The sequence below is a fragment of the Cytophagales bacterium genome (genome assembly GCA_033344775.1).
Lineage (GTDB): Bacteria > Bacteroidota > Bacteroidia > Cytophagales > Cyclobacteriaceae > JAWPMT01.
In genome coordinates, this window is the sequence record JAWPMT010000001.1 from 57672 (window position 1) to 115342 (window position 57671).

Here is a 57671-nt window from a genome sequence, read left to right on the forward strand (position 1 = left end):
AGCAGAATGGGCAAGAAAATGGCCTGAAACTGGCCCGTGAATTATCGAAAGACAAGCGATATAAGGCGGATAACTGGGCAACTAACCTGGCGAATATTGGGTGGATATTGATGGTAGATGGTTACGGCAAAGAGTCGCTGCCATTTTATGACATGGCCTTGCAAATGGACAAGGGTCACTTGCCTTCATTACTAAGATTGGGAGACGCCTTCACCATCGCCGGAGCTTACGATGATGCTTTAGCACATTTTGAAGAGGAATGGGCTTTGCCAGCCCGTTCACGGTTCACGCATATCCCGCATATGATCCGGGCAATCGATGGTTCTTTTTCAATGAGCGATTTGAAATGAGCAGTGTGCTAAGGCATAAGGGGTGGTGGATGCTCATTATGATTGTTCTCATAGCCATCCAGAGTTGTGGCCAGCAATCAGAGGAGCAGTACATACCCGAGGATTTGGCTGCATTGAAAGATTATGCAGCGCAAAAGGAAAACATCAGGAGTGTATTGGTCAGCCAACACGATAAGACCATTGCAAATTGGTACTTCAAGTCCTTTGATCGGGATAGTTTGGAGCACATTCGTTCTGGGACGAAGAGTGTCATGTCGCTGTTAATTGGTATCGCCATTGATCGAGGAATCATTGGGAGTGTCGAGGATCAAATTACAACATACCTTGACGATGTGGCTTCGGATAAGCAGGACATGACCATTCGACATTTGTTGACGATGACCTCCGGAGTACCCTGGGAGGAAGGAGTCGGTTACAACGACTGGAACCGGATGATTGATTCTGGTAATCCGTATCGTTACTGGATGGATCGTCCCCGGAAACATGAAGTGGGGGAAAAGTGGGCTTATAGTTCTGGCGATACACATATACTTTCCGTGATTCTGACGCGTGCTTCAGGGATCAGTACGTTGGATTTTGCTGAACAATACCTTTTCGGTCCTTTGGGTATCAGGCGTGTATTGTGGCAAAAATTTCCTGATGGCTATTATGCAGGAGCATCAAGACTTGCATTAAAACCAAAAGACATGATCAAAATTGGCCAGCTTTGTGAAAATCTGGGTATTTACGATGGGAAACGAGTCGTGTCAGAGTCGTACATCAGGCAGTCTACAGGCATACAATTCGAGTTCATGGAAAAAGGCAATGTGAGGGAAGGTTACGGATTTTGCTGGTGGGCAGTAGAGTTAGATGATAAACGTGCCTACATGGCGCTGGGTTATGGTGGACAGGCCATTGCTGTGATTCCCAGCCAACAACTAGTAGTGGCTGTCACACATAAATGGAAATTAGGAGGCCATCAGGCGGCTGCTCAACAAAAATCCGCTCAGGATGTTGCCGTAGCTGCGTGGGCCTGGGCGCGACAAGGGCCGCTTCCGATTCATTGAGGGGTTTCCGAAGCTTCTTCTAAAAGCATGATATCTGAATCGTGGCGATCAATCTGACTAAAAAGCAGTTGGTCGCCACTTGCACTGACCGAAAGGGAAATACCCAGTCGGGGAATCCGCTTCAAAGGTTTATAAATGAGCGCTGATTCTTTTGATGTAAAATCATAGAACTCAAATTGTTTATCCTTTGCATTCAGGTGATAGACTCCTTGTTGCGTCACGGCATATGCTCCCCAGAACATCGGATGGAAGTAGGGGAGCAGTAAGGATACTTCTCCCTCAGATAAGTCTTTTTGCCAGAGCCCCAGGGTGTCTTTCCTGACAAAAAACAACTTGTTTTCATCCGTGCTCAATTGTGGTGCATAAGCATTTTCAGCTACAAGCTGAGGTCGATTTCCTTCTTGATCCGTCTTCCAGATATTCCAGATGCCTGCTTCTTTTTTACTGTAGTAAAGATCTCCAGACGGGCTGATGTAGGGTGTGTTTTCGTCCAGAACAGTAACCGTAAGGTTTTGAGGAATTCCGCCTTTCGCATTGATCCGATAAATATCTGACTGACCATTGACAAACCCTTGAAAATAGATCCATTGTCCATCCATCGACCATCTTGGCGAGGATAAATATTGTCCTTCAAAACTGGAAACAGGAACAGTTTGTTGACGATTAGCATCTGCTACCCAAATTTGATAAGCCCCTTCATGGATTTTCGTATAACAAACCCGATCTGTGCTAGGAGAGAAGACACCATTCAATTCCAGGACATTGGAACGTAACCAGGGGCTGGCTACCTGGGAATGTAAATCATATTGCCACAAATTGACATCATCGGTCATACGGGCGTAAACGATGCGACCAGTTTCGGAGATGCGAGGCATAACCAGTTGGTTATCTCCAGCCTTAACCACCATTGTTTCTCCATTAGAGAGGTTCAACTCCCACAGTTTGTACATGCCCGACAAGTCACTGGCATAGACCAATTGACCTTCGTTTAACCAATCAAATCCATTGATAGAAATAGGATCAGTAGTCACTTTTTTGAGTTCATCGGTCAACAGATTGTAGGTGTACAAAAACATACTCGAAGGATTGCGTTCCCTGATAAAAGCCAATTGATTACCATTGGGCGAAAACCGAGGATGTATATCTCCATTAAATTCATCGTCGGGAGAAGTTAGGGTCCTAATTGTTCCATCTTTTAGGCCGATCAATTGGATACCAAGAGGATACTCTTTGTCAGGTCGATGATTGAAACTGATCCATTCACCATCAGGCGAAATATCGAAATCACCAAAGCTATTTACAGGAGCAGATGCCACTCGAATTTCTTGTCCCCCAATCACAGGTTTTTTATAAATGGCACTATTGCCAGATTCATATCGGATGTAGTAAATGAAGTTCCCGTCTTGTGACCACCTCGGGCGCAATTCCGTCGTTTCTTCGTCAGTTATCCTTATGATGGTTACTGTGCCAATGAGTTTGGCATAGATGTCCCAATTATCATCCTTGTTACCTCGCCAGGCATAGGCTACAAATTTTCCGTCTGGTGAGATTGCCGGCCAGTATTCCGCATTCGACATATTAGCCAGAGCCTGTGGGTGATATTCATTTTTTACAGCCTGTGGTCGAAAAGTTTGACGAATCGCAAATGCGCCTAGGGCCACCAAAACAGCTATGGCCCCGGTCCAAAGTACAGGTTTGCGTTTTAACCGTATGGTAAATGAATCCTGAACCTTAATTTGGGAATCTGCTTTTTTTGCAACAATCAACCGATATCCTGATTTGCTGATGGTCTGAATGAATACAGGATTGCCCGGGTCATCTTCGAGTGCTTTCCTAAGGCTTGAAATGGCACGTGTGATCACGTTTTCGGTGATCACGACCTCTTTCCAGACCGTTTTTGCTAAATGATCCTTTGATACGACTTCTCCCTGATGTTCAACCAACGTCATAAGGACATTCATCACTTGCGGCTCAACCTTTTTATTGACCTGGCCTTTGGATATAACATTAATGGCCGGCTCTATTTTCCAGTCTTTCAGGTAAAATGATTTCTCAGTCATGTTTTCGATCAATTCATAGCGATGGTGGGCGGATTTGGCCTATTTGCCAAAGAATAATGATGAAACTTTTCTGAAGAAATGGTGAAGTCATATGTTATTCAGTGGATTCTTCCTCTTCCAACGCCCCATCGATGATTTTGAATTTCTCACTGCCCACTTTTTCTTTCAATACCCGCATGAGCCATTGTATTTTATCTGCCGGACCTGACACATCTTGTGACATGTCATCTTTGGTCTGGATCTTCATGCTGTAATTGTCTTTGCTTATTCCATTTTTAGTCTCTTTCTCTCTTTTGACTTCCACACCTGTCACGCTCGTGTAGTAATAATCTTTTCTTTGTCCATAGGCCGGGACTACTATAAACATGCTATCGAGGATGAAGGTCTTATCGATGAAAAAGAAGGAAATAAACAGCAGCAAGCCCCAGAAAAAACCAATCCAGCAAAAAATGTCCAGGAACCATCCGAAATCAGAAGCAAAAAAAGCCAAACTGATAACCATGAAAATGAGAGAAATCCCGAAATGGGTCCAATAAAACCTTTTTTCCCATTCGAAGACCATGATGGAGTCGCGGATCCCTTCTGATTTTACGCGGGTATTGTATTGCCCTTTCCAGGTGATGAGCAGGCAGATGAATGCGTAATCCACAAGTAGAAAAAGTGCATTACTGAAGACATACTCCTGAATAAATGTTCTCATATCAGTGGTTAGTAAGCATGGCGTTTACATGAATATATGAAAAATCCATTTATTGATACTGATCTAACGATTAAGGACCAATCAATCAGTTGGCGTTAAATCAGGCCCATTTGTCGAAAATGCTGATTCATTCGTCGAATCTGCTGATTCATGATAGGAAGTAACAAATACATTTGAATCGAAATAGTGAAGCCGTAATTTTAGTAAGCTTTACATAGTTCAACAGACTTAAAATGTCACCGCCCATGAATCTATCGTTTTGGCAAGAAGGTGAAAATCCTTCGGAATTCTACAGTCGCTTTGACGGTCACTTGCGAAGTGCTCAACAGGCCTACAGAGAAGAGTTGAAGAATGAGCCCTACGAATTACTGAACGAATACGGAGAACGCAAGCTGGTTGTGCCAGGTTTGCAGTCTGACGATCTGGACGATAACTGCAACATGTCCATGTTCGCTTCCCTTAAGAACGTGAAAGATGAACAGGGATTCAAAGTCACTGAATTGAAACGTTGGTGCGAAAACGAACTTACACCGCTTGCATGGCAACGTGCGCTAGTTAGAACTTTACCAGCCTTGCGTGAGCACGGTTATGACCTGGACGAATTGCAATTTCCGGAGGCCGAAATGAGAATTAATCAAACCTATTTTCAACTTATTTTGAACACGTTGAGTAAGTTGTACAGTTCCCAGGATTCCGCCGCCTGATCCACTTTCAAATCACAAAACAACGGAGAAATAAGTCAGCGCATACACATAAAGTTATTACACGGCTTTCCTATGTTATGGTAGTCACCCTTAAAAATGGATGACATCAGCGCTGAATAAGACCTCAATGGAGTGTTCGGTAGCCTTTTTCGACTTTATTCATTTTTCAAGACCTCTACAGGGTTGGTTCTTCCAAGTTTTAACATATTGGTAAAGGAGAATACGAATGCCAGGAGTACACTAAATACAACGGTGGTGACGAGCATTTGCCATGGAAAATGGATATGAAAAGAAAACTTATCTAGCCAATCAGCTCCTAAATACCATAAAATAGGAAGCGCAATCATGTTTCCGGTGATCACTAGCTTGCCAAAGTCTTTGAAGATCAGGAAGATCACACCGCCTATTGTTGCACCTAGTACTTTGCGTATGCCTACTTCTTTTTTACGTTTAGAAGCCACAAAATGAGTCAGGCCAAGCAGACCAAGGAAAGAGATAATAACAGCAATCGCTGAAAATGCATTGAATAGTTGGTTGAATGCTATTTCTGTTCCATGTCGATGTTCTAATAGTTCTGACATGAAATGATAACTAAAAGGAAGCTCAGGAAAAATGGACCTAAAGCCCTGTTCTATATCGGCTAAAAAAACTTCATGATCTAGTCTGTTGTGCCTGATGGATAAGTATTTTAGTTCATGATCGATTCGAAGAAATGCAGTAGGCTTTATGGTTTCTTTAAGCGATTCCTGAAAATAGTCCTGGATGACTCCAATTACTCTTAAGGTATCAACTCCTGCAAAAAAGATCTGCTCGTTTATAGCTGCTTCGGCATCATTGAAACCATATAATTTCAAGGCTTGTTCATTTAGAATAACCGAAAGGCTGTCACCTTCATCAAAGAAGTTTCTGCCTGCTAGGAAGTTAGTTTTGAGATAACTTAGGTGTTCTTCGTCAACCGTGATTTTGTAAATCATCAATCTTTCCTGGGGCTGATGGATCAAGACAGAGCTACCTCTCCAGCCAATCGTGCTGCCTACCAGATCTGACGAGGCTGATACTTGCACCACCCCCGCGATGTTTTCAATTTTTGATTGAAGAGTCCGCAGGGCATTTGCGTAAGTCAGAGTGTTCTCCGAATAATTGGGTACTTCCAATACCATGGTTTCGGAGACATCTACACCCAATGGCTGTTCATTCATAAACTTCAGCTGGTTGAAAATGATCAGGGTCGCACCAATCATAAATCCGGAGATCATGAATTGGAATACGACAAGCGCTTTTCTGAAAGTGGCGTTGGAGGAGAGGTTGGAATGGCCTTTAAGTGCCTGAAGCGTCTTGACCTTTGCAATTAGGATGGAAGGGTACAATCCCGAAACCAATATACTGAGCAGATAAAAGGGCAGCACCCACCATAACAGTTTAAGCATGAATGCTTGCTGAAGGTTGATCGCAATCCCTAAGTAGGTTTCAGAAAGGTTTTGAATGATCAGGAATCCTGCAAACCCGAACGCCATAGATATCAGATTGATCCATCCTGATTCTATCAGATAAAGTGTAATGAGGTTTCTATGCGAAGACCCAAGTGCCTTTCGAATTCCAACATCTTTTGCGCGTTCTGATGCTTGAGCGGAGTAGAGGTTAATATAATTGACCCAGGCAATGAGCAGAATGAAAACACCAATAATGAAAAGAAACTTAACCGATGCCGCATCTCCATTGGTCGTTATTTCCTGGTTGACCTTGGATTGAAGATGGATATCTGCCACAGGAAATAAGTCAAATGACAATTTGTCACTACCCATTCGTTCCCCACCATGTTTATCGATAAAAGCAGGAAATTGATTTTCAAGCGACTCTGGTAGGGTACCTTCAGACAATTGTACATATGTCACGAAATCGAACCAGCTCCAATTCTGATCTATTTCTTGCCCCCATGCATGTAACAAAGAGGAAAAAGACAGCAATATGTTCACTTCTACATGTGTGGGAAGTGGCTGATTAAAAACCCCTGTCACTTCATAGACCTGAGAGCCGTTGACCGCTGAACGGATGGTGATGTGCTCACCAATGCAATCCGTTGTTCCAAAGTGTTTGATGGCGATCTCTTTGGATATGGCAGCAGTATGCAAATGATCAAGTACCGACTTCCGATCTCCTGCTAATAAGGGAAATGAGAATAATTCGAATAGGCCTGTTTCGGCAAAAAATACTCTTTCATGTTCTATCGGATCTTGTTTGTCAACTTGTGCTACTACTCCGTGCCAGGATTCCATCACTCGGAATGAAGCTTCGATCTGCGAAAACTCATGGACTAATGCTGGACCAACTTTTGGGAAAGTAGCTGCCGCAACATAAGGGTCTTTTCCGTCTTGTTTTACGATATGATTCACCCGATAGAGCTGGTTGATATTCTCATGAAATTGATCATAAGCGTTTTCGTAATGGGCATAACTGACAATGAAGAGGAATGCTGCTATACCAACGGATAATCCAAAGATGTTTAACAAATAGATGCTCGGGTTCTTTTTGAAATTACGAAGACTGATAATGAGGGTCCTGGTTACGTTCATTATTAATGGGATTTGTGGATTAAAATGGCGGTTTCATCCATGTGATGGAACCATTCATTGGTTGGGTCTTGACTTGTTCGAATGTGTGTTTTTCTTGAAAAAGAAGGAGTTTCCTGATTTAACTGAACTGTCCATTCACTTTTCACATATTCGATGAGGCCTTCTTGAATAGGAAACATCGCGTCATATACAAAGGAATGGCCTTCCATTTCACCTTGCATCAAAACCTTGATAGGCCAGGTTGAACTTAACCATAGGCTTTCATATTTATCGTAGATCGGATTGTAATTGAAAAACACCTGGTCCAGTCCTCTTTTCTGTTGAGGTCTTTCCATCTTATACCTGCATGAAATGAATGTGCTATCGAGCGCCCACTCGCACGTTAAATTACCCTTGAGTTTCCTGGGTTCACTATTGGGACTGTAAGTCCTTTCCACGTTCCATTTACCCACCAGAAATGAAAGGTTCTCCTGTTGGGATTTTACCTGCTGGGATAAGAGTGAGAGAGGAATGAAAAGTAGTATGGACAAGGCAAGCTTCATCGATATAAATATTATGTTTTGCAATAGGGAAGGTGCTTCAGATTAGTGCAATCGCTATTCCTTATTAAGTTTTTAGCATCTCTGCGGGAGTTCTTTTTAAAGTGGATTGTGTCATCCAGAGAATAATCATGGCCACTAGCAGGATGCTTATGATGGTACTGAGGAGGTATACCTGAAAGGGCATACTGATTCTATAAGCAAATTGACCCAGCCAGGAATTCATCAGGATATAGGAAATGGGATAAGCGAGCCACGAGCTCATTGCAGCGAGGAGCAAGTACCTTTTACTCATCAGTAGCAATAGAGATGGAAATGAAGCACCAATAACTTTACGAATACCAATCTCCTTTTGCTTTGACTTCACTACGAAAAGTATAAGTCCGATGATGCCCAGACACGAAATGAAGACAATGAAAAGTCCTAAGGTTAGAATTAAACGGGCACTTACTTTTTCATTAGAAAGGTAAGCATCAAACTGATCTTCCAGGAACCTATAGTTAACAGCGGAATCCGGATAAAGCTTAGACCAGACCGCCTGAATGTCGGAAAGGAGCTCTTCATTTGCAGTGTTTACCTTGATGATTACCCGGCTTCTGCCCAAAGATGTTATGCAAATCACCAACGGTTCAATTTCATTTTGAAAAGAGTCAAAATGAAAATCTTTCACTACACCGATGATTTTGCCAGGTCGTTGTTCATTAGGGAATACCCTGGTTAAACTCCTGCCTATAGGGTTCATACCCCAGGTTTCGTTGTATTGAGAAAACAGATTCATCGCAGCTTGATTGATGACGTAGGCCATTGATGAATCCGTTCGGATATTGCCATCAAAGCCTCTTCCATGAACCAATTCCAGATCTAATGCATTCAGGATTTGCATGTCCGCATGAAAAATGGACAAAGTCAATTCTTCATGATGTGTAGGAATGGAAAATGACCCGGAATAGCTTCTGCCTAAACCTGGTAGATTATTAGATGCCGAGACGGATTCAATTGCCGGGATTTGCTGCAGGTGGCGTCGTAATCGCCTCAACTCAAAATCACTTTCACCTATTCCCCAGTGAGTTACAACAATTTTGTGATGCTTATTAAATCCTAAATCAATCTCTGAAATATGATTGATCTGCATGAAGACGATAATCGTACTTACAAAGAAGACTGCCGAGATGCAGATCTGAAATCCAACTAAATAGTACTTACTTCTTCCAGATTCCAGACGATATGAACTTCCTGAGTAAAGGACTTGTGCAGGCTTGATTCGGGAGAGTTTGATCGTCGGATAAATGGCAGTCAGGATACTTAAGAGTGAAATAATTAAGATTGAAAAGGACACATTTTCAAAATCCATCATTAGTCGTGTGTCAATTGGTTTTCCAACGAACTCGTTGAATTGCGTGGATAATCCAAAGATCAGTCCATAAGCCAAAGCGGCACTGATCGTAAGAACGATAGCTGCTTCCATGGTAAATTGAGTCAATAATCCTCTGGTGCTGTTACCCATGGTTTTCTTAATGCCTATTTCTTTTACTCTTTCCAGGGACAAGGCGATGGTTAAGTTGGTAAAGTTGATGAGTGCTAATATCAGCAAAATCAAGGCTGTAGTGATTAGGACGGTCAATAATGTATAACTTCCTCTTGGTGCAAAGTCATTGGTAAAATCAGACTTGAGATAGATGTCCTCCAGCCCTTGAATGAATGGAGAGAACCGATTTTGCTGGCTGACACTTATGTTTTCATTGATAATTTCACTTAGTTTTTTTGAGACAGCTTCGAAATTTGAACCTTCTTCGATCAATAGATAGTTTGAACAGAAGTGCGTATTCCAACTCAGAAATCGATTTGGGAGACCTAGTCTTTCTGACCGAATTCGATAAGATATTTTAGAAATTTCAAACGGTAGCAGATAGTCAAACTGAATGTGCGAATTAACGGGGCATTGAACAATCCCTTCAATAATATACTCCACAGGATTTCCCTCATCGTCGAAGGAACTCATCGTCTTGCCCAATACTTCTATTGTTCCGAAATATTTATGAGCCATCTTCTCTGTCAACACGATACCGTTGATGGAATGCAGAAAATTATCCTTGTTACCAGATATGACTGGAAAATCAAATACCTCAAAAAAGGATGGCTCGACACCAAGCCCATTGGGTTCATTGATCATGATCTGACCTTTCCTAAAACTGGGTGTAAACCTGAGAAAGGAAGTCGAATGCTTAACCTCAGGTACCTGGTTGAGTAAGGCCGGCATCCATCGGTAGGGTGTCGCGGCCAAATATTGATCAGTATCATTGAAATGACTAATGACACGACCAATGCGATTGGACTTTGAATGAAAATTGTCGAAGCTACTTTCTGATTGTGCGAAAGTCAAAACAAGCAGTAGAAACATCAATGCCACAGTCATGCTAAAAATGATAATTGCAGTAGTTGTCTTTGATTTTCGAAGTGTCCTAAGAGAGGTAAGCAGGTAGAGTTTAAACATAGCCGAAATTGTAAACCAGACACCCTAGTTACGTAACCTGGCCAGTTATGACTTCCGTATTAATTAATCTGTTAGGTTTATTAATTAAATGAGTCTTAACTCGCAAGATGGATCAGACGTCATTACTCCTCATTATTTCGTGTGCAGGCATTTTTCAATCCTTATTCCTGGCGGTCTATTTGTTTTCAGCTGAACGCATCCAAAAAGTAGAACGAATATTATTGGGATTGCTTTTGATAGCGATCACTATTCGTCTGTTCAAGTCCATAGGGTGGTTTTTTTATGACATGGAAGGTCAGTTGTTTTTGAATCTAGGTTTTGCTGCTCACGGATTCATTGGCCCTATATTATTGCTCTACTTCGCTGAAAAGTTGAATCGACTCAAGCAGATCAGTCATAAGGCTTTGATTATATTACCAGCTTTTTTCTTTTTAGTGGCTTCGCCTTTTCTTTCACTTGATGGTTTCTGGTATCGAGGGGGATACTTGGCGTTACTTTATTTCACCATTATTTATTTAGGGGTCGCAGCTGTATTTTTAAGGATCATATACAATGAACGAAAAATCTATTTTCCATGGTATCGTAATCTGTATGCTGGCGTATTCATCTTTTGTGTATCCTACTTTACCAATTATACACTAGGGCTCAATTCCTATATTACCGGACCAGTATTATATACCCCGATCATTTACTTCATTAGTTTCGTGCTTTTCCGAAACCGTGAAATTTTCACACCAATAGGAGATAAGAAGAAGTATAAGAACATCAATTTATCTAAAGAACAAGTTTCACAGCATCTGGATCGCATTCATAGCGTCATGGGAGAGCAGAAACCTTTTCTTCAGAGAGATTTTAATCTTGGCTCTTTATCGGAATTGACCGCTATTCCTAAACATCTCTTATCCAGGTATTTCAGTGAAAACCTGAGGCAAAGTTTTACGGACTATACCAATGCTTATCGCATTGAAAAAGCCAAAGAGCTTTTGCAAAGTCCATCATTTAAGCATCATAAAATAGCAGTGATTGCTTACGAGTGTGGGTTCAACTCGATTTCTTCCTTCAACGCAGCCTTTCGAAAGGTGACGTCTGTATCACCATCAGCGTATAAGACCCTTCAATCCCAGAAACCCACGGTTGTTTGATCAATCAGTATTTCGAAGTAGGGGTCAATTGCCATATAATGATGCCATCCTGGATAATCGGGTATTGATTCGCTGGACCAGCCGTTCCGGGGCCAATACTTTTACATTTTCTCCAAATCCCATTAGTTCCCGCTCCAGTTCAAAATTCAATTGAACCTGTAGAGAGATAACTACTCCTTTTTCGGTGGTCTTCAGCAATTGCTGACTATGGTGAATGGGTTTAGTCAATACATACGGAGCTGCTGAATGATCCGCTTCAATGATCACTTCTTCAGTTTGAATGCCATCAGATACTGTTACACCCACCACCGGACTGAAAAAATGCTCAAGCACCTCTGGATCAAAGGCTAAAACCTTTTCTTCACTGGAATCGAGAGATTGGATGCGATCAAGTGCAAGGAGCATGAAGTTCAGCTTTGCTTTTCTTTTACCCAATACAAACCATCGATTACGGTATTCTTTAAGTAAAGCCGGGTGAAATAAAAACGATTCCGGCTGTTTGGCTTTGAAAGATTGATAGGAGAGATGGATACATTGCTCATTCGAAATGGCCTGGAATATCGGATCGATGTATTCCAAACCTCTCAGATCTTCATTCTTCTCCAGGTCGATGATCGATCTGCCTTCATTAGACGAAGTATGAATTTTATTTTCCAGCTTCTGGACCATCCCACTCAACTCCGTAAAATGACTGAAGCCTTTGAATTGTCTGAGAATGTCCACCACTTCCGTTAATTTATTGAGGTCATGTGCTGTCAATGGGACGTTGGTGATAGAATATTCTGGATCCGAATAGGTATAGAACTTCTTGTCATTTACAATGATGGGAGCATGGTAACCTAGTTTGTCACTGCGCATGATCTGCAGATCCATCTGAATGGTACGCTTACTGACGCCTTTGTCAATGCCCTCATAATCATACAAAGCTTCGGAACAAGCATCAATAAGGTCTTCCAGTGTCCATTGACGAAACCGATTTCTAAGACAGTTATCAATCGTTTTGTATCGAATAAGGGCATTTCTGGTGGCAGGCATGAGAGTAATTAATAGGTGTTTAGAAAGATTTTCAAAAATATTAGTCAACTACAAAAGATACCCTTGAACTCCCTAAAGGGGTGGATTCCAATTTTCCCTTTAGGGTTGGGCGGTCCGCCGCAGCGGTAAATTCATAGTTTCTCGAAAATCTTTCTTTAATAATTGATTTCTAAGTTGCTAATGGATTAGGGCAATGATGCTTTGATAAATTTTTTTGTAAAAAAATCACTTTTTTTTCAACTACGCAAAAAGGCTGCGTAGTGTCCCTTCAACTTTGAATTATCAAACATTTGAAACACGAAAAAACTACTGTTATGAGATTCAATGTGAGTAATAAACAAAAAGAGAAAACTTATAACTACGAAGGTGCTGTTGCCTATTCGAAATCAGAAACGTTGGAACTGTATAGTGCGGTAGTAACTTCGAGTTTGTCTGGTGATCTGTACGAAAATGCCTGGGATAGATTGAACCGTATCATTTATCTGATTGATAAAGTTGATCCGGTATTTGCAGCAAAATTGGCCATTTATGCCAGAGAAGAGATGCATTTGAGGTCAATCCCATTGGTATTGGTTGCTGAGTTGTCCAGAATACATAGGGGTGATGAACTGGTGAAAAAAGCAACAGCAAGGGTGATCCAGCGTGCTGATGAGATCACAGAGTTGTTGGCTTATTATCAATTGGCGAATAGCAGATCTGGTGAAAAGAAGCTGAATAAACTTTCCAAGCAGCTTCAGAAAGGCATAGCGTCTGCTTTCAACAAGTTTGATGAATATCAATTCGCGAAATACAATAGAAAGACGGAGGTGACCCTAAGGGATGCTTTGTTTTTAACACATCCGAAAGCGGCTTCCGACGAACAACAATTGTTGTTTAATAAGATCGTCAATGATGAACTGGAAGTTCCTTATACCTGGGAGGTAGAACTGTCACAAGTGGGGCAAAGACCATTTACGAACCCAAAGAATAAGGCCTCTGCCATGACTGCTAAGTGGGAGGAGCTGATTGATAGTGGAAAGTTGGGCTATATGGCTACATTAAGGAATTTGAGGAATTTCCTTGAGGCCGGTGTTCAAAGGAGCTCGATCAAAAAAGTAGCTAAGCTATTGGGTGACCCTAAGCAAGTAAAAAGGTCTAAGCAATTGCCTTTCAGGTTTCTCTCGGCCTACAGAGAATTGGAGAAACTCAAGTTGAACCATGCTACATATTTGATGAACAGCCTGGAGAAGGCAGTGATGGCCAGTGCGGCAAACATCAAGGGGTTTGGGCTTGACCAGCGAGTGCTCTTGGCGGCGGATGTTTCCGGTTCGATGTACAGCCCGGTGAGCTACAATAGCAAAGTGAGATGCTTTGATATTGGATTGGTACTGAGCATGTTACTGGCTTCCAGATCTGTGAACGTGGTTACCGGGATATTTGGTAGTACCTGGAGCGAGAAGAATCTTTCGAAGAAAGACATCCTTTCCAATGTCAGAAAGCTGGAAAGACTGGCGGGTTCCGTTGGATACTCGACGAATGGTCATCGCGTCATAGACGCATTGATTGCCACGAAACGTGAGATGGATAAAGTCATGTTCTTTACTGATTTGCAGATGTGGGACAGCACTTATGGTGGTGAGTCATTGAGAGCATCATGGACGAAGTACAAGCGTTATGTTGCTCCGAAGGCCAAATTGTATTTGTTTGATTTGATGGGGCACGGTAATACACCATTGAGCCTGAAAGGAAATGATGTGTATTTGATCGCCGGATGGTCGGACAAGATATTTGAAGTGTTGGATGCCATTGAAAATGGAGCATCTGCTATTTCATGTATCAATCAGATTGAAATTTGAATAAGCCCCTGCCAGACGGGTGGGGGCATAAATTACGAAAGAGTGTCGTAGAACAGTGTTACTTCGATTATGGTTCGGGTGAATGCGAGTTCAAATCTCGTCGGGTCCACAATAGCATTGTAATACATGGGCCTGTAGCTTAAATGGATAAAGTACCTTAGGTCACTATTCGCTCATTACCTCTTTCAATGTTATAAGGAAGTGTCGTCGGAAAGTACTACTTCGATAATTGACAGAAACGCGTATTGGTTCGCCTTACGTATGGAAGCTTGATCTCAGCAATCTTTGATCAGGCGGATGAAAAACAGACTTTTCACTTATTACCTTCCTTTATCTTATTAAATCCATAGACAAAGGATGTCGTTGGAATAAGTTACTTCGTCACCAATGGGGATAGGGTCCCGAGTTTTCAGGAATGGGTGCAAATCCCAACATGACACGCCCCAACTTAGTCCGCTTGTTACTCCTTTTGATTTAAGAAAGGTTTGTGGTTCTGGTTTGCCTCCCAAACAAATAGGCCAAAATGGCCCCTGTAATGGAGAAAGCAGCCAGTACCATAAACAAGTGTTGGTGTCCGAGCTCTCCGGGAGAGCTGTCTAGGATGATCCCCATAAGCGGGCCCATGAATATATCGGGTGTATAACCAATGACCGATACCAATCCTGCTGCGCTTCCTGTGATTTCCAGAGGTAGTTTTGCTTCCTGAAACAACGCATAGTAAAGACCTCTCAAACCATAAACGCCTACACTTGTGGTAGATAGGGTCAAAATGATCATCAATCCCATACTCGGCGCTATTACACCCGAAGCGATCACAAGACTGCCTCCCATCATGATCAGAAAACAGCAAATGACCATTTTAGAATGCATGATTTTATCACCTAATAAACCTGCTGCAATGGCTGCGAAAGGCCTGATCCAAAAAGAGATTGTGGCAATGTGAGCTGCGTCCACATCATTGTACCCGAAAGCATCGCTGGCATATAAGGAAAAGTCGTCGGTGCATTTGTAGCCAACATAGCTACATAATAGAATAAAAGCTTGTAGCCATATCGTTCTACGTTTCATGGCTTGTTTAACACCCAATAGCGAAATTCCCTGACCGGAAGAATGAGTTACTTCATCCGGCAGGAACCACCAGATGATCAGGGCGCTTAAGGCAGTCAAACCTGAGAATAAGAGAATAATGTCACTTAGGGCAGCGGTTAATTGCGCTTCGGTGGCATAATCCGCATCGACGGGTAAGAAAGTTTGCAGCAAGAAAACGGAAGAGGAGGCGAGGGCGGCTGCGACAAATCCTCGTCCCGCATCGATCAATCCGAAGGACCGTCCCTGACTGTCATTCCCACCTAGCTCACTTTGGGCTTTCACATAAGCGGCCCAGAAAAGAAGTATGGTTGTTATTCCCCAAAACCCATACAATAATGTGAGCGTGAACAGATTAGGGATTTGAGACATGATCATGCCACCGGCTGCAGTGGCCATAATTGAGACCGGGAGTAGTTTTTTCGGAGAAAACCGGTCAGCGATAGGGCCTCCGGCAAAATAGGCACCAATAGCAACGATACCGTAAAGTGAAAATGCTGTTCCTAATTCAAGATTAGTGATATCAAATGCAGTAAGAAACGTAGGTCGAAATATCCTCGCTACTACAAAAGGGAGTAGAAAAATGAGCTCACCCACCAACATGAGCGCAGCCAGAGATAGGACCTTACGTAATGCCATAAGGTCGTAACTTAATGAAAATCCTTATCGTGGGAGTACCTAGAATGCTATTTAGTGGCTCATGACGCCAGAAAGAGCAGTGTTTCTTAAGATTATGAATAGTGTGTGGCGTGTGTTGTTTTGAAATGAGCAACCGTAATATCAGAGAATCTAAAAACGCTCACCTCCCGATGGGTATTGGGAGCGTTTCATGCCCTCAGTGGTAGAAAGTAATAACCGATTAACTTAATTACTGAAGGTCAATAGGTTAATCCCTTGGTCAGCCTCGCCGACGAAGCTGACTCACCAAAGTTTCCGTTAGATCAGTTATGCCACTTCCGACTGCACTACAACCGACTTGAATCGGTGGCCGTCCAGGTATTTAAGCTTGATCTGACTGTTTTCCTTGCTGACGCTGTAAGTCGCTTCAGATCTAGGCGTCGTGTTCGGATTAGGTACAAAATGGATCAGGCGTGGATTGGGTAAAGTTTCAACCTTCATTTGTTGATCCATACGATCAGTATTGAAAATCGCGACTTCATCGGATTCCTTGTCCCAAAAGAGATAAACGGTTTCCGATCCCAATTGCACCTTAAAATAGGTGTTGGGGTAAATGGCGCTTGCGGTATTCATTGCGGTGGTCATATTTGTCACATTAGTCTTTTGTTCAATCAACTCAACAACGATGCCAGCAAACACCCTAGTATGAGATTGTACAAAAAAGACTTTAGTAAAGATCGGAAGGTTGGATTAGGATGTCAATACCCAATATGGGGTATTTGCCTTAAAATTTATCCACATTTTAGCGGTGCATTGAAGGGTTTTCCACAATTTGAATCAATTACCATCGTCATGAAACATTCGACAAAGTCGGATCGTTTCATAGTCCATTTGTCCGTTGAGAGCTCGATGGATCACACTCAATTTTAACTGTTCGGCACTGTCAAAAAATTCAGGATCTCCCTGTTTGATCAATTGCGCGCTTACTTTGCTGACCTTCTTGAGTGTTGTATCATCCGGAGCATAAGGGCTCAAATCAAAATCAGGGTTGTCTTTGTGGATTCGTTGTAGATGACTGATGATTGTGCCCTGAGTGAGCTCTCGTTCATAAGCCACTTCTTCAAGCGTCTTTCCAGCAAGGAGCATTTCTTTGGTTTTTTCGAAGGTATTTTTCTTGGGACCAATGGCCTTTTTGCGATTGCGATGTTGATTTTTTTCAATGACATCAGGATCATTCGTTCCTTCACATCGGTCGATGAAATCCATGTTGGCAATCGCTAGCTGCTCTTTTTCAAAATCAAACAACCAATCTTCATTGTCTTCCGACAATTCGGCAAAACGAACATCAGCTTTGAAGGCCAGTCCATCTACAGTCAGGGCGACATTGTTCATACCCAATAAATGAAGTCCATGCCAGTTGCGCAAGCGGGAGAGGGCCACGTATCCTTGTCCTGGCTCAAAGGTTTTGGAGAGGTCAATTTCAGCTTCATCCAAGGTCATTCCCTGACTTTTGTGTACCGTAATGGCCCAGGCCAATCGAAGTGGGACTTGCTTATACGAAGCCAGCACGTTTTCTTTCTCGTCGGTGATGGTCCATTCTTCAGGCTTGGCAATGATCGTTCGACCATCATTGGTTTTTACGACCGGATATCCATCTTCATTATCAAACTTTTCGATTACGCCGATTGTGCCATTGAAATAGCCCCTTTCCGGGTTATTGCGCACAAACATGACCAGAGCATCTTTCTTAAGGGCTAGCTCAGGCGTGGCCAATACGCTTTGTCGAAGGCTTTCTACCAACGCGCCACGACCTTCGGTTTCTGCTTCGAAATTACTTTTAGGGTTAATGTTTTCTGCGAGCTTCTTGGCATTCATGGCATCTACATCGGCGTTGTGGGTGTACAACTTGATGCATTCCGTCTCATCGTTCTCGTTGATTTTTTCCTGAAGGGCATCAACAATATCCTGGTTGATGTCTTTGGCTCGGATACTGGTAAGGATGTCACTCAAAAGGCTTTCCTTTTGTCGAAACTGTTCGGTGAGGTAGCAGACCCGCAATTGACTTTCCACCCAGATTGGCGCCATAAAGGCAAACTTTTCGCGGTTCGTCATGGGTTCCCGACTGACGGGAGGTAACTGAAAAAAATCTCCCGATAAGATCACCTGCATGCCTCCGAATGGATCTGCATTATTTCGGAAGTACTTCAGGATGTCGCTGATCCCAGTGAGCACTTTTCCGGAGAGCATAGAGATTTCATCAATGATCAGGACTTTGGTCTCTCGCAACCTCTTGACCGTGGTTTTATTCTTTTTGATCCGGTCCAGGTCTTCTTTCTTGATCTGGTCCTTGATCCCAATACCACTCCACGAATGTATGGTCTGTCCTCCGATGTGCGTGGCGGCTATTCCAGTGGACGCAGTTACCGCTACGGCTACTTCTCTTACTCGTAAATATTCGATATATTCATTGATCAAATAGGTTTTACCGGTACCGGCTGAACCAGTCAGGTAAACATTTTGACCCATTTTTAAAATAGCAAGTGCGGTTTCCTGTTTCAATGTTCTGTTTAGTCAATTGATCGCTAAGTTATCTGGTTCAATGGAATTGGCATTCGATGATATAGTCGGCCTTTTCGATAAATTATCGGTAAAAGGGTTGTGAATTGATAATCAGATTATTCATAACTTTCATAATGTCAACAAGTTAATATTAGTTACTTGTATTTATTATTTAATCAATTTACATTTGATTATAAATCCTGAAAGTCATGCGCGCAATCTGGAAAGGACACATACAATTTTCTTTAGTTACAATCCCTATCAGGATTTATAACGCCATTGATACGGCCCAAAACATCCGATTCAATCTGTTGTCGAAAGAGACCAACAATCAGGTAAAATATGAGAAGCGCGATAAGATCACAGGTGACTTATTACGAAGTGAAGACATTGTGAAAGGCTACCAATATGAGCCTGGTCAATTCGTGATCATTGATGACGATGATTTCCAGAAGATCAAATTGAAAAGCACGAAGCTTATTGAAATAGAAGGATTTGTGGATGCCTCGGAAGTGCATCATACCTTATTTGACGCGCCTTATTTTGCTGGACCGGATGGAGAAGTGGCCGGAAAGACTTATTCCCTACTGTGCGAGACCTTGCTTGAAACCGGAAAAGTAGGCGTAGGCAAAGTCGTGTTACGGGATCGGGAAAGCGTTGTGCTGCTTACACCGCATGAATCGGGCATATTGTTATACAAGCTACGGTACCCAGATGAAGTTCGTCGCGTTATTGATGTACCTCAGATACCAAAAGAAACTGCCGCCGATGAAGATCAGTTGAAGCTGGCCAAGACCCTGGTGGATAGTATGTCCAAGAAATTCAAAGACATCAAACTGGAGGATAAATACAACAATGCACTACGCGATATGATCGATAGTAAGATCGAAGGAAAAGAAGTAGTGATTGCTCAGGAGGAAGAGCCTGAAGTTGTAGATATCATGACAGCCTTGAAGGCGAGTATTGAAGAAGCAAAAAAATCGAAGAAACCGATGGAAAAAGCTTCAGAAAGTCAAGAAGTAGAGGAAGATGCGAAAAAGGCAAGTTAAATTTGCTTCATGGCCAAAGTAATCAAGTTTCCTGTAAGTGCTCCTGAAAAGCTGGGATTGAAAAAAGCCCGGAAGAGGAAAAAGCCTGATCTGGAAGATCTTGGTCAATTGAATTTGTTCAATCAAATTGTAGCTGAGCCCCGGGTATTGAGATTAAATGACAAAGGCGGTTTTTTTGAGCAAGCCCTGGAACTAGATGAGCTTGGAGATGCATCTGCTGAGCAATTATACTTAAAAGCCATAGAAGCAGGCGAATCAGTGGCCAATGCGTATTGCAACCTTGGGATCCTCATGAATGCCAAGGAAGAACATTCGAAGGCGGTAGATTACCTGACACGATGCTTACAGGAAAACCCACGTCATTACGAGGCACATTATAACCTGGGTAATTTGTATTCCGAGTTAGGCAATTTCTCACTTTCGAAGATGCACTACGAAGTGTCTACCGAGATTGAGCCTACTTTTCCTAATGGATATTATAACCTTGGACTGGTACTGATCTCTATGCATGAATATGATCAGGCGTCCAAAGCCATTTTACGATACATCACTTTGTCTCCGGAATCGGATCACACGGTGGCACATGATCTTTTGAAAACTTTGAAAACACTAGGCGCATAGCCCTTTTATTATGAGCGAGGATTTGAAAACATCTACGGAAATTTTGAGAGAGCACTTTGAAGAATTGAAAAAATCAGTTCCTGAGGTTTATGCTCAGAATGCTACGCCTCCGGAAGAGACCAATGAGGATAAATTGTATACACTCATCCGCAAGACGTTGAATATCATAGAAGCGGTGTATTTCCAGAGCAAAGAGAATTTTACATTTACGCGGGCCGAGGAGTATGATAAAGTAATCAAAGAGCTACAAGAGTTAGGGTTCTCCTATGAAGCAAACAGGGAATTGCTGGAGAAGTCGGCAACTGCTGCCTTGATGCGTGCCAAGCTTCCTATGGAGAAAGCCACAGGTGCCAATCGAGACTCATCAAAGAAAGTGGGATAAACCGCATTATTCGCCAAATTATTTTGAAGGTCATCGTGAGATGGCCTTTTTCGTTTCCAAACTATGAAGAGAAAAGGCCCCAGTACAGATCGCATCATAGGTATCTCAGCCATGTTGATCAGTTTGATGACGCTGATCATATTTCTATATCAGACTCATTTGATCAAGGGTCAAAGCAGGTTATCGGTTCGTCCCAGGCTCACTTTCAATAAAAATGTTGTCAAGTCTATTACGAAGAATGAGACGGAAGGCGATCAAACCAAAATTGAGATCAGACTGTCGTTGCGGAATGACGGCCTTGGTCCAGCCATCATTGAATCGAGCCGTATTCTGGATCAAGGGTCTTCGTATGAGCTGATGACCTTTTTTGAGGAGGCTTATCCGCCATTGTTAGAATACGGATTTTTCACACAAATTACGGAGTTGACACAAGGAGAGGCCATTCGTGCTTCGGAATCCGTTGATCTGTTTACCTATCAGTATGATTTCAGGAACGAAGAAGCCATCAAGATGCTTCTGAATGCTGAAATTGTCTACGATTTCCCGTTTGAGTATGAAGTGATTTATTCGTCTATGTATGAAGAACAATGGCAGGTCAGATCCAATACCGAAGGTCATCCGGTTCCTGTCAATTGATCGACAAACTATTTCCGTCAACCTAAAGAGTTTGTCATACGTGGCCTTTCTGACAAATACGTTTAATCTTTTACCGTCTGTTGAATTTGTTGGATGTCTATTGCTGCCTCAAATCGGTTTTTATTACTTTGGCTCATTAAACCTGGCTTAATTAGACAACCCGCATCAGTTTGCCTATGCAACATGCTCAAAAACCTGCGAACGAACTAGAACGACTGGAGGCTCTGATTCAATATGACATCCTGGATTCAGATCCTGAAGATGAATATGATAATATCGCGAGTTTAGCTGCACACATTTGCCAGGTGCCAGTGGCTATCGTCAGTTTCATAGATCAAGACCGAAAATGGCACAAAGCCAAAGTAGGTATTGCTGCTACAGAAATGAAGCGTGATATCGCAGTTTGTTCGCATACCATTGTTGCAGATGAAGAAACAATGATCGTTGAGGATACTAGAAACGACGACAGGTTTGAAAATAGTCCAGTCAATCAAGGGAACTCACCTGTGGTGTTTTATGCCGGTGTAAAACTCAGGAGCAATGAAGGTTTTGTTCTAGGAACACTTTGTGTTGTAGATCATAAACCTAATAAGATCACAGAGGAACAGGAGCATATGCTTGCGAGACTGGGACAGCAAGTGATGCATTTATTGGAATATCGCCGTAATCTCAGATTACTGAGATCGATCAAGGATATCCAGAGAAAACAGTACAATGAGCTGGAAGAGTTTACACACACAGTGATACACGATATCAATTCTCCGATGGCCAATGTCGTGGGCTTAGCAGACCTTTTAGATAGTGATATTAAGTATTCTGATGAACTGGACAAAGATACGGTGGGGCAGTATGTGGGAATGATCAAAAAAGCGGGAATCAACATTCAGCTCTTTATGACCGAATTACTTGATTATTACCGTTCCGATTCATTGTCAAGTATCGAAGCTGAGGAGATCAATTTTAAAGAATGGATCAAAGAAGTTACTCAGATGTTGGATCCTCATGGTAAGCATCGCATTGAATTACCAGAAGGTGATCATGGGATTAGGGTGCGAAAAGTTGCCCTGAGGCATGTATTTACTAACCTTATCCAAAATGCCATTAAACACAACCCTGATCTAGGCCTAAACATCAAGATTTTCTTTGAAGAAAAGGAGAGTAAATATGCTTTTCACGTTTCAGATGATGGAAAGGGCATCAGGGGCGATACAAGCAAAATTTTCGAGCCACTCGTAACAATGAACGGATCAACATCAGGAACAGGATTAGGATTGGCCATCGTCAAAAAAATCGTAGAAAAGGAGGGAGGAACAATTGAATTGCTTGCCAATGAAAATGCAGGGGCGACATTCAATTTCACGATCAATAAAGGTTGATACACGCCATCATAGAACTTGCCACAAGCAACAGCGAATTGAACCCCACCAGACGTAATTCTTTCGGACCTTTATTGGCTTTTTGGATACTTGGATTGGTGTGGGGGACCAATTTTATATTCATGAAGTGGGCACTCGTTCACCTCACACCTTTTCAGATTGTCTTTTTCCGATTGTTTTTAGGTTTCATTCCAGTATTGCTCTACGCTCTTGTGACCCGTCAATTGGATCTTTCGCATTTGAAATACATTGGTCACTTTCTAGTGATGTCCAATTTGGCAGCAGCTGTTTATTACTATTTATTTGTCAAAGGAACAGGATTGCTTCCGTCAGGAATAGCAGGTGCCGTAAGCGGGGCCATTCCTTTATTTGCTTTTATCCTTTCCGTAATCTTTATTCCCGAAGAAAAGCTGACCCGCAGAAAAGCCACAGGAATTTTATTGGGACTGCTTGGTGTGTTGATAGTCGCCCGACCATTTGAAAGTCATCTTTCCTCTGAAACGGGGGAAGGTGTACTGTATTTGATCCTGGGTTCTTTGAGCATAGGCGCCTCATTTGTTTACGCCCGACGATTTATTACCCCATTAAATATTCCTTCAGGTGCATTGACTACCTATCAATTGGGTCTGGCTTCTTTATTGATGCTCTTTGTTACGGACTTTAGTGGTGTAGATCAGATCCTTACTGATCATTATGCATTGGTGGGATTGGTACTGGGCCTGGGTCTGTTAGGAACGGGGCTCGCGTTCATCCTATACTACTATGTCGTAGCTCAGCTGGGAGCGACAACTGCTTCTTCTGCCACCTACATACCACCAGTGGTAGCCTTAATCATAGGTGTGCTATTGCTGGATGAAACCATTACCGCATTAGATTGGCTGGCCACAGGATTCATCTTTGCAGGAGTTATATTGCTAAGGAAGAAAACTTAAGTTGGTGTATTGATGAACTATCCAGCGGTATCGATGATATCTTTCGGATCTAGGATGTCCTTTGAATATCCCGTTCGTGTGACAAAAATCATGGATTGACCAATCTGTGTGGTATTGACAATGGAATTAGGAGACATCCACTTGATCAATTTGATCAACCACATGAAGTAGTCATAAATAAACTGATAAAGTCTGGTTTTCGATTTGATCCCACGGAGTGGAATGATGCCTCCTGGTCGGAACATGAACGCTTGCTTAAAGCCTAGTTTCAATAAGTCATTCTCAGTCTTGCCTTTTACCCGCGCCCACATGGTTCGCCCTTGTTCCGAAGAATCTGTGCCCTGACCGGAAACATAGGTGCAAGTCATCTTTGGATTGAGTTCTAAAAGGGATGTAGCTAATGCCAACGTATAATCGTAGGTCAACTCGGTGTATTTCTCTTCAGATAGACCAGCAGCACTAACACCCATGCAGAGGTAACAGGCATCAATTCCTTTTAATCGATTACTGATTGTAGAATAGTCCTTGAAGTCTTTGTGGATCAGAGATTTTAGTTTGGGATCTGTGACGTCAAGTTCAGATCGACCGATGGTGATTACTTGTTCAATGTTCGAATCATCCAGGCATTCCAGTAAAACGCCTTTGCCCACCATTCCTGTGGCTCCGGTTATTAAGACTATCATGGAGCCTAATTTACTCCAGACTTTCCAAAACACGGCCAATCAGCCCATCGAGTGCGTTTCTATCAATCCATCTGGCTACAATGATCAGGTCATTTTCCCGATCCACATACACCATGTTGGTACCGGCTCCCAAATGAGCAAAAGCAGAAGCTGGTGCACTTGGGTATAATGCCTGGTCCGTATTCAGGAAGTAATTCATGAAGCCATACGTTTTTCTGGCTTTTGTAGGTGTAGTTGCATGTTTCATCCATTCTTTTGAAAGGATTTGATTACCGTTCCAATTGCCTTCATTGAGTGTCAGGTAACCCAGTCTGGCCTGATCATACGCATTGATGAACATACCGCCACCCCAGTGACCACCACCGCTGACGGCTTGAGAAACTACTCCATCTAAGATGATCCATGAGTTTTCATAACCATGCCATCTCCAGGTTTTGGAAGCATCTATTTTCTCCATTACTTCGGTTTTAAGCACTTCTGGCAGTGGTTTACGCCAAATGTTCATGATGGACAGTGCCAGGAGGTTTACGCGTACGTCGTTGTATTTATACACGCTACCCGGTTCATTTCTAGGGCGTGTGGTCCATTCTCTGGGCGTCTCACGATTAGGCCGATCGGCCCAGTCAGGTTTTCCCCATAACGTGCCTTCCCAATCACTGGTTTGCCGTAAAAGGTGATTCCAGGTGATCTTTTGATTGTGCTCGGTATCCCACAGGGACAACACGTGAGGAGTGCCCCAACCTTCGGATTTGTTCCTTGCCATGTTGTAAGGCTCATAAGGAATAACAGGGGCCATGTCCTTGTATACCAGGTCATCCAATTTGATCAACCCCTTGTCCCAGGCCAATCCAACCGTACTACTCAAGAACGTTTTGGTCACACTATGTGTCATGTCCACACTGGTAGGATCTCCCCATTGCGCGACGATATACCCGTCTTTGATGATCAATCCGGTAGCAGGTCCACGGGTCTTGAATGGACCTATGCCATAGCCGTAGGGTTCTTTACCGAAACTAAGGGTGTAGTGATTTTGCTCCTGATCTCTGGGTGCATTCGTTTCATTTTCAATCGCAAAATCGACTGCTTCCTGAAGTTTAGAACCATTCATGCCCACTGTATTTGGGGTTCTAGTTTCCCAGTCATTATAGGAAGGGAAATAACGCTTTTGAGCTTGTAACGGGGTAGTAAATCCGACAAGTAGGAATAATGCCAAACTGAGGAGTGGTGTTGTTCGCTTCAAGAAATGGTTGATCATGATACATCAATATTTGGGTAGTGAAGTTAATGGCAGTTCCTTGTAGACGAAGAAAGCTATTCTGTGAGCGGATTGTTGGATTGGCTGAAAAGCAACAAAGCCGACCTTTCGAAAAAGCATCGGCTTTGGAAATAATATTTTTTTAGTGCGACTACTTCGCGAATACGCCCTTGAAATGATCCTGATAGGCATAAGCCAAAAACAGGTTCCCCAAAAAGACCACAAATGCCACAGGGTTAATAGGAGTCAGTGTGAGGTGAAACAAGAAAATGTTTAATGTAATTGGGCCTAAAATAGCAATAGCCAAAGGCACGAACCGATTGCTGAGTAAAAATACTCCTGCCAATACTTCCAGTCCTTTTACTAAGGGAAAGAAGTAACTAGCCGCAGATAATCCTTTCATAAACGCCATGGCTTTTAACGGCAAATCAGGTTGTGGGATGAAATTCAGGAATCCATTGAGGCCAAAAATCAAAAAGACAGCTCCAAGCAGGTATCGCAGCACGGTAGCAGTAGTTTTCAAGGGTTTTGAGAGGGATGATGACATTGCACTCATGATCTAGAGGGTAAGGTTTAATAAAAGTATTCACATTAAATGTACATACATTAAATGAATTTTCAATTAAATGAGTTCATTGAATTTGTCGAAGTTTTACTTTTGCCCTTTTTTAGAAGGACATGACCAAAAAGATATCGCTGGTAATCCCAGTAATGAACGAGGAAGAAAGCATAAAGCCTTTACTCGAACACATCAGTAAATCACTTGAAGGTTGGGATTACGAAGTAGTACTGGTAGATGATGGGAGTACGGACCGTACCGTCGCAGAGATCAAGACTCATTCTGATAGCCATACAAGGGCAGTCATCCTGAATAAGAATTATGGCCAGACTACTGCGATGGCAGCCGGGATTGATGCCGCAGATGGCGACTATATCATCACGCTCGATGGCGACTTACAGAATGACCCTTCTGATATTCCCGAGATGATCGCCAAACTGGAAAAGGAAGATTTGGACGTTGTAGCTGGAATTCGGGCCAATCGCCAGGACGGCATGTTTTTGCGAAAGATTCCAAGTCAATTGGCTAATGCGATGATCCGTAAGCTGACCGGAGTTTACCTCCATGACTATGGCTGTACCTTGAAAGTATTTCGTAAGGACATTGCTAAAAACCTGGGGCTCTATGGAGAATTGCATCGATTTATTCCTGTACTGGCAAAGCTTCAGGGCGCGCGTTTGGATGAAATGCCAGTTAAGCATCATGCCCGTCAATATGGAAAATCGAAATATGGTTTGGGTCGTACTTTCAAAGTAATGAGTGACCTAATGCTCATGGTCTTTTTTCAAAAGTATTTTCAGCGACCGATTCACTTATTCGGTACGGTGGGGTTGTTAACTTTTGGTGCTGGAGTGATCATCAACATATATCTTTTGATCATTAAAATCCTTGGCCACGAGATTGGAGGCCGGCCTTTGCTGATCCTTGGTATTACGCTGGTCCTGGGTGGCATTCAATTGATCACGATTGGTATTGTAGCAGAGTTAATTGTCAGAACCTACTACGAGTCACAGGACAAGAAGACGTTCCGGGTAAAGGATACCTTCCAGGGTGAGTGATCGAATAAAAAAGCAATTAAAAACACTGATAAAGATTGTGGTTTCTGTCGGAGCCATGGTCATCGTATTCAGGGCCATTGATTGGGAACAGACGAAGCAAATTCTGATCTCTGCACACCCTGGGTTTCTTTTGATTGCCGTAATACTTTTTGTCTTGTCGAAAGTAAGTAGCGCCTTAAGGTTGAACGTCTATTTCCGAAACATAGCACTAGAGCTTAGTGAATGGGAAAACATGAAACTGGCCTGGCTGGGTATGTTCTATAACTTGTTTCTTCCCGGGGGTATTGGTGGTGACGGCTACAAAGTGTATTTATTGCATAAGCGTAGTGGGATCAGCGCCAAGCTATTGGCTGCCGGGGCCCTTGTAGATCGCCTGAGTGGTATGGTAGCCCTTTGCGCCCTGGCTTGCATTGGTTTTTTCTTTCTGCAGTTGTCACAGGTCCCAGCGTGGTTGAACATATTGACCTTGCTTGCCGGGCTGCTCGCTTTTCCCGTTTTTTATGGGCTGAAACGCATTGTTTTTAAGAGTTTCACAAACCAATTCTTGATCACTTCCATCTATTCACTATTTACCCAGGGACAACAGGTGATTTGTGCTTATTTTATCCTGTTGTCACTTGATGTATCCGCCCAATACCTGGAATATCAGGTACTTTTTTTAGTGTCTTCTGTAGTGGCAGTTTTACCCTTTACGATAGGAGGAGTCGGAGCCAGGGAACTGACGTTTATACTGGGACATGAATTTCTTTTGATCGATAAAAACACGGCTGTTGCCTTTAGTCTCCTGTTCTTTTTGATCACACTTTTTGTGTCTGTGTTTGGGGCTTTGGTTCCATCTGAGAAAAACAAAGAATAAGTGTAAGCCAGACCCAATTAGATTTCCTAGCTTCGGATAAAATTTTGGAACATGAAAACAACAATTTTATCCTTTCTACTGGCTTTATCCACTCCTTTTGTGTTGCAGGCGCAAGACGATGAGTACAAGCAGCTTTTAAGTCGTTACTTCGAAGTATCAGGCTCCAAAGAAACCTTTGAAGTTGCGATCAAGCAAACCATACAGACCATGCGGACACAGACCATGGATTTGGACGATGAAGCGTGGGATGAACTTGAAAAGGAATTCTTGAATACTTCCATTGAAGATTTGGTTGAGATCCTGGTTCCAGTGTATTCCAAACATCTTTCAGCTGACGATCTCTTGGGCGTCATAGCTTTTTATGAATCACCGGTTGGTCAAAAACTGGCAGAAAAAACGCCACTCATTACACAAGAATCCATGCAGAGTGCAGGGCAGTGGGGCATGCAATTGGGGCAGAAAGTGATGGAAAAAATAGAAGAAAAGAAGAAAAATTAGCCTTTGTAAGCCTTGTCCTATTCCATTGAAAAATTGTTGGCAGACCACTTCGATCTTCACGATTGTGAGATCAAAGGTTTGGTAGGTTACGCCAATTCCAATTACCTGATCAAATCCAGGGGGGAACGTTTTGTCTTCAAGACTTATCGGTACGATGAGGAGGAGCTGGCGATCATCGGAGCTGAGAATGAATTATTGCTGTTTTTACAACGGAAAGCAGACAAGCCCGATCAATTTCCCATGCCTGTATCTTCCAAGCAGGGGGAATACCTCATCGATGTTACACTTGATGGAGTACGAGTCATAGGCCGAATGCTTTCTTTCCTGTCAGGGGATTTTTCTGGTGACCATACGATGCGTCAGGAATCCGCTGAAAGTCTCGGTACTTTCTTAGCCGAAATGGACTTGTTGTTGAAAGATTTTGATCATCCGCTATACAAGGGTAGGGCCTGGGAATGGGATATTCAGCACCTGGGATTGATCAAGAAATACGTTAATGATATTCCTGACCAACATCAACGGAGTATTGTTAGATATTTCATTCATCAGTTTGAAGTGGAAGTAGCGGAACACTTACCTCAATTACGCAAGCAAGTGATTCACAACGATGCTAACGAGATGAACCTGCTACAGCATGAACAGGACATTACAGGGATCATTGATTTTGGAGATGCGACTTGCTCACCATTGATCAATGAATTGGCAGTCGCACTGACTTACGCTTGCTACGACAAAGAGGACCCATTACACTGGTTGGTAACTATTTCCAAGTCCTATCACCGGAAAATTCAGCTAAAACCGCTGGAAGTTGACCTGCTTTACTACCTGATTGCGGCACGCTTATGCCTCAGTGTTTGTAATTCGGCACATGCCCGAAAAGTAGACCCGGACAACACGTATGCGACGGTTAGTGAAGATAATGCCTGGTCTATGTTGCATAAGTGGCTGGAAACAGGTCCAACAAAGGTTTCCCGTTTGCTTAGAGAATCGCTTGGATTGCAATTGCCTGTCTTGTCAGAGATTTCAGAAAAGCTAGCACATAGGAATCAACATCTGAGTGAAACCCTTTCTGTAAGCTATTCGACGCCAATCTGGATGGAGCGCGCTGCCTTCCAATATATGTATGACAGTTATGGAAATGCCATATTGGATGCGTATAACAACATTCCCCATGTTGGTCATTGCCATCCGCATGTGGTAGAGCGGGCCTCTGCTCAGATGGCTAGGCTCAATACCAATACACGCTACCTCTACGATCAATTGACGGCATATGCGGAGCAGCTACTAGCCAAGTTTCCTAAGCCATTAAACAAGGTCTTTTTTGTCAACTCAGGAAGTGCTGCCACGGACCTGGCACTGCGTTTGGTCAGGAAGCATACGGGTAGCGATTCTATCATGGTGTTGGAGCATGGCTATCATGGAAATACCCAATTGGGCATTGATGTGAGTGATTACAAGTTCAGCCATGCCAGGGGACAGGGCCAACAACCTTATATTCACAAGACGGCTCTTCCGGATACGTATCGGGGTAAGTACGGGGGAGAAGATGCAGGCATGAAATATGCCACTGATGCCGTGGCCGAAATCCGATCGGCCACTGAAAAGATTGTTGCGTTCATCGCTGAACCCATTGTCGGATGTGGGGGACAGGTACCCTTAGCAGAAGGCTATTTGAAACCAGTCTATGCAGCCATTCGAGCACAAGGTGGGCTTTGCATCAGTGACGAAGTACAGACTGGTTTTGGTCGGGTTGGGGATCAGTTTTGGGGCTTTGAACAGCAAGGTGTCGTTCCTGATCTCGTCATCCTCGGCAAGCCCATGGGAAATGGCCATCCGATCGGTGCAGTGGTCACTACGGATGAAGTTGCGGCTTCTTTTGAACAGGGAGTAGAGTTTTTTAGCTCCTTTGGTGGTAATCCGGTTTCTTGTGTCATAGGGCAGGCTGTGCTTGATGTCATTGAAAATGAAGGCTTGCAACATCATGCAAGAACTGTAGGAGACTACTATCAGCAGCAGTTACGGGAACTGAGTAAGACACACCCGTGCATCGGAGATGTTCGCGGTTCCGGATTATTCATTGGAATTGATATCGTGAAACCAGGAACCACAGGAACAGATAGAGCACTTGCATCGCACATCAAGAATTTCTTAAGAAGTAATCATATCCTCATCAGTACGGATGGCCCTGATGATAGTGTCCTGAAAACCAAGCCTCCGATGTGCTTTAACCGAGCAAATGTGGATCAGGTGGTGGACCACATTGATCAGGCAATTAAGGTGTTCAGTGCTAAATAAATATGCAGGTGATAACACTTGCATTGACCTGGATGATTGATGTTGACCCCCGATGAAGCCCCAGTTAAGGTCACTCCAAGGGGAGTCTTTGCTAAAAATGTTATGTTGATTACCGATTTTCAAAGATTCCATTCCTGGAATGACTTCTGTAAATTAAAGCTTCAACCTTAACTTAAGAGCATTGGAAGCCCCCGAAGGAGTTATCTCCGTGGGCTTTAGTAGTGTGGATTCTCTTGATTCCAAATACTAAGCCGTCACTGGAGCTTCCTTCCTTACATAATGCTTTGGTAAGTGCTTCTTCAGGTCTTTCACAAATTGCTTATAATCCACCGTGATGGTGTGTCGAGCTGATTTTACTTGCTTGATGTGTGGGTGGGTTACTTCTCGTCGGCATAATTCAGCAATATTGGATGGCCGCTTCCATTTTCCTGCGATCTCTCTGGCTGCAATTTTGCTTTGCAATTCCGATCCTGGCCAAATGCATCCCAATGGTTGGAACATGCCGATGAAATAAAGGTTTTGATGCTTTTCGTGCATCATTTTCAGGTACAAAGGAACATCTCCTTCACTATAATCGATGAAGTCGTGATCGAAAAACGGATGCGTCAATACGAAGCCGGTACAAGCAATAACTGTATCAAATTCTTCTGAACTCCCATCTTTGAAGTGTACGGTCTGCCCGTCGAAACGATCTATGTCTACTTTAGGAAAGACTTTCCCATGTCGGAGTTTGTACAAGAGTTCGTCATTTACGGTAGGGTGGGTTTTACCAACTCTTTGTGTAGGTTTCTGTAAACCATACAGTTCATTGGATCCCTGAATGATCCCAACGGTCATTTCCGAAAGTAAGTATTTGAGTTTCCTCGGAAGAAAGTTCAAGCCACCTGCAATCACATCGCTGGGCTTGCCAAAAAGGAACTTGGGAATGATCCGATAGCCCCGGCGCATGCTTATCGTTGTTTTGGCCGTCACACGGCTGGTTTCAACTGCTACATCACAAGCTGAATTGCCACCACCAATCACTAAAACGCGCTTATCAGTAAAGGGAGCAGCTTTTTTGAATTGATGTGAATGCAACAACTCACCAGTAAATTCTCCCGGATATTCTGGGTACCGAGGTTTCCAATGATGTCCGTTGCAAACGACCAGGTCTGAAAAGATCGTCTTACTTGTTTCTCCTTCTTTCTGTGTGGTAACTTCCCAGGTGCCATTTTCTAATAGCTTACAATGTTCAACCAAGGTATTGAACTGGATTGCTCGATACAGATCAAAATGTTTGGCGTAAGCCTGGAAATATCTTCTGAGCTGGTCATGAGATGGGTAGTCCGGGATGCCGGCTTCAAAATCGTCGAAAGTGAAGTCTTCGTATTGTGAAAGCGTTTTTGAGCTAATGATATGAGTGGTTTCAAAGACACTGCTATGGCTTTCCTGTTCGCTAAAGATCCAGTTGCCACCTACTTCAGGATTATAATCATAGCATACTACATCTAACCCTTCATCCAACAAATTCTTTACGGCAGTAATCCCTGAAGGACCTGCACCAATCACGCATACTTTCTTCATACTCAAATAAGCTTCACTACCAAACTTAGTCAATATGTGATAATCGGTACCCTCCGGAATGATGACTGCTTTTAATTGATAGGCCTTGTCTGAAATAAAGGTAATTCCATCTCCTCTGATAGGTAGATGGCCTGAAAGCCTATTTCCGCCCTGTGGTGTTGGTGGTTTGGATTAAATGCCATTCCGGTGATCACATAATGTGGTCCCAATGCACAATCAGGATGGGTGCATACCTGTTCGTTATAGATATGACTATCGGAAATCCAGGTTAAATGTAGGTCCTGATGCATCAATCCTACATGTGGGTTCCCTTTAGCTAATGCACCATTTTCATCATAGTGATAAACAAAACCTAACACGATGATTTGATTCTTCTTTTGTACTACATAATTCCAGCCAAACCCATCACCGGTAAAACATGACTGAAAACCCAAGAGTTTGGTCCGTTTCGTGAAAGTTATATCCACAGTTCGAACCGGTAACCAAAAGTGATGTACTGGTTTTTCTTCCCAGTAACCATGCCATTGTCCAGTAAACCGTCTTAATATATGGAAAGCCTCGATGGTATTTGTACGAAAGGGTGTTTCTTGATTGATGGGATGACTAAACTGATGATGAGGTAGCCTTTTGAATTTTCTCAGCACGAAACTGTAGCTCCGTTTCGATTGTCCCAGCCTTTCATGAAATACTAAAGATTCCTTAAGGCCATGCCAGAAAAGTAGTTCAAAATTTTCCTTAGAAGGACTGTAATCCCGAAACACGATCGCAAAATCAGCTAATTGTTCATAGTCCTCGGATAGTAAGAATTCCGTTTTCAAATGCCGTGCATCTATAAGGAATGGGCCAGCTTTGGAGGGCAGCCATATGAGTAACCCAAGCATAATGGTGTTCATTTGGCAGCGGTTTTTGATTGCGAATGCACGGGTAGGTTCCAGGAGATGTAAACGATGGACGCCAAAGTAATCGTCTTGATCGCTATGAAGAACAAATCATCCATGTCCGCTGAAGAAATTGTACTTAGAAATCCGAGCGCGGTGATTGTAGCAGCAATCAGATTCACCCATTTATTGAACTGCGCAGGTAAAATTTTGGAAAGCAATACCATGCTGATGGGGATTTCCAGGATTACTCCAAATAGGAGTACTTGGGTTTCAGGTATCTCTTGGCTGATCATCTCCTGAAATGCGACCGGATTCAGGAATTGGTGTAAGTCCCTAAAAACGATGTTGAATAGTACGAAGATCCACAATGTGGAAAGGAGTGAAGGGGTACTGACAAATTGTTTCATGACCTTTTTAGTGGCAAAATTTGCCGCGCCATGAGCCAATGTCATTCACTTAAGTTAATAACCGCCTCAGATGATTTTGATGGATTTGTTTTTAAATCGGAGGTTGCGTGGCTTGATCGAAAAGACGTTTCCGAATCCGGCTCAATGATTGGGGCTGCATGCCAAGGTAGCTGGCAATTTGGTGATGAGGTACTCGGTGGAATAGGAAAGGTTTGGTATTCATCAGATGTGAGTAGCGCTCTTCTGGAGAAGAATGGACAAATCGAGTCATTTCTGCCCTCGAGGTTTCTAGTTTTTCCTTCGATACCTGCTGGATCAATACATCTAGTCTCGGAACCAGTCTTCTGATATGGTCTTCCATGCTTTCACTACCAATCATCAATGTGCAAGGTTCAATGCATTCCAGAGAGTAGTCAGAGACTTGATTTTTACCACCACCAATGTATACTGCGGTTCCATCGCCTTCCGTGAAAAAATTGGTGGTCTTTTCTTCGCCATGACGATTGGTGAACTCTCTGATACAGCCAGACAATACCAGATAGCACCTTGAGGTTTTTTGTCCTTGAGAGATCAGAACGGTTCCTTTTTCAAAATCTTCCACATGGACTTCTTCAACGATTAAGTCTTTTTCAGCTTGTGACAGCATTTCAATCTGGTTAATAATGACTCTTAATTTATCCTTGCCTTCCATGTACCAGATGGGTTATGATGTAGCTCCATGAATTAAAAATAATGTATTATCCTATGGTTGACGTTTTAATTAAAGTTCAATGCTCTAATTGCTTCATCGGCAACAAAAAAACCTCGACAATCATTTGCCGAGGTTCATTGGTATTTTTGTCACGTTGACGTTTAGATCTTCAAGTCTTCCGGGGTAAATCCATTGTTGAATTTGACTTGTGAAGAAATTTGTGTCAAAAATGGTTCTGCACTGGGTTTACCGTCCGCACCTGGTTGGAATGCCCATCTTTTAGTAGGCAGTAGTAAACCATTGATTGCTTCATATTCCACTTTCATTTTCAATACAGGCTGATTGACACCCATTGCCGGAAGTGAAAAGAAGAAGTGATCAACGAGCATGGTTTCCGGGTTTAAGTAGAGTACATAGGCGTCATTTTGCAGCTTTCCTGTTGTTTCACTTTCGTAAGCGACGCTGATTTTATGATAGTTCACACCATCCACTTCTTCCGAGCCCATGTATTTATGGATGGTTCCGGGGTTGAGCATTTTGTAAAACATCGCAAACCAGAAGTAGTTAGCTCTTCGAAGAAAATCCGTTCCACCGAGTACTTGTGGGTCATCCATGGCACTACCGTCCATAACGCATGCAGGTTTGTTGTCCACCAAAGATTGAATAACCACTCCGCCTTTACCAGGCATCACATTGATGTCGTGTTGGGTGTATTTGGCCCAGGAGTGCTCACCTTCGAAAATGTATCGTTCGGTGGATACATCTTTTTTGCCATCAGCGTAGACGTAGTTGTATAGGAACTCCACATCTTTCTGAGACCACAGCTTGTCCCAGCCACCGACTTTGGCCTCCATTTGCTGTAGTAATTCTTTTGGGTCCGGTGTTTGTGCCAGCGAGGTGAGTGTGATCAAAAAGGCAGAGGCCAGTAGACCAATTCTTGTAAATGTTTTCATGATTGAAGAAAAAGGTTTGATTAGTTGCAGTAAGAATGAAACTATTCAAGTTACAGTTCCCTTTTTCCCTTCCAAAAATGTCAGCTGGAATACACCATGAAAGAATTGCCTGTCACTCTTGATAAAGAGGACAGGCATAGTATGAAGAAGATAGTAGTCAGACGCGATGCTTCAGTGTGATCCAGATGATCAGTGAAATGACATAGATAATCAATCCGTATAGAGTTACGATCATAGATACTCTGAGGCCGGCAGCAAGTATGCCTGGAGCGATCTGTCCTGCTTCTTCAATGAACTTCAGCGCATCGAAAAGTCCGATCAATTGACCTAGTACTCCTGTAACTACGGCCAGCAGACCGAAGGATTTGATCAGGTCCAGTTTGTCTTTGGTTTTTTCTTCAGCAGTCAGGTATCTAACGGTAGAAATGATGACACCAATCAGTATCAGGGAAAGGATGCCCATGAATAGCGGGCCGCCCATTACAAATAAATTAATCATTATTGAAATTACATTTTTAGTTTCACACTGCAAACCAACGGCTAGTTGAATTTTAAGGCAATGTCGTATCCGGTGGTAAGCATGTCGTTCATCGCAAAAGGGCTTATTTCTTTAAAATTTGGAGCATTTTCGAGGCGTGGAAAATCAAAATAGAGCAATATTCTGGATCATAGCATTTGTCATACTAGTGGCCTTTTTTGCGACCTCAATGGGTTGGTCCCTCTCATTTTATTTTGTGTCAGTCCTTTTACCGGTCATGGCTGTGGGCAGTTTTACCTTTCATAGCCAGATTGTTCCTCGCTATTTGTTGACCGGTCGCAAAAGACAATTTGTGATGTACACCATTTACCTGACCGTGATCGTGATCTGGCTGGAAATTTGGGTGATCATAGGAGCATTGGTGCTTTTGGCCAATTATTCTTATTCCGGATTGGGTGAATACGCAGGAGATGTCAGGTTGTTGGTCGTGCTGCAGGTCTTACTGGTTTTCGGAGATGGGTTTTTGCTATCATGGGCAAGTCTGAAGAGAAGGGATCAAGAAATTCAGGAACTGAGGGAAGCCAATAAGAAGCAAGAGCTGAAAACAATAGAGGTGATCGTCAACCGGCAGACAGTGCCTATTCCTATTGAACAGATACTATACATCGAAAGCTTTAGCGATTACGTGAAGATCCATGTGGAAGATCGGCAGTTAGTGGTAAGAGAAAAGATCAGCAAACTTGAAGAACGCTTGCCGGAAAACTTCATGCGAGTTCACCGATCATTCCTGATCAACCGCAATGCCATTACCGCTTTCAACCGATCAGGGATCAATATTGGTCATGTGGAAATTCCTGTGGGCAGAAAATATGCGCAGGATACACGACGACTGCTATCGAGTGGTCCTGCACAGGAATCTTCTAGTGCCTGATGCTATGCACAGGGTTTTTACCGGCAGCCTGATAAGTTTTCAAAGAAACGGTTAGCAAAGAAATAAGAATGGCTAAAATGAGTCCGATAGCGAATTGCCCCCAATGATCAGATAAATGAATCCGGTGTGCAAAAGCATTTAGCCAATCGTTGATGAAATACCAGACGCCAGGAATAGCCACCAGACCACCGATGCACACCATACGAACAAAGTCTGCTGAGATAAGCCGGATGATCTGGGAAGGAGTAGCTCCAAGTACCTTGCGAATACCCAATTCTTTTTGTCGTAATCGTGCCGCATAGGCCGCTAATCCGAAGATGCCCAGACAGGCCAAAAAGATGGAAATCATAGAAAAGACGGTAAAGACCCGTGCTTGTTTCTGTTCATCCAGATATAAAGTCTCCAATTGATCATCCAGAAACTGATAGGTCATGGGAAAACCTGGTGATAAATCTCTGTAGATTTCATCAATGAACATTAAGCTATTGTTCAGGGTTGTAGCATTCACCTTGATGGCCATTTTTCTGGAATAGGGGTTAAGCATAATGGCCAGTGGCTCGATCTCATCTTTGAGCGTGCTGAAATGATAATCTTCTATCACACCAATGACTTTAAGATCAGTGATGCCCCAGGTAGGCATATCGGCGCTTCTACCGATAATAGCTTCGGCTGACAGCCCGATTTCGTCCAATGCTTTTTGATTGATGAGCATGACCCTTGCAGTATCGGAATCCACGTTCCGATCAAAACCACGCCCTTCCAGGACATTTAAACCAAACAGGTCAATGAAATCCTGATCAGTAAAAAGCGTTCGCATGCGATTGCTTTCATTAATGCCTTCAATTAAAAATCCTGACGTGTCATGAAATCCTCCTGGTTCGCCAGATAAGTGACTTACCGATTGAATGTTGGCATTGGATAAGAGCCGTTCTTTAAAAGTCTGGCGGTTGCTTCGAATCTCTCGATTATCAATGTTTACCAGGATTACCGCCTCCCGGTCAAATCCCAGGTCTTTGTTATTGAGATAATGCTGCTGAGCGCTGATGAGTAACGTAGCCACAATCAGGAAGATGGAGATGGCAAATTGTGAAGTGACAAGCACTTTCCGGATGGCCGACTTACCTGATGATATTTTCCCGCCCCGCATGGCGACAACTGGGGAGATAGCGGATAAATGTGAAGACGGATATAAACCCGCTACCAACAGAATAATGACAACCATCATGGTCAACAGTAGCCAAAAGGAGGAAGAGGTCCATTGCAATTCAAATTCCAGACCAAAATAAGCGTTGAATGCCGGGTTTAGCGCTTCTGCAATTCCAACCGAAAACAGTGTTGCGATCATCAGAACCATCAAAGATTCTCCCAGGAATTGGGCTGTCAGGCGTTTTCGTGAAACGCCTAATACTTTTCTTACCCCGACTTCTTTCACTCTTAAGAAAGATTGAGCGATACTCAAATTGACATAATTGAAGCAGGCAATGAACAAGATGGCGATGCCTACCACCATCAGGATCATGACGGTTTGAAAATTCCCGTGTCTTGCCCAGTCGTAACGGGTGGAATTATTGAAATAGATGTCTTCTAAAGGCTCTAATGCAAGGCTCATGCGCGTTCCGGATCGTTCAAAGTCCTCCCCAAAGTACTTTTCCATGAACCCACTCAATTGTCCCTCTATCTGATCCGCCATCGCCGGTGTGGGAATTTGTACATAGGTCATCAAGCCATTGTTCCACCAATCATCAAACCAACTGTAGCGGTCATAGAATGAGATCGTTAACACCATATCGAACGCCAGATGAGAATTAGAAGGGGGCTCGGCTAATACGCCGGTAACCTGAAATGGAAATTCATTATCCAATTCAAGGATTTCTCCCAGCGGATCGTCCTCTCCAAAGTATTTGTTTGCCATTTCGGAGCTGATCACGACGGAATTGGCGTTTTTTAGCACGGTTTCCGGATCACCAACAAGCAATGGAAAGGAGAAGAATTCAAAGAACTGGGGATCGGCGAAGACTAGTTGTTGTTCATTGAACTTTTTGTCTCCATAGGAAACAAGGGCGTTCTCCGGTTGCACACGCATGGTATTGGCAACTGCATTGGGGAAATCATTTTGAAGGGCAGCCGCATACGGACCGGAAGTAACGCCAATGTTATAAGGCGTTCCATTAAGGTCAGACACGCGAATGGCTCGATAAATCTGCTCTTTTTTGACATGGAAATCGTCGTTGGTTAATTCGTCCCAGAGGTAGAAATAGAGAAAGAAGGCACAAACGAGCCCCAGCGTAAATCCAAAGATATTGATCGCTGTGGTTACCCGGTGCTTCGCCAGATTTCGTAAAGTGAGTAGGGGATCGAAAAGAAACATAGGTTTTGAGTTTTTGAGTGAAAGACCTTTTAATGTAGAGGGACGGAGATAACAAATAACCTGATGCCAATACGACAGCCATTGCCATTTACCCTGATTTTCTGCATAGAATTGAAAGAGGTTACCTTCCAGTTCTTCTGCGATTTCGGGCTTGCAGAGTCGATGTATAAGCCAAATGGAGATTCTGGGTGGTATGTGATTGGGCTTTTTCAAGAATAGAATTCCAGATAAAATTTTGGAACCTGACCCCAAAGCCGGTTGCGCAATTGCTTGACTTCATTCAAAGCAGCCTGACCTTTGGCAGTGATCTCATAGACACGTTTGCGACGACCACCGCGATCTTTGGTAGCGCCTTTCATATCGGACGATAAGAATTCCTTTTGCTCCAGTCGTGTGAGGGTGGAGTGTAAGGCACCCATCGACAAAGAGCGATTGACCTGTTCATGGATTTCGTCCCTTATCCGCAACACGTAAGCTTCTTCTTGTAAGATCATAACGACCAATAGCAGTAGTTCTTCAAATTCTCCCAGGTTGGTACCTCTCATTTGTTTCTATTTTGCATGATAAGTGTTACGTAAAGATAAATGATTTGTTTAGGTAAAATAGAAACAAATCAAAAATCTGCACTGAGGTCCGTATTTAAGCAGTTGCCAATGTGTTTAGTGATCAGTTTTGCTTTTGGTACGGTTTGTGACCAATTGTTGAAATACTTTAGCAAATCAATGAATACCTGCTTACGAACAACTATTGTATTTCTGATGTCAATGCTCTTAGGTCAATTGAGCTCGGCGCAGTTATTGCGATCCGAGCACGAATACCTATGGCAGGGCAGAGGTGAACTCAAAACCATCCATTGGTTAGAAGCATTTGATGTGATCAGAAATGAAATACCTCCGCGGGATACGGCGTATTTTCAGTGCCTGATCCATTTGAATAATGGCAATCAAATACCTGCAAGAAAAGCGATCAAACACCATGCACAGGTTCCAAATCATCGATATCCCTATGAAACCAAAATTTTGCTCGGGCTGGCGAACTCCTCTGTTTACTACACGGCTTATGGACATTTTGTGGATGCGATTAAAATGAATCCAAAAAGAGTGGATGGTTATCTAGAGAAAGTGAAGGTGTTTTCTGATCAGAAGGATTATTTGTCCGGTATAGATCACGCCAATGAGGCCATTCGATTGTTTCCTGAGTTTAATGAGCTATATGTATATCGAGGAAACCTGTACATCAACGAAGGATTGCGTAAACGGGCATTCAAGGATTTTAAACACGTGATCGATTCCGAAAAGCCATTATCGGATTTCTATATGGCTCAGGCACATAGGGGATTGGCCTGGTCTTATTTAGGAAGAAATGATGTTGTTCAGGCTGAAATACATCTGATGGAAAGCAAAATCATGGAAGCTTATCACCCGTTATCACAAGGGATTTTGGTAGAAATAAATTATTTGAAAGGAGATGCCACAGGGGCTATCGAGGCTTACGAAAGTATCATCGGAACGGAGGATAGAGAAAATTACTACCTGATGATGGGACTTGCTCATGAGGAATTGAACCAAAATGAAGAGGCTTGTGGTTTCTATAAAGCATGCTGTCGTCGAGAAATAGCTTTGGCATGTGTAAGAAGTTGAATGAGTTGAACTGTGAGGAATGATGAGTTGCCGTTCATGAAAGGTAAACGACCAAATGATACATTTCGGAACCTCAATTCATCATCCTTACGTAAATTAGAGTATGTTCCGATCTGTGACATGTGCGATTTTGTTGGTTTTCACTTTTTGCGTCCACGCACAACAGATGGAACGCACCATCAAAAGCATCTATTTTGGTGGAGGTAGTTACTACGTGGATGAGTTGCAATTGGAGGAGTTGTACCAATTCATGGATTCCATCGAAAACATTTTTCAATACCATATTACCATCCACAGTCACACAGATAACATCGGTGGCGCTGCTTATAATGAATGGCTTTCAGAACAAAGGAGTAAATCCGTAATTGAAAAACTGATCAATCGGGCTATTCCTGAAGAATTGATCCAAAGAAAAGACTTTGGTCAGTTCAATCCGGTTTATGACAACAATACCTGGCTCGGGAGGCTAAAAAACCGGAGGGTAGACATCATCTTCTGGCCGATGGTGATGTGAGTTTTGTTCCACTTAAGCGTCATTCCTGACATGCCCGGCCGGGACTTGATCAGGAATCTCAATTTTCATTTCTGCTAGCTAAATTTGAGATTCCTTGGTCAGGCACCCTGCCTGCGCAGGAATGACGGACAAAAACCTTATCGACGCTTAAGTGTAAATAGTGGAGATGCATCACTTCCACTTAATATTACACCCTATACTAGGCACCTGCTGCGCTTCCTGCACTTCGTCTTTAAGAAGATGATCCATCGCCAGTCGAAGGTCTTTTCCTGTTACAGGCTGGTTATTTCCAGGCCTTGAATCATCCAGTTGGCCCCTGTAGACTAACTGCTTATTGGCATCAAACAAATAGAAATCAGGAGTACAGGCTGCGTCGAAAGATTTAGCTACTTCCTGCGACTCATCGTACAAATAAGGGAAAGGATAACCCAGGTTCTGGCCATAAATCGTCATTTTTTCCGGACTGTCTTCCGGGTGGGTAGAAACATTATTGCTGCTAATCGCCACCATATTTATACCCTGACAGATGTAGTCCTGTCCAAGTTTTACCAACTCGTCATTGATGTGTTTGACATATGGGCAATGATTGCATATGAACATGACCAACAAGCCTTTCTGGAGGTTCAAATCGCCCAATGCGAGTGATTTTCCATCATTTAATGTATCAGGTAAGCTGAATTGTGGTGCCTCAGTGCCCAGTGCCAGCATGTTAGAAGGAGTCAGTGCCATGATCTTTTCTTTTTATTGAACAACAAAATTAAAAGCCCTCATTTAAATGGCGATTCTTAATTTCTGATCGAAAACCGGAAACGGTTGTGGAAAAAGTTCCTGACAGAAATGTGAGGTCGTTCATCAAATCATATTGCCAGTGATCAAATTCATATTAATTTTGCAGCTTCGTTAAATGAAAGAGGGAAAAAAGCAATCTTAATGGATCTATTTGAAAAGTTATTGCAGGACAAAGGGCCTTTGGGAAGACATGCGTTTATCGACGACAATTTTTACATGTTTCCTAAATTGGAGGGACAGATCTCTCCACGGATGACCTTCAAAGGAAAAACCGTATTGACCTGGAGTCTGAACAATTACCTGGGGCTTGCCAACCATCCGGAGATTCGGAAGGTGGATGCACAAGCGGCTGAGGAATGGGGCCTTGGCTATCCAATGGGTGCTCGGATGATGACCGGCAACTCAAATTACCATGAGCAGTTGGAAAAGGAATTGGCTGCTTTTGTTCAGAAACCAGCAGGTATGCTGTTGAACTATGGGTATCAGGGTATCATGTCTGTGATCGATGCATTAGTGGATCGAAAGGATGTGATTGTGTATGATGCTGAGTCACATGCCTGTATCATTGATGGACTGAGAATGCACATGGGTAAGCGTTTCGTTTTCCCACATAATGATATCGAAAACCTGGAGAAGCAACTTCAGCGAGCTGAAAGACTGGCCAATGAAAATGGTGGCGGTATTTTGGTGATTACCGAAGGTGTATTCGGAATGTCAGGAAACATGGGTAACCTGAAGGATATCGTGAAACTGAAGGAAAAATTCAACTTCCGATTATTAGTTGATGATGCACATGGTTTTGGTACCATGGGCCCTACAGGTGCAGGTGCAGGTGAGGAGCAAGGCTGCCAGGATGGTATTGACCTCTATTTCTCTACTTTCGCGAAATCAATGGCGAGCATCGGCGCATTCGTAGCAGGTGATGAAGATATCATTGATTACCTGACTTACAATACGCGATCTCAGATCTTTGCCAAATCATTGCCAATGCCATTGGTGATCGGGAACCTGAAGCGTTTGGATATGTTGCGTTCCAAACCTGAGTTGAAAGAAAACTTGTGGACCATTGTGAATGCGATCCAGAATGGATTCCGAGACAGAGGCTTCAATATCGGTACGACTCAATCGCCAGTGACACCAGTATTCCTGAACGGAGAGACTTACGAGGCGGCGAATGTGATTCGTGATCTTAGAACAAACTACAATTTATTCTGTTCGATGATCGTGTACCCGGTAGTGCCAAAAGGTATCATCATGTTGCGAATTATTCCAACCGCGATGCATACACTGGACGATGTGCAGCAGACACTTCAGGCATTCGAATCCATGAAGGAGAAACTGGATGGTGGAGTTTACGCCAAAGCGGGTGTTGACGGGGCAAATTTATCGGTAACTCCCGTTTAAAATCGCCGTTTTTGACTTGTATATGAAGATTTTGGCCTATATTGCCTAATCGTATAATTATCAGTAACCTTAATCGATTTTAGTATGAACAGATTTGAACAGTTGAAAGACATGGTAATGGGCATGGAAGATGACTTCAGCAAGTTCTATGATAAGAAGAACCAAGCTGCCGGGACTCGTGTGAGAAAAGGCATGCAAGACATGAAGAACCTTGCTCAAGAAATCCGTGTTGAAGTTCAAAACATGAAAAACGGGTAATTCTTTACACGTTAATATTTCAAGAGATTAGGGGGGTTGTCATTACAACGCCCCTTTTTTTGTGCTATTTTCTAAACAACTAGCCAGCGCGTCATGGAATTAAGGCAAGAGTTTCGGAGATATGCTACAGACGAAGCTCAAAAAAGCATCGCAGGCAAGTTCGGTATATATTGGGACGATCAAATGCAGGACTGGGATTTGGTCATGGCTGATCCCTCATGGATTCCACAATTGCTGAATGCGTACCTGAAAGATAATTTTACTGATGATGAAAAATTCGCAATAATGGAGTTGATGATCGCTTCCTTTGACGATCTGGTTGCATCAGAATTGTTGGACGCCAATGAACACTGGCATAGCTGTGAATCCATCTTAAGAACGGAATGTTGGCTACATATTTCCTCCATTCATTATTGGTCCTTCCCGCTCAAGCAAGATGTGGATGAAGCCTTCCCAATCTCAAAATACATCCGACCTATTTGGACCGAAGTAAAACACCACTTCATTTAAGGTAGATTACTCTCCCTTGTTGAGCGATTCAAGCTCAGCCCTATACTTTCTGCTCAATTCTTCTGATCCTTCAGTCAATGGAAGTCGCACTGTTTTTCCCATCAGGCCAAGTGTGTTTAGCCCCGTTTTGATAGAGGTAGGATTGCCTTCACTTCCAGTCAATTCCATGGCCGTGAGTAACTGATGGTGAATTTTTCGGGCTTGTGTATAGTCTCCGGAGTTTGCCAACCTGACCATGGTAGAAAACTCCTTCGGAAGAAAATTAGCAATCACGGAGATCACCCCTTCGGCGCCTAAAGACATGGCAGGCAATACCAGAGAATCTTCACCAGAAAGCAAGGAAAAGTCATCGGGCTTTGCTTTCGCAATGGTGGCTATCTGATTCATGTCTGCGGTAGCATCCTTCAATCCTACTATGTTTTCGTGATCAGCGAGTTGCAAGGAAGTGGCTGCATCAATATTAGAGCCGGTACGGCCTGGTACATTATATAATACGATGGGTAACTTACTTTGCTTCGCAATGGCCTGATAGTGGTAAAGTAATCCTTCCTGGGAGGGTTTGTTGTAATAGGGACTGACGGAGAGGATAGCCGTTAGCTCTTTGGTGTCTACCTCCGGAAGTTTTTGTAAAATTTCTGTCGTGTTGTTCCCGCCGAGCCCTAGAACGATGGGTACCCTTCGTTTGGTGTAGCTGATGGCATGATTCAGGACAGTCATTTTCTCTTCCCATGTAAGTACAGGAGATTCGGCCGTTGTACCCATGACGACCAGGTACTCCACCTGACCATCGAGCACGTAATCGATCAGTTTTTCAAGGCCTGTCAGGTCAATTGTTCTATCTTGATGCAAGGGTGTGACTAATGCGACACCCGTCCCGTTTAGCTCTTGCATTAGGCTATTTTTCTTAAATATGCGAGTAATTCCGAATGGTGACTTTTATCTTTTGGTTTGATCATCAGGTTCAAAAAACTGCCCGAATCATCACCCGATAAGTAACCAGCGCGCAAAGGTGCATTACTCTTGGAAATTACAAACCTTGTTAAGGTTGAATGTGTTCCTGACAGGACCAAAAGCAGATCAAATTTGGTCTTAAAGAAGTCCTGAAGTCGTTCAGCGGATATTTTTCCTGTCAGCGTAACGTCCTTTGCCGTAAGGTGCGGATGTGGATAGGACGCATCCTTAGCGGGGTTATCGACCATCATCAACGTGTGGACTTGCTTCCCGTCGGCGATCAATCCTTGTGTCAATTCTACCAGCGCTTCATTGTCTTGCTCTTCGGTAAAAACAATGGCAGTTTTCCGTGAACGGTTATAAGAAGGCTTTACTTCCCTGACGGTGACGGGTTTTTTCGAAAGATAGTCGAGGATCTTTTTCTTGATCATGGCTTATGAGTTGATCAGATTTAAAAATTCCTGCTCCGAGAGCATTTTGATGCCAAGCTTTTCGGCTTTGTCTTTTTTCGCAGGTCCCATGTTATCTCCAGCCACCAGATAGTCAGTCTTGTTTGACAGACTTGAAGCTACTTTACCGCCATTTTCGAGGATCAAGGATTTCAATTCGTCCCGGCTCACACTTTCGAAAATTCCTGAGACCACAATACTAAGTCCTGAGAGAGAAGTTCCGGTGGCTTCTTGTTTGGCCTCCTGATAAAACTGAAGGCCTGAGTCCTGTAGTCTTTGAACCAGTGCGCGGTTCTTTTCTATAGAAAAATATTCTACGACACTTTCAGCGATTCGCTCGCCGATTTCATGGACTTCCACGATTGTTTCAAAGGAAGCTTCAGCCAGACTTTCAATGCGTTGGAAATGGTCTGCTAATTTTTCCGCTACCGTCTTTCCTACGAATCGGATACCCAGGGCGAACAATACCGTCTTAAATGGGACTTCCTTCGACTTTTCGATGGATTCGAGGATGTTGAGAGCAGTTTTTTCTTTGACCGATCGCTTCTTGATTTCCCCCGTTTGCTTGTCTTCATCCTCAAAGACAAGTCCATTCAATTGCTCAAACGTAAGTGAGTATAAACCAGAGAAGTCTTCAATTAATCCTTTTTGTAGAAACCCCTTGATTGTTCTTGGTCCCAGGGTCTCAATGGCCATCGCATTTCTGGAGATGAAGTGTTCAATGCGACCCAAAACTTGTGGTGGGCATGTTTCATCATTCGGACAATAATGTACGGCCTCATTTTCATGTCGGACGAGTTCCGTTCCACATTCCGGGCAATGGGTGATGTAGGTGATTTTTGGTGCGTCCGGCTTTCGGGCAGGAAGATTGACTCCAGTTACTTTTGGGATGATCTCACCACCTTTTTCCACAAAGACGGTATCGCCTTCATGCAGACCTAGTCGCTCAATTTCGTTGGCATTGTGGAGTGAGGCCCGCTTTACAGTAGTGCCAGCAAGTAGGACCGGTGATAGTTCTGCTACCGGAGTAATGGCCCCAGTTCGGCCTACCTGATACGTGATGTCCAGTAATTCAGTCGCAGCATTTTCCGCTTTGTACTTATAAGAGATCGCCCATCTTGGGTTTTTTGCCGTGAATCCAAGTTCGTCCTGTTGATCGATTCGGTTCACTTTGATCACAATTCCATCCGTTTCAAGTGGTAATTCCAATCGTTTCATTTCCCACTCTTCGATGTAGGTGATCACCTCAGCGATGTTCTTGCATTTGCGATAGGTAGGAGATACATTGAATCCCCATTGCTCCATCGACTTAAGGGCCTCTTCGTGGCTTTCTACGCCCTGATTTTTACCATAAAGCGCATAAAGGTGGCAGTCCAGTTTACGAACTGCCACGACTGAAGAATCCTGCATTTTCATGGTTCCTGAAGCCGTATTTCGTGGGTTAGCCAATTGTGCTTCACCTTGGGCTTCTCGTTGTTCGTTGAGGGCTTTGAATACTGGGAGTGGCATGAACACTTCTCCACGTACTTCAAAGTTCTCCGGATAAGGCGTTTTGGTATTAAGCTTCAGGGGCAGCGTGCGAATGGTTTTTGCATTTGGAGTAATGTTATCGCCTTTTACGCCATCACCACGTGTTACAGCCTGCTTCAACACACCTTGTTCATAGGTGAAGCTCATAGCCAGTCCATCAAACTTCAATTCACACAGGTATTCATAGTCATCTGTGCCCAGCCCTTTGGCCACTCGCTTGTCAAAGTCTTCCAGCTCTTCTTTCGAATATGTATTGCCGAGGGAGAGCATTCGATACTTATGATGTATGGTCTCAAATTCCTTGGTTATAGTGCCTCCGACGCGTGAAGAAGGGGAGTCTTCTCGTTTCAGGTCCGGATGTTCCTTTTCCAGCGCTTCCAGTTCCTTCAGTTTCATATCGAACTCATAGTCCGAGATCTCCGTCCGGTTCTCCTGGTAGTAGATATGCGAATGATAATTCAGCTCATCCGTTAATTGATCGATCTGCTGTTTTACGGTTAGGTCAGGCATACAAGTGAGATCAGTAAAGCGTTTCGCTTCAAAACTTTTACGATTCCAAAACACCAAAATTAAACGAGTCTTTGAAAGCGCAGGATTCAAATGTTAGATATGTGGATAAAGTTTTCGGCAAAGAGTCGATCAAATCCTAATTTTGAGCCCCGAATGAGTTTGGAGTTTAAAAAACATATTGAAGATCATCCGGTACTGAACCTGATCCGTAAAGTATTGGCTGAACATGGCCTGGAAGCCTACGTGATTGGAGGCTATGTGCGGGACCTCATCCTGGAGCGCCCTTCCAAAGACATTGATGTCGTATGTGTTGGGAGTGGTATCGATTTAGCGCAGAAGGTAAAAGCGCATTTTGGAGAAGGGGCTTCTCTGGCAGTCTACAAGAACTTTGGAACTGCTGCCATCAAAACGGAAGACTGGGAAATCGAATTTGTAGGGGCCAGAAAAGAATCTTATCGTGCGGACTCCAGAAAGCCCATAGTAGAAAATGGCACGTTACAGGACGATCAGAACCGAAGGGATTTCACCATCAATGCGCTGGCCATCAGTTTGAATGAAAAAGACGCAGGCCAATTGATCGATCCCTTCAATGGGATGCAAGACCTGGAGAGTAAGATCATCAGAACACCATTGAGCCCCGCAGAAACCTTTTCTGATGACCCATTGCGCATCATGCGCGCAATCCGGTTTGCATCACAGCTCAACTTTGATATCGAAGCAGATACGTTTCAGGGTATCCAGGAGGTGAAAGATCGATTGTCCATCGTTTCTCAGGAGCGAATCACGGATGAATTGAACAAAATCATATTGAGCCCGGTACCTTCCTACGGTTTCAAATTGCTATTTTCTACGGATATTTTGTCTGGTTTTTTCCCGGAAATGGCCAAGTTACAAGGTGTAAAGACCCGTGATGGGAAAGGACACAAAGACAATTTTTACCACACCTTGCAGGTATTGGACAACATCAGTGAAATGACCGATGACCTGTGGTTAAGATGGGCGGCCATTCTGCATGATATCGCCAAGCCCGCAACTCAACGATTTCACAAAAAGGCGGGTTGGACCTTCCATGGGCATGAAGATATGGGTGCCAAATGGGTGCCTCGCATCTTTAAACGAATGAAATTGCCACTCAACCAGAAGATGAACTATGTGCAAAAGCTCGTGAAATTGCACTTGAGACCTATTGCCCTGGTGAGTGAAAAAGTGACGGATTCTGCAGTTAGGCGTTTGTTATATGAAGCCGGAGATGACGTAGAAGACCTAATGAAACTGTGTAAAGCGGATGTGACTTCCAAAAATCATGATCGTGTACGAAGATACCTCGCCAATTTCAAGAAGGTGGAAGAGAAGATGGTTGAGGTAGAAGAGAAAGATAAAGTTCGGAACTTTAAGTTGCCAGTATCTGGAGAAATGATCATGGATACCTTTGGTATTGGGCCATCCAGAATAGTAGGTGACATCAAGAATCAGATCAAAGAAGCTATACTGGAAGGGGAGATCCCTAATCAGGAAGCTCCGGCAAAGGAACTGATGGTCAGGTTGGGCCAGGAAAAAGGTTTAACTGCCAGGTGATTTTTGTGAATTTTTAACGTATTGCCACGTGCTCTTTTACAATTCGGCTAAGTTCAAATGAAGCAAGCATGCTATTTTTGGCGCTTGATTTCCAATAGGATAGATTAATGGTCCTGGTGTTCAAGCCAGGTGGTAGAACAAACATAGAAACATGAAGAAAGTATTACTAATAGCGTTGGGTTGTGTTACGGCTTTGATGGTTTTAGCACAGGAGCAGGAACAGCAGAGTGTTCCAGTAGACAGCCTTCCTTTTGATGTGCAGAAGCAAGCGTTCATTTACTCCACAGCAGCACGCTACAGTGACCCGATGATCAGCCGAATGGCTCTGTACAATTTATTGGCCTACAATCCGGCGAATACTGCTATCATGGATTCATTGGCACTTTCTTACATTGATTATCAGCAATACGCTTCAGCTGTTCTGGTTGCTCAAGATGCATTGAGGATCAATCCTAAGGACATGCTAGCGACCGAAATTGCTGCTGTTGCTTTTGAAAACCTTGGCCTAGCGGATAGATCGGTTACTTATTACGAGACGCTTAATTTGAATGAGCCAAACATCAATACGCTTTACAAGATCACCTTCCTTCAATTTCAGCTCAAGCGGTTTGCTGAGGCCCGTACCAATTGTGATATTTTGATCGGCGATGCAGAAGTAGGCAAGGCTACTTTGTTTTTCCAGAAAAATCAAAACGAGAACCAGGAAGTACCCATGGTCGCTGGTATCTATCGTCTAAAAGCGATGGTAGAAGAAGAAGCCGGCAATGTGGACCAGGCCCGTGCCAACTACAATAAGGCGCTGGAAATCGCACCGGATTTCGTATTGCCTAAACTGCAGTTAGAGAAATTAAACTAAAGCACTTTCCGTGTTTTTCTCAGCAACTTGTTTCAGTTGGTCCAACCAGCTAAGCAGGTTGCTGTGTACTTTTCGGTGACCCATAAACAAAAACAACAAAAAGCCTTTATAGCATTCTTCAACAGAAACAACTGTCTGATTAGCATCCGTAGGATCCAATGACCAGGCATAAATAGATTTTATCCAGCCGGAATAACCGATCCAGGACAATGACGAAGGTTTGTCATCCTTCATAAAAGTGGATTGGAACTTTCTCCCGTCATAACGCCAGGAGAACTGCTTACCATCTTCATTAAGATCAACTCCCGATATGTTTTTGTTCCATTCCGGCCATTTGGTGACGTCATGTATGAAGGACCAAACTTCATTAATCGGAGCGTTAATCACAATGGATTGTCGATCGGTCAGATCTGCATTCTCATCGATCCGACCTTCAGCAGCATACTTTTTAAATCTATTCATGGCTAAGCGTGGTGTTGAAGTAAACTTATGAATTTCTGATGAATTATAAGGTAAAAGAATGGGTGCTGTAATGCGCTATTTATTGGGGTTATTGGCTAATGTTGAGAGGACCACTTGAAAATTCTACGGAACGAAGGAGTTCTTTGGAATTTTCACCACATTGGAAGCAATTTCGTTTAGTTAAGGCTCGTCACTGCGAGCATGCGATCGGACCACCGAAGCAGCAGTCTATTTCATATTTGCGTTATAAAAGTATATTTGAGATTTCCGCTTCGGTGTTGACCGACCAGACGGTCCGATTCATTTTTTGCAATGACGATATTCTTCTCTTAACTAAACGATATTAAGCTTGAATTTAAGCTAACCTACTATGCGTATTTATTTAATTCAATTTTTTATGCTTGGTCTAATACTTTCAAGTTGTAAATCATCCATACCTGAAGGACCCGAAATCTGCACGGAAGTGAACTTACTCTATCTATCCAAAGCTTCTGGTAATTTTGATATCTACAAAAATGACCTGAAAGGCCAGGAGACACAACTGACCACTAACCCGAGCTGGGACTGGGCGCCAAGATGGGTAACTGCTTCACAATCTTTGATTTACAATGCATATGAGAATGATACCTTCAAGATCCAAATGATGGAGCTAGATGGGAAATTCATAAGCACTTTAAATGAATTTGATGACTACAACGTGTCTTCGGACGGCCAATGGGTAATTGCTCAGGTTAAAGTAGGGGATTTCTCCAGGTTGGTGATCACAGATTCGTTTGGAAGTGATTCCGTTGCAATTACAGGAGCAGATAGTTACAATGGTCGTGCAGTATGGTCACCGGACGCCAGTCAACTCATTTATATTTCGGACCGAGATGGTAACAATGAAGTGTATCACTACGATAGGAATTCAGCGCTTACTACCCGATTGACGGAAAACGAAACCGTTGAAAAATACCTTACCTGGGCGCCTGATAACAAAAGAATAGCTTATACAACTGAATATTACGAAGAAGGGAAACCCGATCGTAATGATGTCTTTGTCCTGGACTTGTCGACTAAGGAGGTCATCCAGATCACTGATAATCCTTATGAAGACAGTGAAATTGCCTGGTCTCCTCTGGGTGATAAAATTGCTTTTCACTCTAAAAGAGATAGTATTGATCATATTTTTCTCATGAATTCAGATGGAACAGGCGTTGAACAAGTCACGACCGCCCAGACCTATCATGGCGAACCCGCATGGGCGTATTGGGAGGTCGATTGTGAAAAGAAATAAGTCAAAATCATCGGGAGAATACTTGTGAGAATAAGTAAGTACTTCCTGTTTCCTTAGATAAAGGCATCGTAATTACTTTTCTCTACAATGGTTTGAAGTGTCCTTGATTTTTTGTTACTTGTAAATAAGAAGGTGAATTTTTATAAACACCTGCAGTTTACAACCATACCTAGACATGAGTAGCAAAAAGTCACTGAGCCGATATCAGCAAGTGAAGCTGATTTTAGGAAAAGCGCAAGGAGATGGCGAATGTCCTGATTACGATGGATACGGACAATTTTGGAATCGGCCATATCAGGAGTTTATCAACATGAAACTCTATGGCGTCAGGATGATTGTCCTGTCAGACGGCAATAATAAGGAGAGTACATCTTCAACAACAAGCAGTCATTCATGTTGCCATGATGAAACCCCTGAACAAGAAACCAGTGGAGGTTGCTGCGGCAGTTCCTCTGTTACCTCAGCTAATTACGGTGATAGTGCTGCCTCCGGACTGATCAAAGGATTAAAAGGACAGTTTCCGTTTGATGGTACGCAATTCCCTAAACTTATGTGGAACAGTACCGAGGTTGTATCCGCCACGGACATTAAATTCATAGCCGATTGGATTGATGCAGGATGCCCAGAAGAAGATTCCTCGCACGATGAAATGATGCGGAAGCGTCATGAACTGTCTACTGGTGCGGCTTCTTTTAAGGTAAATTCCAGTGGAACAAATAAAGAACGAAGGTCCAAAGGTCATCTTGCTCAACGCATCAATGTAGAAGAGCTTTCAGAAGAAGAATTAACTGCTTATCGAAATGCCCTGAGAGTAGTTAGGTCGCGGCCAGAGCAAGACAGACGTTCCTTTGAGTTTTGGGCCAGGGTGCATGGAAATTCTTGCCAGCACGGATGGGAAAAGTTTTTGCCATGGCATCGTTGCCAGATGTATGAAATGGAACAGCTGCTGCAGGATGAAGACGATGCGGTTGCTTTGCATTATTGGCAATGGTCAAATAAGGCCTATTTGGATAAAAAGACGGGTAATTACAACATCCCTGAGGCCTATCATCTTTGGATCACAGAAGATGCGATTCAGGCCCTGGAAGGGACAGACTTTCCGGATAACCTTGCGGATGCACTTCGCAAGCATATTGGAACGAAGTTTCAAATGCTCGATGACCTGTGTTATGAAGCCTTTTATAAAATCGAAAAGGATAATTACTACAAGGTGATCAAACCGTGGAAACAGCAGATATACGACTTGTTGCAAGACATCAATCCCATGTGGTATCCTTTCAGGTATCCAATGAAAACCAGCTACGATCATGTGAAGCGTAAGGACATCAATAAGATGCCAACACTGGTGGATTTTAATCATCACTATCCGACAAAGACTGATATTCAACAGATTCTGGCGGTATCAACTTTTCAGCAATTTGGAGGGGGAGATGCTTATAATGAATCGTTTGGCGTTCTGGACATGGATCCTCACAATACCATTCACATTTGGTCAGGTGGGTTCAACCCCAATTATGAAAAGGGTGTCAATGATCCACTCGAACCCAAGATGGGGGACATGTTGAATAACCTCACTGCGGGATTTGATCCGATCTTCTACGCACACCATAGCAATGTCGATCGACTTTGGTGGTTGTGGCAACAAAGACATCCGGGTCAGGTGCCAGATGATGGAAATAGTGTAATGGTGCCGTTTAATTACCTGGTGCGTGAAACGTATAATATCAAGCGATTCGGATATGAATATGTTCGTACAGGACATTATGTCAATACAGATAGCAATTTGCAGATATCCAAATTCAAATCAGACGATGTTGGGGCAACAGCCACAGCATTGGAAAATTACCATCAGGTAGAATTGAAGATCATCAATGTGGTTCAACCAAATCAATCGTTGATCGTCAAAGTATTCCTGAACCTTAAGGATCCAGAACCAGGAGATCGAGATAAGTTTCCCGATAACTATGTAGGAAGTTTTGTGCTTTTCGGGCATGGCGAGTGCATAGGCACCGCTGGACACTGTGATCCACCGCCAAAGTCGCGAAGAACGAATGATGTCCGGGAGCGACATCACAATACACCCTGGAATTACCGATTTGATGTAACGAATTGTGTCAACAAGCTGATCGCATCAGGTGCGAAAGATTTCCATGTGAATTTGCTAGTTCAGGACACAGATGGCGAGATCCTGGACGATAAATTGAGGATGGAAGCCATTTCACTGGATTTCATCGATTAATTCTTTTCTTGATATGAAATCTGAAAACAAGAAAAGTACCCATAAGGGTAAGAAAGACGGTAAACGAATAGGTATCATCCTGTATCCTTCTTTTGATACCCTGGATGTAATTGGCGCTCATCAGGTATTCCATTATGCTTGTAGTTTTCATGATGATTCCGAGGTACTATTGATTGGTCCTGGTGAAGAAGACATGTTACTTCCTCAGATGGAACCCTATCGGGAATCCACTGCCAAACGCCTGGTGATCAGTGGCGAAGGCCTGAAACTTGAGATGGACATTACCTATCAGGACTATCTGAATGCTAAAGATAAGTATGCCCTGGATGTTGTTTACGTGCCCGGAGCCATGAAGACCTACCTGCCTTTATACTTTTCAGAAACCAGGGAATACAACAGTTTCTTCAGATTACTGGAAAAGGCACAAAAAGAAGTTGAGATCATCGCGTCGGTTTGTACTGGAGCATTACTGCTGGGCACGGCGGGACTGTTAGCGGGCAGAAGAGTGACCACACATTGGCAAGTGGCCAATTTATTACGGCAGTTTCCTGAGGTAACTGTAGCCGCTGAATTTCCAAGATTTGTGGTAGATGAAAGTGTCGTGACGGGAGGGGGTATTTCATCAACCATCGACGAGGCGTTAGCTATTTCGACCATGATCTTTGATCAGGAAACTGCAGAAAAAGCACAGTTGATCATGCAGTATAACCCAGATCCACCGGTACAATCCGGAGACCCGGGGGTAGCCAGTCCCAAAATCATGTTTGAAACAAGCAAGCAGAAGAAGGGCAAATACAAGCCTGGCTTCTATGACATAAATGATACCACCTTTCTCTATTACCTTGAAAACCAACGCATACCATGAACAATAAACTGAGTACAAAGTACAGGATTCATCCCGCTATTGGCATAGCACGTGTTGGAAACAGTCCCGATGACTTTTACTTGTCTCCGGAGAAATTGGAAGACTTACCGATTGCGTGTACATGGAATGGAACTCCAATAAAAGAGAACGACGACTATCGTCGTGTTACCGAATTTAAAGACAATAAACAGCGCGTCAAAAAGCAGGCCGCCCGTTTCTCAATATGGGTTTACGACGATGAAAACCCTAAAGGCAGACCTTTGAAACCAGGGGATAAGATCATTGGAGTAGGGAGTAGTGGTACATTGGTAGATATTGAATGGACGGTATGGTTGGCCAATAAAAAAGCTTCCTGGTATCAGTTTGATCAATTGGAAGGTGAACATGGATATGCCAAAGACCATGCGTTACGCAATGCGTCAATTACTGATGAAGATGAGCGTACTAAATTATTGATCATTGATCCGGGACCACAATCCATCAATTGTACGAAGTATACTGAAGCGGAATTTACGAAGGGGAAAAACCCGAATTATGCGCAGACCTTCCCACCGGAACTGCATCCGAATAACATTGATACACTGGGGAAGATCATGACCAATGACGACAATGAATTGATTGTGCTTGGTGGAGAAGGCAATTCTGGCAGCTTTCTGAATGGTCCGGGAGAGCCAAAGATCGAAGCATACGCCAATAATGATGGTTGGTTCGACGATACTTCGGATGGTCCTGTTTATGCGAAGCTAATTTTTGCAGATGAGAAGGACAATCAATATAGATATGCGGCGGTAGAGGATCCGAGCTGGGTCATCGTAGGATACCCCAGGTTTGTACCGCAGATTGCGGATATGATTACGATGGAAGATGTGCTGGAGGATTTAAATGTACAGCAATTTGCCTCCAATCAGTTCTTTTATGGCATTGCACCATTTGATGGCTCGCAAAACATTGACCCCTCTAAGCCGAAGCAATTAGAAAACTGGCGAATCAATCCGCGAAAACGCTTCAACCCTGATTATTACCCTTATTTCTATCGGGACATCTGGCCAATCTTGAAACGGCCGAATCAGATGCAATGGGTAACTAATATCTTGATGGCTTCCAATTTGCCTCACTTTCAGGGACCCAGGGGAACGTTTGATGAAAGCATCCTGAGCGTGCCGCCTAAGTCTGAGCCAGATCCTGAACTTCAGGCAAGAAATGCCATGTATCGCCAAAGGATCTATAAGATGCTTCGCCAACCTGAGGAGAAGAATCTTTTCAGGAATAAGAACAATCCCGACAACCAGAATTACAATTATTTATTGATGCCACTGCTGGCCGGCGATAATCCGATTACCAATACGGTTCCATCGAAGTTTTTGGCCCTTACGGAAACTCAACTGTTTATTTTGAAACAATGGGCGGATGGTAAGTTCATCAATGAAAATGAGGAATTGATCTCGCAGCAAATTCAGGATGAAACGGCTGCTGAAAGAATTGATCGCGGTGTGATCAGCAACATCATTGGCGGGGCTTTTTGTCCGGGCGGAGAAGTGTCGTGGATCATACGGAATCCGGCAATCTACAGTAAAGCCTGGCGCATCAATGCTAATCCGGATTTCATTCCCGGTATGGATAATGCCACAGCAGGAGACACACCTGGGGTTCAAGCTTACAATCATCCCGATAATCTCAGTCTCACAACGGACTTCTCCAAAGGGCTGGAGCCTGGAGATATGACGAAAATGAGCGCATTACCCTGGCAGGCGGATTTTAATGAGTGCAGTATGCAGACCATTAATGTCACTTTTCAGGAATGGAACAAAATCAATGCGGATGATCCGAATGATCCATTTTTACAGAAATACGAAGAGTCATTTGAGGTACTTTGGTGGCCATCTCATCGGCCAATGCAGGTTTATAAGTGGATCACCGACAAGAATGGCAACAATGTCATCAAGAACGGTAGTAAAGCCCGTGCGCAGGTAGACTGGGCGAGAGGTATTCCACAGACTTACGAAGGAGATCTTAAAATGGTGACCGCCTGGAAAGATTTGGGCTTTGTTTTGCAGGGCACGGATGGTAGTGGAAACGTGATCTATACTGAGCAGGAGAGAAATTTTGATCATACACTAACCGACCAGTATGCCGGAAACCCACCAGCATCTTCCAAGAAAAAATCGAAAAAATGATGAATGAGATACTTATCGGTAATTGGTCTTACCGAAGCTTCAATAACAATCCGGATCTTTCCGTGGAATTCAATGACCTGAAATTTGGTAGTGGCACCATTCGAATTGATGAATCACCTATGAATGAATTTCAAGGTCTGATTTATGGTCCAGGTTGGGCGCTAGATTTAAAGGGTTCAGTGAATTACGGAAGTCCTTTTGAAGTAAGGTTTCAGGGTATGGGTGTTGTTGGAGGCGAGGAATGGATCTATAATTACGTGGGTTATGTAACACAGCCCTGGGTCAATGGCATTAATCAAGTCCCTTCTATCACCGGTTCTATCGTACGTGTGATTCCTCATTCAGGTGGGAGTGGCATGACCATACACCCTGCGGGAGTCGTCGCTTCCTGGTATGCTGTGAAACAGATGGAATGAGTCAATCCATTGTTGTTGTTGGTGGTGGCCCGGCAGGTTTAGCATC

54 protein-coding genes (2 of these 54 cut by a window edge) are annotated in these 57671 nt (G+C 43.2%); 29 read left to right on the forward strand and 25 right to left on the reverse strand.

The features are described 5' to 3' along the window. Nucleotides 1-350 carry the end of a YceI family protein gene (locus tag R8G66_00205; GenBank protein MDW3190750.1) on the forward strand. 700 nt of this gene lie to the left of the window's left edge, so 350 of the gene's 1050 nt are visible here — the last part of the coding sequence; the start codon falls outside the window, past its left edge; its stop codon occupies nt 348-350. 38 nt (nt 351-388) lie between these two features. After that, nucleotides 389-1396, forward strand: coding sequence for a serine hydrolase (locus R8G66_00210; protein ID MDW3190751.1), 1008 nt, complete (start codon nt 389-391; stop codon nt 1394-1396). Here the strand turns inward: R8G66_00210 and R8G66_00215 are convergent. Both R8G66_00215 and R8G66_00220 read right to left on the reverse strand, forming a co-directional pair. After that, entirely contained in the window at nt 1390-3456 is a 2067-nt protein-coding gene (locus tag R8G66_00215) for a winged helix-turn-helix domain-containing protein (GenBank protein ID MDW3190752.1), read from the reverse strand. The genes R8G66_00210 and R8G66_00215 overlap by 7 nt on opposite strands. Before the next feature lie 94 nt (nt 3457-3550). Beyond that, a complete protein-coding gene (locus tag R8G66_00220; GenBank protein MDW3190753.1) occupies nt 3551-4156 on the reverse strand; it encodes a hypothetical protein in 606 nt (201 codons plus the stop codon). A gap of 245 nt (nt 4157-4401) precedes the next feature. Between R8G66_00220 and R8G66_00225 the strand changes: the two genes are divergently transcribed. Then, the gene (locus R8G66_00225; protein MDW3190754.1) at nt 4402-4860 is read left to right on the forward strand and encodes a hypothetical protein; all 459 of its coding nucleotides are present in this window, start codon (nt 4402-4404) and stop codon (nt 4858-4860) included. Nucleotides 4861-5015: 155 nt separating this feature from the next. On the opposite strand, the gene R8G66_00230 is transcribed toward R8G66_00225, so the two are convergent. The 3 genes from R8G66_00230 to R8G66_00240 all read right to left on the reverse strand — a co-directional run bounded on the left by R8G66_00230 (nt 5016) and on the right by R8G66_00240 (nt 10460). Beyond that, nucleotides 5016-7430 (reverse strand): FtsX-like permease family protein, encoded by a 2415-nt coding sequence (locus tag R8G66_00230; GenBank protein MDW3190755.1) that lies wholly within the window; start codon nt 7428-7430, stop codon nt 5016-5018. Nucleotides 7431-7432: 2 nt separating this feature from the next. Next, on the reverse strand, nt 7433-7972 hold the full coding sequence (locus R8G66_00235) for a DUF1579 family protein (GenBank protein ID MDW3190756.1): 540 nt from the start codon (nt 7970-7972) through the stop codon (nt 7433-7435). Nucleotides 7973-8036: 64 nt separating this feature from the next. Next, on the reverse strand, nt 8037-10460 hold the full coding sequence (locus R8G66_00240) for an FtsX-like permease family protein (protein ID MDW3190757.1): 2424 nt from the start codon (nt 10458-10460) through the stop codon (nt 8037-8039). Between the two features lie 107 nt (nt 10461-10567). Between R8G66_00240 and R8G66_00245 the strand changes: the two genes are divergently transcribed. Continuing rightward, nucleotides 10568-11602 carry an AraC family transcriptional regulator gene (locus tag R8G66_00245; protein MDW3190758.1) on the forward strand — a complete coding sequence of 345 codons (1035 nt, stop codon included), beginning with the start codon at nt 10568-10570 and terminating at the stop codon, nt 11600-11602. A 24-nt stretch (nt 11603-11626) separates the two neighbouring features. Here the strand turns inward: R8G66_00245 and R8G66_00250 are convergent, their stop codons facing one another. Next, on the reverse strand, nt 11627-12637 hold the full coding sequence (locus R8G66_00250; GenBank protein MDW3190759.1) for a WYL domain-containing protein: 1011 nt from the start codon (nt 12635-12637) through the stop codon (nt 11627-11629). Nucleotides 12638-12951: 314 nt separating this feature from the next. Here R8G66_00250 and R8G66_00255 point away from each other — a divergent pair, with 314 nt between their 5' ends. After that, a complete protein-coding gene (locus tag R8G66_00255; GenBank protein ID MDW3190760.1) occupies nt 12952-14472 on the forward strand; it encodes a TROVE domain-containing protein in 1521 nt (506 codons plus the stop codon). Between the two features lie 474 nt (nt 14473-14946). Here the strand turns inward: R8G66_00255 and R8G66_00260 are convergent, their stop codons facing one another. From R8G66_00260 to R8G66_00270, 3 genes are all read right to left on the reverse strand, one after another. Continuing rightward, nucleotides 14947-16197 carry an MFS transporter gene (locus tag R8G66_00260; GenBank protein ID MDW3190761.1) on the reverse strand — a complete coding sequence of 417 codons (1251 nt, stop codon included), beginning with the start codon at nt 16195-16197 and terminating at the stop codon, nt 14947-14949. 306 nt (nt 16198-16503) lie between these two features. After that, nucleotides 16504-16809 carry a hypothetical protein gene (locus R8G66_00265; protein MDW3190762.1) on the reverse strand — a complete coding sequence of 102 codons (306 nt, stop codon included), beginning with the start codon at nt 16807-16809 and terminating at the stop codon, nt 16504-16506. Between the two features lie 204 nt (nt 16810-17013). Beyond that, complete coding sequence (locus tag R8G66_00270) at nt 17014-18735, reverse strand: AAA family ATPase (GenBank protein MDW3190763.1); 1722 nt, start codon at nt 18733-18735, stop codon at nt 17014-17016. A gap of 209 nt (nt 18736-18944) precedes the next feature. Here R8G66_00270 and R8G66_00275 point away from each other — a divergent pair, with 209 nt between their 5' ends. The 6 genes from R8G66_00275 to R8G66_00300 all read left to right on the forward strand — a co-directional run bounded on the left by R8G66_00275 (nt 18945) and on the right by R8G66_00300 (nt 23731). Next, nucleotides 18945-19784, forward strand: a complete 840-nt coding sequence (locus tag R8G66_00275) for a Ku protein (GenBank protein ID MDW3190764.1) — start codon at nt 18945-18947, stop codon at nt 19782-19784. Between the two features lie 9 nt (nt 19785-19793). Continuing rightward, complete coding sequence (locus tag R8G66_00280) at nt 19794-20405, forward strand: tetratricopeptide repeat protein (protein ID MDW3190765.1); 612 nt, start codon at nt 19794-19796, stop codon at nt 20403-20405. Between the two features lie 10 nt (nt 20406-20415). Continuing rightward, a complete protein-coding gene (locus tag R8G66_00285; protein ID MDW3190766.1) occupies nt 20416-20787 on the forward strand; it encodes a hypothetical protein in 372 nt (123 codons plus the stop codon). A 63-nt stretch (nt 20788-20850) separates the two neighbouring features. Then, nucleotides 20851-21423 (forward strand): hypothetical protein, encoded by a 573-nt coding sequence (locus tag R8G66_00290; protein MDW3190767.1) that lies wholly within the window; start codon nt 20851-20853, stop codon nt 21421-21423. A 176-nt stretch (nt 21424-21599) separates the two neighbouring features. Continuing rightward, nucleotides 21600-22799 carry a GAF domain-containing sensor histidine kinase gene (locus R8G66_00295; GenBank protein MDW3190768.1) on the forward strand — a complete coding sequence of 400 codons (1200 nt, stop codon included), beginning with the start codon at nt 21600-21602 and terminating at the stop codon, nt 22797-22799. Nucleotides 22800-22873: 74 nt separating this feature from the next. Next, nucleotides 22874-23731, forward strand: a complete 858-nt coding sequence (locus tag R8G66_00300) for a DMT family transporter (GenBank protein MDW3190769.1) — start codon at nt 22874-22876, stop codon at nt 23729-23731. Between the two features lie 17 nt (nt 23732-23748). Here R8G66_00300 and R8G66_00305 read toward each other — a convergent pair whose 3' ends face one another. The 3 genes from R8G66_00305 to R8G66_00315 all read right to left on the reverse strand — a co-directional run bounded on the left by R8G66_00305 (nt 23749) and on the right by R8G66_00315 (nt 26216). Beyond that, nucleotides 23749-24414 carry an NAD-dependent epimerase/dehydratase family protein gene (locus R8G66_00305; protein ID MDW3190770.1) on the reverse strand — a complete coding sequence of 222 codons (666 nt, stop codon included), beginning with the start codon at nt 24412-24414 and terminating at the stop codon, nt 23749-23751. Between the two features lie 10 nt (nt 24415-24424). After that, nucleotides 24425-25669, reverse strand: a complete 1245-nt coding sequence (locus R8G66_00310; GenBank protein MDW3190771.1) for a serine hydrolase — start codon at nt 25667-25669, stop codon at nt 24425-24427. A 151-nt stretch (nt 25670-25820) separates the two neighbouring features. Then, complete coding sequence (locus R8G66_00315) at nt 25821-26216, reverse strand: hypothetical protein (protein ID MDW3190772.1); 396 nt, start codon at nt 26214-26216, stop codon at nt 25821-25823. A gap of 131 nt (nt 26217-26347) precedes the next feature. Between R8G66_00315 and R8G66_00320 the strand changes: the two genes are divergently transcribed. Genes R8G66_00320 through R8G66_00335 form a run of 4 tightly spaced genes read left to right on the forward strand, consistent with a single transcriptional unit; the run spans nt 26348 to nt 30935 of the window. After that, nucleotides 26348-27286: a glycosyltransferase family 2 protein gene (locus tag R8G66_00320; GenBank protein MDW3190773.1), complete on the forward strand. Its 939-nt coding sequence runs from the start codon at nt 26348-26350 to the stop codon at nt 27284-27286. Continuing rightward, nucleotides 27279-28142, forward strand: a complete 864-nt coding sequence (locus tag R8G66_00325; GenBank protein MDW3190774.1) for a lysylphosphatidylglycerol synthase transmembrane domain-containing protein — start codon at nt 27279-27281, stop codon at nt 28140-28142. Before R8G66_00320 ends, R8G66_00325 begins: the two co-directional genes overlap by 8 nt. A gap of 51 nt (nt 28143-28193) precedes the next feature. Continuing rightward, on the forward strand, nt 28194-28640 hold the full coding sequence (locus R8G66_00330; protein MDW3190775.1) for a DUF2059 domain-containing protein: 447 nt from the start codon (nt 28194-28196) through the stop codon (nt 28638-28640). Between the two features lie 12 nt (nt 28641-28652). Further along, nucleotides 28653-30935, forward strand: coding sequence for an aminotransferase class III-fold pyridoxal phosphate-dependent enzyme (locus R8G66_00335; GenBank protein ID MDW3190776.1), 2283 nt, complete (start codon nt 28653-28655; stop codon nt 30933-30935). Nucleotides 30936-31181: 246 nt separating this feature from the next. On the opposite strand, the gene R8G66_00340 is transcribed toward R8G66_00335, so the two are convergent. The 6 genes from R8G66_00340 to R8G66_00365 form a co-directional block, all read right to left on the reverse strand. Continuing rightward, nucleotides 31182-32498 carry an NAD(P)-binding domain-containing protein gene (locus tag R8G66_00340; protein MDW3190777.1) on the reverse strand — a complete coding sequence of 439 codons (1317 nt, stop codon included), beginning with the start codon at nt 32496-32498 and terminating at the stop codon, nt 31182-31184. Between the two features lie 71 nt (nt 32499-32569). Next, nucleotides 32570-33391: a hypothetical protein gene (locus R8G66_00345; GenBank protein MDW3190778.1), complete on the reverse strand. Its 822-nt coding sequence runs from the start codon at nt 33389-33391 to the stop codon at nt 32570-32572. Beyond that, a complete protein-coding gene (locus R8G66_00350) occupies nt 33388-33831 on the reverse strand; it encodes a DUF6326 family protein (protein MDW3190779.1) in 444 nt (147 codons plus the stop codon). The genes R8G66_00345 and R8G66_00350 overlap by 4 nt, the downstream gene beginning before the upstream one ends. 46 nt (nt 33832-33877) lie before the next feature. Further along, nucleotides 33878-34477: a Crp/Fnr family transcriptional regulator gene (locus R8G66_00355; protein MDW3190780.1), complete on the reverse strand. Its 600-nt coding sequence runs from the start codon at nt 34475-34477 to the stop codon at nt 33878-33880. Nucleotides 34478-34638: 161 nt separating this feature from the next. Then, nucleotides 34639-35430 carry a DUF6503 family protein gene (locus R8G66_00360; GenBank protein ID MDW3190781.1) on the reverse strand — a complete coding sequence of 264 codons (792 nt, stop codon included), beginning with the start codon at nt 35428-35430 and terminating at the stop codon, nt 34639-34641. Nucleotides 35431-35587: 157 nt separating this feature from the next. Next, nucleotides 35588-35929, reverse strand: coding sequence for a MotA/TolQ/ExbB proton channel family protein (locus R8G66_00365; GenBank protein MDW3190782.1), 342 nt, complete (start codon nt 35927-35929; stop codon nt 35588-35590). A gap of 235 nt (nt 35930-36164) precedes the next feature. On the opposite strand from R8G66_00365, the gene R8G66_00370 reads away from it, so the two are divergent. After that, the gene (locus R8G66_00370; GenBank protein ID MDW3190783.1) at nt 36165-36839 is read left to right on the forward strand and encodes a LytTR family DNA-binding domain-containing protein; all 675 of its coding nucleotides are present in this window, start codon (nt 36165-36167) and stop codon (nt 36837-36839) included. Here R8G66_00370 and R8G66_00375 read toward each other — a convergent pair. Further along, nucleotides 36829-39420 (reverse strand): FtsX-like permease family protein, encoded by a 2592-nt coding sequence (locus R8G66_00375; protein MDW3190784.1) that lies wholly within the window; start codon nt 39418-39420, stop codon nt 36829-36831. The two genes, R8G66_00370 and R8G66_00375, sit on opposite strands and share 11 nt — an antisense overlap. Then, nucleotides 39417-39752 (reverse strand): helix-turn-helix transcriptional regulator, encoded by a 336-nt coding sequence (locus R8G66_00380; protein MDW3190785.1) that lies wholly within the window; start codon nt 39750-39752, stop codon nt 39417-39419. The genes R8G66_00375 and R8G66_00380 overlap by 4 nt, the downstream gene beginning before the upstream one ends. Nucleotides 39753-39965: 213 nt before the next feature. On the opposite strand from R8G66_00380, the gene R8G66_00385 reads away from it, so the two are divergent. Continuing rightward, a complete protein-coding gene (locus tag R8G66_00385) occupies nt 39966-40847 on the forward strand; it encodes a hypothetical protein (GenBank protein MDW3190786.1) in 882 nt (293 codons plus the stop codon). A 166-nt stretch (nt 40848-41013) separates the two neighbouring features. After that, on the forward strand, nt 41014-41361 hold the full coding sequence (locus R8G66_00390) for an OmpA family protein (GenBank protein ID MDW3190787.1): 348 nt from the start codon (nt 41014-41016) through the stop codon (nt 41359-41361). 171 nt (nt 41362-41532) lie between these two features. On the opposite strand, the gene R8G66_00395 is transcribed toward R8G66_00390, so the two are convergent. Further along, nucleotides 41533-42090, reverse strand: a complete 558-nt coding sequence (locus tag R8G66_00395; GenBank protein MDW3190788.1) for a thioredoxin family protein — start codon at nt 42088-42090, stop codon at nt 41533-41535. 201 nt (nt 42091-42291) lie between these two features. On the opposite strand from R8G66_00395, the gene R8G66_00400 reads away from it, so the two are divergent. The 3 genes from R8G66_00400 (at nt 42292) to R8G66_00410 (ending at nt 44322) form a co-directional block, all read left to right on the forward strand. Further along, on the forward strand, nt 42292-43554 hold the full coding sequence (locus R8G66_00400; protein ID MDW3190789.1) for an aminotransferase class I/II-fold pyridoxal phosphate-dependent enzyme: 1263 nt from the start codon (nt 42292-42294) through the stop codon (nt 43552-43554). 84 nt (nt 43555-43638) lie between these two features. Continuing rightward, nucleotides 43639-43812, forward strand: a complete 174-nt coding sequence (locus tag R8G66_00405) for a histone H1 (protein ID MDW3190790.1) — start codon at nt 43639-43641, stop codon at nt 43810-43812. A 93-nt stretch (nt 43813-43905) separates the two neighbouring features. Next, on the forward strand, nt 43906-44322 hold the full coding sequence (locus tag R8G66_00410) for a hypothetical protein (protein MDW3190791.1): 417 nt from the start codon (nt 43906-43908) through the stop codon (nt 44320-44322). A gap of 6 nt (nt 44323-44328) precedes the next feature. On the opposite strand, the gene dapA is transcribed toward R8G66_00410, so the two are convergent. From dapA to ligA, 3 genes are read right to left on the reverse strand one after another with little or no spacing between them, the layout of a single operon-like run. Next, entirely contained in the window at nt 44329-45213 is an 885-nt protein-coding gene (gene dapA / locus R8G66_00415; GenBank protein MDW3190792.1) for a 4-hydroxy-tetrahydrodipicolinate synthase, read from the reverse strand. After that, on the reverse strand, nt 45213-45704 hold the full coding sequence (locus R8G66_00420) for a hypothetical protein (GenBank protein ID MDW3190793.1): 492 nt from the start codon (nt 45702-45704) through the stop codon (nt 45213-45215). Before R8G66_00420 ends, dapA begins: the two co-directional genes overlap by 1 nt. A gap of 3 nt (nt 45705-45707) precedes the next feature. Then, nucleotides 45708-47762, reverse strand: a complete 2055-nt coding sequence (ligA, locus tag R8G66_00425; GenBank protein ID MDW3190794.1) for an NAD-dependent DNA ligase LigA — start codon at nt 47760-47762, stop codon at nt 45708-45710. Between the two features lie 153 nt (nt 47763-47915). On the opposite strand from ligA, the gene R8G66_00430 reads away from it, so the two are divergent. Together R8G66_00430 and R8G66_00435 are read left to right on the forward strand one after the other, a co-directional pair. Then, nucleotides 47916-49337 (forward strand): HD domain-containing protein, encoded by a 1422-nt coding sequence (locus R8G66_00430; protein ID MDW3190795.1) that lies wholly within the window; start codon nt 47916-47918, stop codon nt 49335-49337. A 151-nt stretch (nt 49338-49488) separates the two neighbouring features. Continuing rightward, a complete protein-coding gene (locus R8G66_00435) occupies nt 49489-50193 on the forward strand; it encodes a hypothetical protein (GenBank protein MDW3190796.1) in 705 nt (234 codons plus the stop codon). Here the strand turns inward: R8G66_00435 and R8G66_00440 are convergent. Beyond that, nucleotides 50185-50655: an SRPBCC family protein gene (locus R8G66_00440; protein ID MDW3190797.1), complete on the reverse strand. Its 471-nt coding sequence runs from the start codon at nt 50653-50655 to the stop codon at nt 50185-50187. The two genes, R8G66_00435 and R8G66_00440, sit on opposite strands and share 9 nt — an antisense overlap. A 397-nt stretch (nt 50656-51052) precedes the next feature. Between R8G66_00440 and R8G66_00445 the strand changes: the two genes are divergently transcribed. From R8G66_00445 to R8G66_00470, 6 genes are all read left to right on the forward strand, one after another. After that, nucleotides 51053-51931: a hypothetical protein gene (locus R8G66_00445; GenBank protein ID MDW3190798.1), complete on the forward strand. Its 879-nt coding sequence runs from the start codon at nt 51053-51055 to the stop codon at nt 51929-51931. A 175-nt stretch (nt 51932-52106) separates the two neighbouring features. Continuing rightward, the gene (locus tag R8G66_00450) at nt 52107-54170 is read left to right on the forward strand and encodes a tyrosinase family protein (protein MDW3190799.1); all 2064 of its coding nucleotides are present in this window, start codon (nt 52107-52109) and stop codon (nt 54168-54170) included. A 13-nt stretch (nt 54171-54183) separates the two neighbouring features. After that, complete coding sequence (locus R8G66_00455; protein ID MDW3190800.1) at nt 54184-55035, forward strand: DJ-1/PfpI family protein; 852 nt, start codon at nt 54184-54186, stop codon at nt 55033-55035. After that, nucleotides 55032-57209, forward strand: a complete 2178-nt coding sequence (locus R8G66_00460) for a LodA/GoxA family CTQ-dependent oxidase (protein ID MDW3190801.1) — start codon at nt 55032-55034, stop codon at nt 57207-57209. The genes R8G66_00455 and R8G66_00460 overlap by 4 nt, the downstream gene beginning before the upstream one ends. Continuing rightward, entirely contained in the window at nt 57206-57625 is a 420-nt protein-coding gene (locus R8G66_00465) for a hypothetical protein (protein ID MDW3190802.1), read from the forward strand. The genes R8G66_00460 and R8G66_00465 overlap by 4 nt, the downstream gene beginning before the upstream one ends. After that, nucleotides 57622-57671, forward strand: the beginning of a protein-coding gene (locus tag R8G66_00470) for an NAD(P)/FAD-dependent oxidoreductase (protein ID MDW3190803.1). 1042 nt of this gene lie beyond the right edge of the window; only the first 50 of its 1092 coding nucleotides appear in the window; its start codon is at nt 57622-57624; its stop codon lies off the right edge, out of view. The genes R8G66_00465 and R8G66_00470 overlap by 4 nt, the downstream gene beginning before the upstream one ends.

Excerpts from the sequence above, each read along its gene's own strand:
- ligA (MDW3190794.1), bottom strand. The coding sequence starts at position 47,762 with ATGCCTGACCTAACCGTAAAACAGCAGATCGATCAATTAACGGATGAG.
- R8G66_00420 (MDW3190793.1), bottom strand. The coding sequence starts at position 45,704 with ATGATCAAGAAAAAGATCCTCGACTATCTTTCGAAAAAACCCGTCACC.
- R8G66_00355 (MDW3190780.1), bottom strand. The coding sequence starts at position 34,477 with ATGGAAGGCAAGGATAAATTAAGAGTCATTATTAACCAGATTGAAATG.
- R8G66_00450 (MDW3190799.1), top strand. The coding sequence starts at position 52,107 with ATGAGTAGCAAAAAGTCACTGAGCCGATATCAGCAAGTGAAGCTGATT.
- R8G66_00395 (MDW3190788.1), bottom strand. The coding sequence starts at position 42,090 with ATGGCACTGACTCCTTCTAACATGCTGGCACTGGGCACTGAGGCACCA.
- R8G66_00240 (MDW3190757.1), bottom strand. The coding sequence starts at position 10,460 with ATGTTTAAACTCTACCTGCTTACCTCTCTTAGGACACTTCGAAAATCA.
- R8G66_00250 (MDW3190759.1), bottom strand. The coding sequence starts at position 12,637 with ATGCCTGCCACCAGAAATGCCCTTATTCGATACAAAACGATTGATAAC.
- R8G66_00345 (MDW3190778.1), bottom strand. The coding sequence starts at position 33,391 with ATGAACACCATTATGCTTGGGTTACTCATATGGCTGCCCTCCAAAGCT.
- R8G66_00275 (MDW3190764.1), top strand. The coding sequence starts at position 18,945 with ATGCGCGCAATCTGGAAAGGACACATACAATTTTCTTTAGTTACAATC.
- R8G66_00255 (MDW3190760.1), top strand. The coding sequence starts at position 12,952 with ATGAGATTCAATGTGAGTAATAAACAAAAAGAGAAAACTTATAACTAC.
- R8G66_00455 (MDW3190800.1), top strand. The coding sequence starts at position 54,184 with ATGAAATCTGAAAACAAGAAAAGTACCCATAAGGGTAAGAAAGACGGT.
- R8G66_00350 (MDW3190779.1), bottom strand. The coding sequence starts at position 33,831 with ATGACATTGGCTCATGGCGCGGCAAATTTTGCCACTAAAAAGGTCATG.
- R8G66_00320 (MDW3190773.1), top strand. The coding sequence starts at position 26,348 with ATGACCAAAAAGATATCGCTGGTAATCCCAGTAATGAACGAGGAAGAA.
- R8G66_00440 (MDW3190797.1), bottom strand. The coding sequence starts at position 50,655 with ATGAATAGATTTAAAAAGTATGCTGCTGAAGGTCGGATCGATGAGAAT.
- R8G66_00220 (MDW3190753.1), bottom strand. The coding sequence starts at position 4,156 with ATGAGAACATTTATTCAGGAGTATGTCTTCAGTAATGCACTTTTTCTA.
- R8G66_00215 (MDW3190752.1), bottom strand. The coding sequence starts at position 3,456 with ATGACTGAGAAATCATTTTACCTGAAAGACTGGAAAATAGAGCCGGCC.
- R8G66_00235 (MDW3190756.1), bottom strand. The coding sequence starts at position 7,972 with ATGAAGCTTGCCTTGTCCATACTACTTTTCATTCCTCTCTCACTCTTA.
- R8G66_00265 (MDW3190762.1), bottom strand. The coding sequence starts at position 16,809 with ATGAATACCGCAAGCGCCATTTACCCCAACACCTATTTTAAGGTGCAA.
- R8G66_00280 (MDW3190765.1), top strand. The coding sequence starts at position 19,794 with ATGGCCAAAGTAATCAAGTTTCCTGTAAGTGCTCCTGAAAAGCTGGGA.
- R8G66_00230 (MDW3190755.1), bottom strand. The coding sequence starts at position 7,430 with ATGAACGTAACCAGGACCCTCATTATCAGTCTTCGTAATTTCAAAAAG.
- R8G66_00360 (MDW3190781.1), bottom strand. The coding sequence starts at position 35,430 with ATGAAAACATTTACAAGAATTGGTCTACTGGCCTCTGCCTTTTTGATC.
- R8G66_00245 (MDW3190758.1), top strand. The coding sequence starts at position 10,568 with ATGGATCAGACGTCATTACTCCTCATTATTTCGTGTGCAGGCATTTTT.
- R8G66_00340 (MDW3190777.1), bottom strand. The coding sequence starts at position 32,498 with ATGAAGAAAGTATGCGTGATTGGTGCAGGTCCTTCAGGGATTACTGCC.
- R8G66_00405 (MDW3190790.1), top strand. The coding sequence starts at position 43,639 with ATGAACAGATTTGAACAGTTGAAAGACATGGTAATGGGCATGGAAGAT.
- R8G66_00400 (MDW3190789.1), top strand. The coding sequence starts at position 42,292 with ATGGATCTATTTGAAAAGTTATTGCAGGACAAAGGGCCTTTGGGAAGA.
- R8G66_00445 (MDW3190798.1), top strand. The coding sequence starts at position 51,053 with ATGCTTGGTCTAATACTTTCAAGTTGTAAATCATCCATACCTGAAGGA.
- R8G66_00465 (MDW3190802.1), top strand. The coding sequence starts at position 57,206 with ATGATGAATGAGATACTTATCGGTAATTGGTCTTACCGAAGCTTCAAT.
- R8G66_00285 (MDW3190766.1), top strand. The coding sequence starts at position 20,416 with ATGAGCGAGGATTTGAAAACATCTACGGAAATTTTGAGAGAGCACTTT.
- R8G66_00410 (MDW3190791.1), top strand. The coding sequence starts at position 43,906 with ATGGAATTAAGGCAAGAGTTTCGGAGATATGCTACAGACGAAGCTCAA.
- R8G66_00225 (MDW3190754.1), top strand. The coding sequence starts at position 4,402 with ATGAATCTATCGTTTTGGCAAGAAGGTGAAAATCCTTCGGAATTCTAC.
- R8G66_00380 (MDW3190785.1), bottom strand. The coding sequence starts at position 39,752 with ATGAGAGGTACCAACCTGGGAGAATTTGAAGAACTACTGCTATTGGTC.
- R8G66_00390 (MDW3190787.1), top strand. The coding sequence starts at position 41,014 with ATGGAACGCACCATCAAAAGCATCTATTTTGGTGGAGGTAGTTACTAC.
- R8G66_00260 (MDW3190761.1), bottom strand. The coding sequence starts at position 16,197 with ATGGCATTACGTAAGGTCCTATCTCTGGCTGCGCTCATGTTGGTGGGT.
- R8G66_00460 (MDW3190801.1), top strand. The coding sequence starts at position 55,032 with ATGAACAATAAACTGAGTACAAAGTACAGGATTCATCCCGCTATTGGC.
- dapA (MDW3190792.1), bottom strand. The coding sequence starts at position 45,213 with ATGCAAGAGCTAAACGGGACGGGTGTCGCATTAGTCACACCCTTGCAT.
- R8G66_00210 (MDW3190751.1), top strand. The coding sequence starts at position 389 with ATGATTGTTCTCATAGCCATCCAGAGTTGTGGCCAGCAATCAGAGGAG.
- R8G66_00330 (MDW3190775.1), top strand. The coding sequence starts at position 28,194 with ATGAAAACAACAATTTTATCCTTTCTACTGGCTTTATCCACTCCTTTT.
- R8G66_00435 (MDW3190796.1), top strand. The coding sequence starts at position 49,489 with ATGAAGAAAGTATTACTAATAGCGTTGGGTTGTGTTACGGCTTTGATG.
- R8G66_00430 (MDW3190795.1), top strand. The coding sequence starts at position 47,916 with ATGAGTTTGGAGTTTAAAAAACATATTGAAGATCATCCGGTACTGAAC.
- R8G66_00385 (MDW3190786.1), top strand. The coding sequence starts at position 39,966 with ATGTCAATGCTCTTAGGTCAATTGAGCTCGGCGCAGTTATTGCGATCC.
- R8G66_00290 (MDW3190767.1), top strand. The coding sequence starts at position 20,851 with ATGAAGAGAAAAGGCCCCAGTACAGATCGCATCATAGGTATCTCAGCC.
- R8G66_00305 (MDW3190770.1), bottom strand. The coding sequence starts at position 24,414 with ATGATAGTCTTAATAACCGGAGCCACAGGAATGGTGGGCAAAGGCGTT.
- R8G66_00295 (MDW3190768.1), top strand. The coding sequence starts at position 21,600 with ATGCAACATGCTCAAAAACCTGCGAACGAACTAGAACGACTGGAGGCT.
- R8G66_00310 (MDW3190771.1), bottom strand. The coding sequence starts at position 25,669 with ATGATCAACCATTTCTTGAAGCGAACAACACCACTCCTCAGTTTGGCA.
- R8G66_00365 (MDW3190782.1), bottom strand. The coding sequence starts at position 35,929 with ATGATTAATTTATTTGTAATGGGCGGCCCGCTATTCATGGGCATCCTT.
- R8G66_00315 (MDW3190772.1), bottom strand. The coding sequence starts at position 26,216 with ATGTCATCATCCCTCTCAAAACCCTTGAAAACTACTGCTACCGTGCTG.